Genomic DNA, 56,879 nt, shown 5'->3' on the forward strand with positions numbered 1-56,879 from the left:
GCCTGGTCGCCTACATCGTCGGCGGCACCGAGGGCCTGCGCGAGGCCCTCGCGTCGACACTGCCCGAGTACATGGTGCCGACCCTCTTCATCGAGCTGGACAAGATCCCGCTGACGGCGAACGGCAAGCTGGACCGGCGTGCCCTGCCGGACCCGGAAGCCACGGCCACGGACACGTACATCGCGCCCCGCACGGCGACCGAGGAGAAGATCGCAGCAGTCTGGGGTCAGGTCCTGGGACTGGACAAGGTCGGCGTCGAGGACAACTTCTTCGACCTCGGTGGACACTCCATCAAGGCCATCGCCCTGGTCGGTGCCCTGCGGGCCGAGGGCTTCGAGGCAGCCGTCGGTGATGTGTTCCGCCACCGGACCGTGGCCGGACTCGCGACCGCGCTCGGCGCGAGTGCGGGTACGCCCGAGCATGATCCCTCTGTCGTCGTACCCTTCGCCCTGCTCTCCGAGACGGACAGGGCGAGGCTCCCCGAGGGGCTGTCCGACGCCTTCCCGCTGGCCCAGGTGCAGCTCGGCATGCTGGTGGAGATGCTGGCCGACGACGGCCTGAACAAGTACCACAACACCACCACGTTCCGGATCAGGGACGGACGGCCCTTCGACGCCGGCGCGCTGGAAAAGGCGGCGCGGGCGCTGGTGGAGCGTCACGAGATGCTGCGGGCGTCGTTCGCGCTGGAGGGCTACTCCGAACCGCTCCAGCTCATCCACCCGAGCGCGGACATCCCGGTCACCGTGCACGACTTGCGAGGCCAGGACGAGGAGAGCCAGCAGGCCGCCCGCCGTGAGCACATCGTCGCGGAGCGCGCCGCCACCTTCGACCTCGAACGCCCGCCCCTGCTGAGGATCTCGGCGCTCGTGGAGTCGGACGAGGCCTGGTGGCTGTCGGTCAGCGTCTGCCACCCCATCACCGAGGGGTGGAGCCACCGCTCGCTGCTCAGTGAGATCGTGGAGGGCTACCTGCGGGTGCGCGGCGGCGAGCCGCTGCCCGCGCCCGAGGCGCCCGCCGTGCGGTACGCGGACTTCGTGGCGGCCGAGCGCGCCTCCCTGGAGTCGGACGAGGACCGCACCTACTGGCGCGGTGTCATCGAGGGCCACGCCAAGTTCGAACTGCCCACCGGCTGGAGCGGGGACGTGACGTCCGGCCCGGCGCATACCGTCCGCGTTCCCCTGGCCGACCTCGCGCCGGCGTTGCGCGCCGCCGCGCGCGACACCGGCACGTCGCTGAAGGCCGTGCTGCACGCGGCTCACCTGAAGGTGATGAGCCTGCTCACCCCGGAGGAGGCCTTCCACACCGGCCTCGTCTGCAGCGGTCGCCCCGAAATCCTGGGCGCGGAGCGCGTGTACGGCATGTACCTCAACACCGTGCCGTTCGCCTTCCGGAGCGGCGCCCGCACCTGGCGCGAACTCGTCCGCCAGGTCTACGACCAGGAAGCCACGCTCTGGCCCCACCGCCGCTTCCCGATGCCCGTGATGCAGCGCGAACTGGCCGACGGCTCCCGCCTGTTGGACGTCCGCTTCAGCTATCTCGACCTCAAGGACGCCCAGGCCGAGTCGGACATCGTCGACGCGGACTCCGGCATGGGCGAGGGCGCCACCGAGTTCGGCCTCGCCGTCGCGGCCCGCGCGAGCGGACTGCTCCTCACGGCTGATCCCCTCCGTCTCACCCCGTCCGCCGTCGACCGGCTCGCGTCGATGTACCGGGCCGTCCTGGAAGCCATGGCCGCGGACGTGGACGGGAGCGCCGAGTCCACTTATCTGCCGGACGGTGAACGAGAGTTGGTGCTCGCCTCCTGGAACGACACGGCGACGCCGGTACGTGAGGTGTCGGTGCCGGAGCTGATCGCGGAGCGGGCGGCCGAGTCGCCGGGTGCGGTGGCGGTGGAGGCGAAGGGGCTTCGCCTGACGTTCGGCGAGCTGGAGGACCGGGCGAACCGCCTGGCGCAGCGCTTGCGCGGCGCGGGCGTGGGTCCGGAATCCTCCGTGGCGGTACTGCTCGACCGTTCGGTGGACCTGGTGGTGGCACTGCTGGCGGTGTGGCGGGCCGGTGCCGGCTATGTCCCCCTCGACCCGGTGCTCCCGGTCGACCGGGTGGCCGGCATGCTCGCGGATGCCGACGTGTCGGTGGCGGTGACGTCGGCCGCGTACGCGGACCGGTTCGCTGTCGATGTCGTACGGGTGGATGAGGAGCACCCGGAGGCGGATGTATCGCTGGCGCCGGTGGATCTGGACGCGCTGGCGTACACGATCTTCACGTCGGGTTCGACGGGCCGCCCGAAGGGTGTGCAGGTCACGCACCGCGGTCTGGTGAATCATGTGGACTGGGCGGTGCGGGAGTTGGCGTCGTCCGGCTCGGGCGGTGCTCCGGTGTTCTCGTCGGTTGCTTTCGACCTGGTGGTGCCGAATGTGTGGGCGCCGCTGGCGGCCGGGCAGCGGGTGTGGCTGTTCGACGGTGAGCTGACCGAGCTGGGGCAGGCGCTGGCGGAGGCCGGTCCGTTCTCGTTCCTGAAGCTGACGCCGGGTCATCTTGAGGTGATCGGCGGTCAGTTGAGCGACGAGCAGATCCGGGCGCTCACGACACGGATCGTGGTTGCCGGTGAGGCGCTTCCCGGCGCTCTGGTGGAGCGCTGGCGGCACTTGCTCGGCGACGGACGGATCTTCAACGAGTACGGCCCCACCGAGGCGACCGTCGGCACCTGCGTCTTCCCGATCGAGACGTCGTACGACGGCGTCGTGCCGATCGGCCGCGCGCTGCCCAACGTCCAGATGCGCGTCCTGGACGCGGAACTGCGCCCGGTTCCGGTGGGCGTGGTGGGGGAGTTGTACGTCGGTGGCGCCGGCGTGGCGCGCGGTTACACCGGGGATGCGGTGCGGACGGCGCAGCGGTTCCTGCCCGATCCGTACGGTACGCCGGGCGCCCGGATGTATCGCACCGGTGACCTGGTGCGCTGGCGCGCGGACGGTGCGGTGGAGTTCCTGGGCCGGATCGACGACCAGGTGAAGGTGCGCGGCTATCGCATCGAACTCGGTGAGATCCGGGCCGCGTTGATCGCGCATCCGGAGGTGTCGGACGCGGCTGTGACCGTCACCGACGACCAGCGCCTGGTCGGCTACATCGTCGGCGGCGACTCGGACACCTTGGGGGAGTGGCTGAACGGCGCCCTCCCGGAGTACATGATCCCGTCCGCGTTCATCGAGCTGGACAAGATCCCGTTGACCGCGAACGGCAAGCTGGACCGGCGCGCCCTGCCGGACCCGGAAGCCGTCGCCGCCGAGACGTACATCGCGCCTCGCAGCGACACCGAGGAGAAGATCGCCGCGGTCTGGAGTCAGGTCCTGGGACTGGACAAGGTGGGTATCGAGGACAACTTCTTCGACCTCGGCGGGCACTCCATCAAGGCCATCGCCCTGGTCGGCGCCCTGCGGGCCGAGGGCTTCGAGGCGGCGGTCGCCGACGTGTTCCGCCACCGGACGGTGGCAGGGCTCGCGGCAGCACTCGGCGACGACAGTCCGGCGGACGGGGTGGACCGGTGGGCAGCCACGGCCGTGGCACCCTTCGCGCTCGTCTCCGCCCACGTCAGGGACTCCCTCCCCGAGGGCGTCGTGGACGCGTACCCGCTCTCGCAGGTCCAGCTCGGCATGGTGCTCGAAATGCTGGCGGACGACGGCCTGAACAAGTACCACAACACCTCGACGTTCCGGATCAAGGACGGCCGGCCCTTCGACGAGGACGCGCTGGCCCGGGCCGCGCGCACGGTCGTGGAACGGCACGAAATGCTGCGTACCTCCATCGAGTTGGAGGACTTCGAGGTGCCGCTCCAGCTGGTGCACGCGGTGGCCGACGCCCCCGTGGTCGTACGGGATCTGCGAGGCGGCTCCGCCGAGGAATTCGAGGAGGCGCGGCGGGACCACATCGCGCGGGAGCGCGGCGAGCTGTTCGACCTGAAGCGGGCGCCGCTGCTGAGGATTTCCGCGCTCGTCGAGTCGGACGAGGCCTGGCACCTCGGATTCACGCACTGCCACGCCATCACCGAGGGCTGGAGCCAGCAGTCCCTGCTGATGGAGGTGCTGGGGCTCTACCACGCCTATGCCGCGGGGGAGGAGCCCGAGACCCCGGAGCCCGCGCCCGTGCGGTACGCGGACTTCATCGCGGCCGAGCTCGCCTCGCTGGACTCGGAGAACGACCGCGCGTACTGGCGGCGGATCGTCGACGAGCACGCTCCGTGGAGCCTGCCGTCGGACTGGGGCGCGGAGCCCGGATCGCCCCGCGAGGACTTCAAGCTGTCGGTGGAGTTCCGTGACATCGAACCCCAGTTGCGGGCGCTGGCGGCCGAGACTGGGACCTCCTTCAAGGCGGTACTGCTGGCCGCGCATCTGAAGGTGCTGAGCACCCTCACGCACGAAGAGGCCTTCCACACCGGCGTGTTGTACAGCGCCAGGCCCGAAGTGCCGGGTGTCGAGCGGGTGTACGGCATGTACCTCAACACGCTGCCGTTCGCCCATCGGCGGGGCGCCCGCAGCTGGGGCGAACTCGTCCGCCAGGTCTTCGAGCGCGAGGCCGAGGTGTACGGGCACCGGCGCCATCCGCTGCCCGCCGTGCAGCGGCTCGCGGGCGGCCGCCGGCTGTTCGACGTCATGTTCCGGTACCAGGACTTCCACCAGGTGGACACCGGCACGGTCGACGTACGGGCGGGGGCCGGCGACAGCTCGAACGAGTTCACCCTGTCCCTCGCCAATGTGCCAGGACGGCTCGTCCTGCGCGCGATCAGCACCGGGCTGAACCGGGCCAACGCCGAGCGGCTCGCCGGGATGTACCGGGCCGTGCTGGAAGCCATGGCCGCGGGCCCGGACGGCGACGCACAGGCGACGGTCGTCCCGGAGGCCGAGCGCACGCAGATCCTCCAGGACTGGAACGACACCGAGGTGGAGTGGGAATGAGCAATCCCCGGCCGGACATGAGCAAACCCCGACAAGGACCGCGGCGCGTGCACGAGGTGTTCGCGGACACCGCCGCCGCCCGCCCGAACGCCGTGGCCGTCGAGGCGGGGGACGGGACACTGACGTACGGCGAACTCGACCGGCACGCCAACCGTGTCGCCCACCGGCTGCGCGCGGCGGGTGTCGGACCCGAGTCGGTGGTCGGCGTGCTGCTGCGCCGCCGCCGGGGCCTGCTGCCCGTGCTGCTCGGCATCTGGAAGGCGGGCGGCTCCCACCTCCCGCTGGACCCGGCCCTGCCGCGCGAACGCCTCATCTACATGCTGCGCGCGGCGGGCGCCCGGCTGGTGGTGACGGAGACGGAGCTGGCGGACCGGATCGCCGACGACCCCGACAGCGCGCGCTTCGGCGGCGGCGACCCCGACGGCGTACGCGCGCATGCCGAGCCGTCGAACGACTACGACGGCGTACTCCTCGATGTGGAACGCGAGCGGGACGCGATCGCGCGGCAGCCGGACTCCGTGCCGGACCTCGGTGCGCGGGACGGGCTGCAGCACAGCCTCGCCTACACCCTCTTCACCTCTGGTTCCACCGGCCGCCCCAAGGGGGTGCAGATCGCGCACCGCTCGCTGCTGAACCTGCTGTTCTCGATGCGTGAGCGGTTCAAGGCCGGGCCCGCGCACACCTGGCTGGCGGCCACCTCGCTGTCGTTCGACATCTCCGCGGCCGAGCTGTACCTGCCACTGATCACCGGTGGCCGGATCGTGCTCGCCGGTGACGAGGAGACGGGCGACTCGGGGGCCCTGCTGGGGCTGATCGACGGCCGTGGGGTCACCCATGTCCAGGCCACCCCGGCCGGGTGGAAGCTGCTGCGCGCGGCGGGATTCGAGCACCGGCCGGTCACCGCGATCACCACCGGGGAAGCCTGCCCGCCGCCCCTCGCCCGGGAGTTGCACGGGCACGTGGACCGGCTCGTCGACCTGTACGGTCCGACCGAGACGACCATCTGGGCCACCGGCTGGGAGGTCGAGGCGGGCGTGGACACCGTGCCGATCGGCCGGCCGATCCACAACATGCGGGCGTATGTGCTCGACGCGGCGCTGCAGCCCGTCCCGGTGGGTGTGGTGGGCGAACTGTATCTGGGCGGCGCCGGTGTGGCCCGCGGCTATGTGGGGCGCCCCGCGCTCACCGCCGACCGGTTCCTGCCCGAGCCGTTCGGCGGGGCGCCCGGCTCCCGCATGTACCGGACCGGCGACCTTGCCCGCTACCGCGCGGACGGCGAACTTGAGTACCTGGGCCGCGAGGACCACCAGGTCAAGATCCGCGGCTACCGCATCGAACTCGGCGAGATCGAGGAGCGGTTGCTGCGCCGGGAGGGCGTGCGGGACGCCGTCGTCGTGGTCCGCGAGGACGCCGGCGGGGAGAAGTGGCTCGCCGCGTACGTCGCCGTGGACCACGCGTCGGGCCCGGACCAGGAGGCGTTGCGCGGCGGGCTCGCGGCGGAACTGCCCGCGTACATGGTGCCCGCCGCCTTCGTCCTCCTCGACGAACTGCCGCTCAGCGCGGCCGGAAAGATCGACCGCAAGGCGCTCCCGGCCCCCAGCCGGTCCGCGCTGATCGCCGACCGGGCGTATGTCGCCCCGCGCACCCCCACCGAACAGCTCCTGGCGGACGTCTGCGTGGAGGTGCTGGGCGTCCCGGACGTGGGCGTCCGGGACCGGCTGGCCGATCTCGGCGCCGACTCCATGCGGATCGTCCACGTCCTCGCGGCCGCCCGCCGCGCGGGCCTCGCCATCACCCTGCGCATGCTCCTGGACAACGGCACGATCGAGGACCTCGCGAGGGCCCTCGACGCGACGGAACAAGAGACGACGGGAAGAACAACGATGACGACAGCAGTCGGCGCCCTGTCCTCGACCGAAATCGAGCGGGTGATGGCGGAGCACCGGATCCCGGGCGCCGCCGTCGCCCTCCTGCGGGACGGCGAACCCGTAGGCGTCCACGTCCACGGCGTCCGCTCCGTCGAGACGGGCGCACCGGTGACCCTGCGCACCCGCTTCCAGGCCGGCTCGATCAGCAAGCACATCACCGCCTACGCCGCGCTGCGGCTCGTCGACCGCGGTGTCCTCGACCTCGACGCGGACCTGGACGGCCTGCTCATCGGCCGTACGCTGCCCAGGGCGGCCGGCGGCCGGCCCGTCACGCTGCGCCAGTGCCTGTCCAACACCTCGGGGCTCGCGGGCACTCAGGCCACCTGGTGGCATCCCGACGAGGCCATGCCGAGCCTCCCCGGCATCCTGGACGAGATCCGGGCGGACCACGAGCCGGGCTCCCAGTTCCGCAAGGAGGGCGCCCAGTGGGCGGTCGTGGAACAGCTCCTGGCCGATGTCACGGGGCGGGACTTCGACAAGGCCGTCCAGGAGCTGGTGTTCGAGCCGCTGGGCATGCGCGACAGCGCCTTCGGGGCACCCGGCGCCCCGGACGCCGCCGCCGGACACGACCAGCACGGACGTGAACTGTCCGGCGGCCACCGGGTGCGTCCGGTGCGGGCGGGCAGCGGTCTGTGGTCCACGCCCGCCGACCTGGCCGTCTTCGCCGGGGCGCTGCGCCGCGCCCATCAAGGCCTGTCCGACCTGTTGTCCGCGCGGCTCGCGGGCGTCATGCTCACGGAGGCGTTTCCCGGCAGTTTCTACGGTTTGGGCACCGTGGTCGACGGCACGCCGGGGGAGCCCGAGTTCGGCCACGGCGGCCAGACCGCCGGCTTCCGTGCGCTCACCTCGGTGCGACTGCGGTCCGGTACCGGCTGTGTGGTGATGACGAACTCGGACAACGGCAAGGAGCTCTACCGGGCCGTCGCCGCCGCGCTCGGAAGGATCATCTCCACCTAGCGCAAGGCACCGGCCAGCCAAAGAATGCGACGGATAACGCAGGAATAACGGTCCTTCATAGTTTCTCCACCGAGCCAAGTTCCGCAGATGTCAGACGGGGGGTGCCGAATGGACTTCCAAGTCCTCGGCCCGGTGGAAGCCCGCAAGGGTGGCGTAAGAATCGCACTGTCCGGATCCAAGGTGCACACGGTCCTCGCGAGCCTGCTGCTCGCCCGGGGGCGTGTCGTGTCCGACGAACGACTGAGCTCCATGCTGTGGGGGTGGGAGCCGCCCGCCACGGCAGGAGCGCAGATCTACACCTACATGTCGCGCCTGCGCAAGCTGCTGGGCGACGACGTCGAGATCGACCGGCGCCCGCCGGGGTACGTCCTGCGGGCGCCGCACAGCACGATCGACCTGCTGGAGTTCGAGCAGCTGGACCGGGAGGGGCGCCAGGCGCTCGGCCGCGGTCGCCATCTGGAGGCCAGCACCCAGCTGAGCCGGGCGCTGGGCCTGTGGCGGGGGGCCGCGCTCGGCAACGTGACGGAGTATCTGGCGGGCGCCGAGCTGGCCCGCCTCGAAGAGCTGCGGCTGCACACCCTGGAAAGCCGTGTCGAGGCGGACCTGGAGCTCGGCCGGCACGAGCAGCTGACCGCCGAACTCACCGGCCTGGTCGCCGAGTTCCCGCTGCGCGAGAAGCTGCGCGCCCAGCTCATGACGGCCTTCTACCGCTGCGGCCAGCAGGCCGACGCGCTGCACACCTATCACGAGGGCCGCAAGGTGCTCGACGAGCAGCTGGGCATCGAGCCCGGCGAAGCGCTCGGCGCCACCTACCAGGCCGTCCTGGTCGGCAGCCTCGGCACCAAGAGCGGAGCGCCGGCCCGTACGGTGGTCTCCGCGTCGTACGCCGACGGGGATCCGCGCGACCCGTACGAGCCGCGTCCCGCGACGCTGCCTCCGGACATCGAGGACTTCATCGGGCGCGAGGAGGAACTGGCCGCGCTGTGCGGGCAGTTGGCCGAATCCCGCAAGGGCGGCGGGCCCCGCGCACTGCTGGTGACCGGCATGGCTGGCGTCGGCAAGACGGCTCTCGCGGTACGGGCCGCGCACCGCAGCGCCGTGCACTTCCCCGACGGCCAGCTCTTCGCCGAACTGGCGCACCCCGACGGCCGCCCGAAGAAGCTGGCCGAGGTCCTGACGGTGCTGCTGCGCGCCCTGGGCGCACCGGTCGACGGCATGGGCCGAGGCGGCGCCGACCTCGACGAACTGATCCGCCGCTACCGCACCCGCACGGCGCGCCGGCGACTGCTCGTGGTCCTCGACGGCGCCGTCGACAGCCGGGAGCTGGACCTGCTGTTGCCGGGGTCCGCCGAGGCCGCCGTCCTCATCACCGGACGGGCGAGGCTGACCAGGGTGGCCCAGGCACGCACCACCGTCCTCACCCCCTTCGAGCGGGACACCTCGTACGAGCTGCTGGCGGCCGGCGTCGGCAGGCGACGGCTGCTCGCCGAGCCCGACGCCACGAACGAGGTGCTCGGCTACTGCGGAGGGCTGCCGCTGGCGGTCCGCATCGCGGGCAGCCGACTGGCCGCGCGGCCGCACTGGCCGGTCTCCTGGCTGGCGTCCCGGCTCGCCGATCCGGAGCAGAGGCTGCGCGAACTCTCCTACGGGGGGCTGGAGTTGGGGCGGGTGCTGCTTCCGTCGGTGCGGCAGCTGCCCAGACAGGCCGGGCGTACGCTGGTGCGTCTGGCGGGGATCGGCACGGAGCCGTTCCCCGCCCAGCGGGCTGCCCGGCATCTCGCCGAGCCCGAGTCGGCGGCGGAGGAGAGCCTGGAGCACCTGGTGGACGCGGCGCTGCTCGACATCTGCGGCGTCGACCGCCTGGGCCGTCCGCTGTACCGCTTCCACGAACTGGTGCTGCTCTTCGCCGAGTCCCTCGCGAGTGCGCATCGCGAACGAGAACGTTCCACGGCCGGACGCTGACGGAGGTCCGGCTCCGCACCAGCGGAGCCGGACCGGTCAGTCGACGGCGCGTACCTCAGTGCCAGTCCTCTTCGTCGGGGCTGACCGCCGTCGTGCCGGCCGGTCCGGCTCCGCTGTACGCCGCGGCCAGGGAACCTGCCGCGCCAAGTGCGCACAGGGCGATGATCCAGACCATCACTATCTGCCTGGCCGTCGTGCTCCAGATGTTCTGCATGGTGACCCCCGAGTGTGTTGCCGTAGCGAGTGCGGGTGAGGGGACGGCGCCGGGCGCCGTCCCCTTCGTTCGCAATCGAAACTAGAGACATGCGGCTTCGGACCACTATCGATTCGCCTTCGTCCCACGCTCCGCCGTGAGTCCCCGCCTCTCGCCGCATGTCTCAGCGGCGTCGCCCCGACGTCGCGGCCGCCGCCCGCGCCGTACTCGCGCGATCCGGCGACCCGCCCGCCATCGTGGACGTCTGCGCCGAGGGAAGCGCCGCGGCTCTTTCGGGGCCCAGCGCATCGAGGGCACGGTCGACCCGCTCCAGCCAGGGCTTCACATCGATACGGGCGAAGCAGTCCCGAGCCTCCGTCAGATGGCGCAGTGCGCTGGCGCGTTGGCCGCACTTCCCGCAGGCCTCGCCCAGCGCCAGCTTGATCTTCCCTTCCACCAGCGGATTGCTGACCTCGTCCGCCGCGTCGAGGGCCTGCGTCAGCGTCATCCTGGCCTGCTCCCAGCGGCCCGCCCCGAGCCGTGCCTCCCCGAGCGCCAGCAGCCCGTGCGCGAGCCCCAGCGTGTCGGAGTTGTCCTGCACGATCCGCACCATGCGCAGCAGGGCCTCCTCGGCCCGCGCGAAACGGCCCTGGGCCAGCAGCACCCGGCCCAGCCGGTGCGTGGCCAGCGCCACACTGCGCGAGCCGCCGTCACCGATGGCCTCGGCGACCCGGACGGACTCCCGGCTCAGCTCGGCCGCCCGGTCGACATCACCGCGGTCGAGCTCGATCTGCGCCATGTTGTTGAGCACATGGGCCTCCGAGGAGAGGTCACCCACCTCGCGGAAGACCCCGAGCGCCTCGGTGCTGCGGTTCATCGCTCTGGTCAGCTCGCCGCGCATCTCGTCGATCATCGCCATGCTGCGCAGCACCAGCGCCCGCCCGTGCCGCTCCCCGGCCCGTGTGTGCAGGGCGAGTGCGTCGGCGAAGCAGTCGTAGGCCTCCGGGAAGCGCCGCAGCCGCATCTCCAGCGCGCCCAGGATGTGCAGCATCGCGGCCTGTCCCCGGACGTTCCCTGCGGCCCGTGCCGCGGCGAGGGCGCGCTCCGCGCAGGCACGCCAGTCGTCGGTGTGGTCACGGGTCTCGAAGAGCACCACCGTGGACATGGTCAGATCCCAGGCCAGTTCGTCGAGGCCGAGTTCCGCCGCCTGCTCCACCACAGCGGACAGAGTGCGTCGCTCCGCCTCCAGCCACTGCAGCGGCCGGACGGCCAGATCGGCGGCCACGTCGTCGGGCAGCGGACGGCGCGGGGTCGTGCTGTGGATGACGCTGAAGTCACCTCCGTAGAAGCGCCGGTGGGCCAGCTCCGCCAGGGACAGCGCGCTGCGGAAGACCCGTTCGCGGGCGGCCCCCCGCTCCTGCTCGGACTCCTCGCCCTGGGCGCGCTCATAGGCGTACAGCCGCAGCAGGTTCTGGAAGCGGTAGCGCGGCCGGCCCCTCGCGTCCGTGCCGGCCACGTCCAGGAACTGGGCGTCGACCAGCTGCTCCAGAAGCCGCTCCGCCGCCGCGGGATCCGTGTCGACGAGCGCGGCGCTCAGCCACGGCGCGAAGTCGGGCACCTCCAGCAGACCGAGGAGCCGGTAGAGCCGGGCAGCTTCGTCGCTCAGGCATCGATAGCTCAGCGCGAAGCCCGCCCTGACCTGGGACTCGCCCTCGCTCAGCTCGTCCAGCCGGCGACGCTCGTCGCTGAGCAGCGAGACCAGCCGCGCTACCGTCCAGTGTGGCTTGGCGGCAAGCCGCGCCCCGGCGATCCTGAGCGCCAGCGGCAGCCGGTCGCACAGCTCCGCGACCCGGGTGACGGACGCGGGATCGTCGGCGACACGCCGCTCGCCGACGATGCGGCCGAGCAGCTCCGCCGCCTCGGGCCCGGTCAGCCGGCCCAGTTGCACCCGGCACCGCGGCGGCCAGGCGACCAGCTCGGCGAGCTGCTCCCGGCTGGTGATCAGCACAGAGCAGCCGGGGCTGCTCGGCAGCAGCGGCACGATGTGCGGGTACGAGTGCACATTGTCGAGCACCACGAGCACCCGCCGCTCGGCCAGGATGCTGCGATACAGCGAGGCCCGCTCCTCGAGGCCCACCGGGATCCGGTCGCCGGGCACGCCCAGCGAGCGCAGGAACCGGCCGAGGACCTCGCCGACCGGGGTCGGTTCGTGATGCTCGTCGTAACCGCGCAGATCCGCGAAGAGGTGCCCGTCGGGGAAGTGCTCGGAGACGCTGTGCGCCCAGTGCACGGCCAGACAGGTCTTGCCGAGCCCGCCGACGCCCGTGATGAGCCCGCCGGTCGGCCCGCGCACCTCGGCCGTACGCTCCAACAGGGCGTCCAGCAGCGCCATTTCCCTTACGCGGCCGGTGAAACCCGGTACGTCCGGCGGGAGTTCGAACGGCTTGCCCACCAGATCCCGCGGTTGTTCGTGCTCCGCGGCGGACGGCCCCCGCTCGCCCGCAGCCGGAGACACGTCGTCGTGCAGGATCGCGTCGTGCAATTCGCGAAGCGCCGGGCCCGGTTCGAGACCGAGTTCGTTGATGAACAGACGGCGCCCGAGGCGGAACGTTTCCATGGCCTCGGCCCGGCGGCCGGAACGGTACTGCGCGGTGATCAGATGATGCCGGGTGCGCTCGCGCATGGGGTGCGCGCGCACCGTGGCGTCCAGTTCCGGAATGATTCTCTGGTGATGACCGAGTTCCAGCTCGACGGCGATCGCGTCGTCATAGGTGTTGAGACGTAACTCCTCGAGGCGCCGTGCCTCGTCCTCCACCGCCGCTCCGGTCACCCCCGCCAGTGCGGGCCCGTGCCACAGGCGCAACGCCTCGGCGTAGTGCCGGGCGGCGTCGGACAGCCGCTTCTCCTGGACGGCGTGCTCGGCTCTGGAGACGAGCGCCGAGAATTCGAGGCTGTCCAGGTGATGTCCACTGGCGCGCAGCAGATATCCCGGGTGTGCCGTGACGATGACTTCCTCGGTGATTCCAGCTTTCCTGAATGATTTGCGCAAGGCGGCTATGCAAATCGATACCTGGGTACGTGCCGTGGCGGGCGGTTGGTCTCCCCAGACCGCGTCGACCAGCTTGTCGACCGATACCGTTCTCTCCGGATTCAACAACAAGAGTGCCAGAATGGTTCGATGACGCGGCCCGCCCACCTTCACCTGTCCGTCGTCCGAGAGCACGCTCAGCGGACCTAGAATCTTGAAGCGCAACGGCTTCTCCACTTGCCCTCCCCTGCTCCGAAGTCCCGGCCGGAGCTCGCGGGTGCCCCGTGATGGGCCATGGTTGATCCATTCTATGCATCACTGGATGTGGAATTGTTAATTCCAGCGGAAGGGCTGGATTTGGTTGTTTCTGAATACGCGTCAGTAAGGTTGATGTTGAGTAAAGGATTTTGTTTGCGGATCAATAATCCCGGCGAGTGTCGATTCCTGAACAAGGCTCAGCTTTCCCTGAACAGAGTTCAACCTTTTTGGAGAAGCCCTCAGGGCCGGTAGCGCAGCGGGTGATCCTCGGGGACTTCGACGAGCACGATCTCGGTGCCGTCCGGATCCGCGATCCACATCTCGATGAGCCCCCACGGCTCCTTCACCGGCGGCCGCAGCACCTCGACACCCGCGGCCGTCAGCTCCTCATGTGCCGCCGCCACGTCCGCGACCTGGAGCCACAGCTTGAGCGCGGGGGAGGGCGGGACCTCGGAGCGGCCCGCCACCTCCAGGAAGCCGCCGCCGAGGAAATAGACGGTCCCGCGCTCGGAGCCCGTGCCGAACTCGCGGTAGACGGCGAGACCCAGCCGCTCGCCGTAGAAGGTCCGGGAGCGCTCCGGGTCGGTGGGGCGCAGGAGGGTCCGGCTGCTCAGTACATGCACCATGCACCCGGAGCGTAGAGGAGGGTTAGGCTCGTCGATGCCCGAGCCGCGCCATCGAACGGAGAAACGCTCCATGGATACCGCCGCCGCCACCGGAATGACCTTCCGTGACGCCACCGATGCCGATGTGGACGCCCTGGTCGAGCTGATCGAGTCGGCGTACCGCGGGGACTCCAGCCGGACCGGCTGGACCACGGAGGCGGACATCCTGGAAGGCCAGAGGACCGACCCCGAGGGCGTGCTCGCGGTCATCAAGTCGCCCGACAGCCGGCTGCTGACCGTCGAGCGGGACGGCGCTGTCGTCGCCTGCTGCCAGCTCGAACACCGCGGCGACCACGCCTACTTCGGCATGTTCGCGGTCAGCCCCACGCTCCAGGGAGGCGGCCTCGGCAAGGTCATCATCGCCGAGGCGGAGCGGCACGCCTACGAGATCTGGGGCGTCGCGGAGATGCACATGACGGTGATCTCCGTACGCGACGACCTCATCGCCTGGTACGAGCGGCGCGGCTACCGCCGTACGGGAAAGATGACGCCCTTCCCGTACGGCGACGAGCGCTTCGGCATTCCGCAGCGCGACGACCTGCAGTTCGAGCTGCTGGTCAAGCCGTTGGCGTGACGCTCAGCCCGCTGGCGTGAGGCTCAAGCCGTTGGCGTGACGCTCAGGCCGCCGGCGTGACGCTCAGGCCGTGAAGCGGCCGGTGCGCTTGATCTCGGGGTAGTCGGTGGTCGCGCCGTCCAGCTCCAGGGCGCGCACCAGCCGCAGTTGGTCCTGGGTGTTCACCACCCAGCCGATGATCCGCAGATCGGCCTTGCGGGCGGCCTCGACGACCTCCAGGGTCAGCCGGCGGATGTTGAGGCAGACGGTCTCGGCGCCCGCTTCCGTGGCGCGCTCCACGACATCGATGCCATAGCGGCTCGCGATGAGCGCCGTGCGGACGCCCGGCACGAGGCGGGCGATCTCGGCGATCGCCTCGTCGTGGAACGACGACACCTCGACCCGCCCGACCAGGTCCCGCCGGTGCATGACCTCGGCCAGCGCACGCGCCGCCGACAGGTCCTTGATCTCGGCCTGCAGCGGCGTCGTGACGGCGTCCAGCACCTCCTCGAAGACGGGGACGCGCTCACCGCGTCCGGCGTCCAGCGCGCGCAGCTCTTCGAGCGTCTTCTCGGCGATCGGCCCCGAGCCGTCGGTCGTACGGTCCACGTCGGTGTCGTGCATGACGACGAGAGCGCCGTCCTTGCTCAGATGCAGATCGAGTTCGATCAGGTCGAGGCCCGCGTGCTGGGCGGCGATGAAGGAACGGAGGGTGTTCTCGGGTTCGACACCCATCACTCCGCGGTGACCGATGGTGAGGAAGTTCAAGATTCGACTCGCTTCCGTCGACGGCGGCTCGGCTCGCGCGTGGTTCCGACGGCGGCGCCCACGCGGCAAGGCCGCAGCCTAATGGCCCCGCTGTGCGATGTACCCGTTCGTACGCGGGGCAATGGGGTGTCTGGCAGGGAAGATCCGCGTCGGGTCGCCCGGATGGATCACTCCGGGGTGGGCGAGTCCCGCGACGGTTGACCAGGGCACCGCCCTTGCCACTTGCTGGACTGACGGTTAGTCATGTCTATCTCTTGGCAAGGGAGTTCGCCCGATCGCCCTGGAGAGGTGCCGTGATGTCCACCGAACCCACGCCCGACGTCCTCGCCCTCATCGACGCCGTCCGGGCCCACTTCCCGGACCTCGGGGGCACCGTCACCGACGCGGCCGAGGCCCGCCGCATCCTCGCCGCCGCGCCCGCCTGGCCCTTCGCGCCGCCGGCCGTGGGCTCGGTCGAGGACCGCGCGATACCGGGGCAGGAGGGGGCGCCGGACATTCCTGTACGCATCTATCGACCGGAGCCGGAGCCGGATACGGAGTCGGACCCGGCTGGGCCGCCCGCGCCCCGCCCCACCGTTGTCTTCTTCCACGGCGGTGGATGGGTCCTCGGCGGCCTGGACACGCACGACCCCATCGCGCGCGCCCTGTGCCGGGACGCCGGCGCGGCCGTCGTGTCGGTCGACTACCGGCTCGCGCCCGAGGCGCCGTTCCCCGCGGCCGTCCACGACGCGTACGCCGCGCTGTGCTGGGCCGCGGAGCACAGCGGCGAACTGGGCGGGGACCCGGGCGCGCTGGTGGTCGCGGGTGACAGCGCGGGCGGGAACCTCGCGGCCGTCGCCGCGTTGATCGCCCGCGACCGGGGCGGCCCGCAGCTCGCGCTCCAGGTGCTCGTCTATCCCGCCACCGACCTACGGCCGCGGGGCGGCGCACCCCGGTGGGACGGCGCGAGGTACTTCCTCACCCCGGCCCACGGCCGCTGGTTCCTCGAGCAGTACTTCGGGGCCGGCGGCGAGAGGCCCGCCGGCGAGGACCCAGGCGGCGATCGGGCGCACCCGCACGCCTCACCCCTCGTGGCCGATCTCCACGGCCTGCCGCCCGCCCACATCGTCACCGCGGGCTTCGACCTCCTGTGCGAGGAGGGCCGTGCGTACGCCGCGAAACTGCGGACGTCCGACGGCCGGGTCACGGAGAGCCACTACCCGGGCATGTTCCACGGGTTCTTCGGCTTCCCCGAGCTTCTCGCGGATGCCCGCGCCGCCCAGCGGCGCGTAGCGGAAGTAATCGCCTCCACGGTGTCCGACAGGAAAAAGAGCGGTGAAGGTGGGGGGTGCGCAGGACAATCTCCCGAGTCTCCTCTTGCGTGAAGGAACCTCGTATACATACGGTGTCCATACGAGAGGTTCTCCCGTGGAGGATGGGACATGACGGAAATTCTTGTGCAGGTGGGTACGGAGGAGCGGGTTCCTCCCGTGGCCAGGGTGGTGGAGCACCCGGCATGGCCCGTGCTCAAGGATGCCGTGGAGGAGATCCGGCCCTGGCAGTCCAAGGACGGCTCCATCGACTTCGAGGCGGAGGGCGCCCCCGACGCGTCCGACGCCGATCTGGCCGTACGCCGTGCCATAGACGCCATCGAGCAGCTCGCCCCGCTGCTGCCGCACGACGCGGCCTACCACGAGGCGCTCGTGAAGGACCTTCGGCGCTGGGCCGACGGCGGCTTCCAGGTGCCCGACTTCCTCGACTCGCTGCTGGCCTTCCAGCCCGCCGCGCACCGCGAGGACGGTCTCCAGCACCTGGTCGTCTTCCCGATGTACACGCAGAACGGCAATCCGAACCGCAACCTCGAAGCGGTCGTCCTGCGCATGGTGTGGCCCGACTGGCTGGCCGAACTGGAGCGCACCCGCTACGACAATCCGCTCTTCTGCGGCATCCGTTTCGAGGACTTCACCACGGGCTACGACACGAATTCGGCCGTTCTCTTCCCCGAGACCATCGCTGTGCGCGAGGCGCCCGAGCGCTTCTCCTGGGGCGGCATCTTCTGTGACCGCGAAGCCGCCCGCTTCCGCGCCGTCACGGACGCCGCCGTGGACATCCTGGGCCTGGAGCTGCCCGAGGACATCGCCTCCATGATCCATGACCAGCAGCGCTGCGAGCAGGCCTTCGTGCTCTGGGACATGGTCCACGACCGCACCCACAGCCACGGTGACCTGCCGTTCGACCCGTTCATGATCAAGCAGCGCCAGCCGTTCTGGATGTACGGCCTCGAGGAGCTGCGCTGCGACCTCACCGCCTTCAAGGAGGCCGTGAAGCTGGAGGCCGACGGCTTCCCGCAGGGCCGCGACGTGCAGTACGCGGTGCTCTTCGACCGGATGTTCCGCTTCCCCGTCACCGGCGAGCGCGTCCGCAACTACGACGGCCTCGGCGGCCAGCTTCTCTTCGCCTACCTGCACCAGCACGGCGTCGTCCGCTGGACCGACAACAAGCTGCACATCGACTGGCAGCGCGCCCCGCAGGTCACCAACGAGCTGTGCGCCGAGATCGAGGAGCTCTACCGGGCCGGCATCGACCGCCCCAAGCTCGTCCACTGGTTCAAGGCGTACGAGCTGGTCTCCACCTACCTCGCACCGCACCCTGGCTCCAAGTGGGCCAAGGGCCCCGACGCCCTCGACCTGACCCAGCCGCCACGCAAGCTCGTCGACGACGTGCTTCCGGACGAGTTTCCGCTGAGCATGTTCTATGAGGCGCTGTCCAAGAAACTGAAGAATGTGATCGCCTCCACCAAGGGCATCACGGCGGACGGCACCGAGCGGATCGCCGCGTGAGCGACCGCGTCAACACTGCTCAGCGGGAGGCAGACATGGGGAACGGGAACGGGCCACTGAGCGGTGCGGTGATCGCGGTGGCCGGCGCGGGTGGACCCGCCGGGCGCGCGACGCTCGTCCGGCTCGCCGAGGCGGGGGCGACCGTCGTCGGCTCGGACAACGACCCCGAGCGGCTCGCGGAGGCCGTGGACGCGGCCCGCTACGGGCACGGCGGCGCCACGGTCGTCGGGGACACGGTCGACCTGCTCGACCTGCAGTCGACCCGGGACTGGGCGACCCGCATCGAGAAGGACTTCGGCCGGGTCGACGGCCTCGTCCACCTCGTGGGCGGCTGGCGCGGCAGCGAGACGTTCACCAAGACGAGCCTCGACGACTGGGACTTCCTCGAGCTGCTGCTCATCCGCACCGTGCAGCACACCTCCCTCGCCTTCCACGAGGCGTTGCAGCGCAGCGATCGCGGCCGGTACGTCCTCATCAGCGCCGCGGGCGCGACCAAGCCCTCCGCGGGCAACGCCTCCTATGCCGCCGCCAAGGCCGCAGCCGAGGCGTGGACGCTGGCCCTGGCCGACTTCTTCCACAAGGCCGGGGGCGAGGCGGGCCCGACGTCGGCGGCTGCGATCCTGGTGGTCAAGGCACTGGTGCACGACGCCATGCGCGCCGAGCGCCCCAACGCGAAGTTCGCGGGCTTCACCGACGTCAAGGACCTGGCCGAGGCTATCGTCGGGGTCTGGGAGAAGTCCGCCGCCGAAGTGAACGGAAACCGTCTGTGGCTGACCGAGAAGCCGTGAACCCTCCGAAGACCGACGCCCGGCGTCACCACGACCCGGCCGTCCGCGGTTTCGCCAGTGACAACTACGCGGGGGCCCACCCCGAGGTGCTCGCCGCCGTGGCCCTGGCCAACGGCGGGCACCAGGTCGCGTACGGCGACGACGAGTACACGGCGAATCTCCAGCGGATCATCCGCAGCCACTTCGGTGCCACGGCCGAGGCCTTCCCGGTCTTCAACGGCACCGGAGCGAACGTGGTCGCGCTCCAGGCGGTCACCGACCGCTGGGGCGCGGTGATCTGCGCGGAGAGTGCGCACATCAACGTCGACGAGGGCGGCGCCCCCGAGCGCATGGGCGGCCTCAAGCTGCTCACCGTGCCCACACCCGACGGCAAGCTCACCCCTGAGCTGATCGACCGGCAGGCGTACGGCTGGGACGACGAGCACCGCGCGATGCCGCAGGTCGTCTCGATCACCCAGAGCACCGAACTCGGCACCCTCTACACGCCCGACGAGATCCGCGCGATCTGCGACCACGCCCACGCACACGGCATGAAGGTGCACCTGGACGGGTCCCGGATATCCAATGCGGCCGCCTCTCTGGACGTTCCGATGCGGACGTTCACCAACGCGGTCGGCGTCGACATCCTGTCGCTGGGCGGCACCAAGAACGGCGCGCTGTTCGGCGAGGCCATCGTCGTCCTCAACCAGGACGCCGTCAGCCACATGAAGCATCTGCGGAAGCTGTCCATGCAGCTCGCCTCCAAGATGCGCTTCGTCTCCGTACAGCTGGAGGCGCTGCTCGCCAAGGACCTGTGGCTGCGCAACGCCCGCCACTCGAACGAGATGGCGCAGCGGCTGGCCGAGGGCGTGCGCGCGGTGCACGGCGTGGAGATCCTCTATCCGGTCCAGGCCAACGCGGTCTTCGCCCGCCTGCCGCACGACGTGAGCGAGCGGCTGCAGAAGCGCTACCGCTTCTACTTCTGGGACGAGGCCGCGGGCGACGTCCGCTGGATGTGCTCCTTCGACACGACCGAGGACGATGTCGACGGGTTCGTGGCGGCCCTCAAGGAGGAGATGGCCCACCGCTAGCCCGGGAAGGCGTGCATAGATATACGGTCGATCGAAAAGTAATTGACTCTCGGTCGGCCGTATTCCTATGCTCTGCGGGCATGGAGCTCATCCAGGAAACCCCTGACCTGTCCGCCTATTTGGCCGCCGACGAGGTCATCGACCATCACCATCCGGTCGTCCGCGAGGTGGCCGCACGCCTGGCGAAGGGTGTGGCCGACTCGTATGCCTATGCGCAGGCTGCGTACAAATTCGTGCGCGACGCGATTCCGCACGCGCAGGACGCCGGTGACCTGCGCGTCACCTGGCGCGCCTCCGATGTCCTGGAGCAGCGCACCGGCATCTGTCACGCCAAGGCGCACGCGCTGGCCGCGCTGCTGCGGGCAGAAGACATTCCGACCGCCCTGTGCTACCAGTCGCTGCTGCACGACGACGGGAGCGGGTATGCCGTGCACGGACTGATCGCCGTCCGGTTCGACGGGGCCTGGCCCCGGCAGGACTGCCGGGGCAACAAGCCCGGCGTCGACGCGCAGTTCTCGCTCGACGGCGAGCGGCTGGCCTGGATTCCCGACCCGAAGTCCAGTGAGGTGGACTACCCGGTACTGTACGCTGAACCTCACCCGGCCGTTCTGCTCGCCCTCAAGGAGGCCCCGGACCGGCCGTCGCTGTGGCAGACGCTCCCCACCGCACTCTGAGGCAAGGCAGGCAAGGCAGACGATGACTCTCACGCTCACGGTGTCCGACGAGGTGCGCGCCCTCGCGCCCGGTTTCACCCACCTCGCCATCGAGGCCCACGCACTGGTCAACGGGCCCAGCACCGAGGGGACGTCGGCGCTGCTCGACGACGCGGCACGGCGTCTGGCTGTACGCCTGGACGGTCGGGCTCCGCACGAGGACCCGCACATGGCGGCTTGGCGCGAGGCGTACACGGCGTTCGGGTCCAAGCCGTCGCGCACCCGCAACTCCGCGGAGGCGCTGGCCAAGCGGGCCCTCTCGGACGGCGGACTGCCCCGGATCAATGTCCTCGTCGATGTCTACAACGCGATCAGCGTCGCCCATCTGATCCCGGTCGGCGGTGAGGACACCGACCACATCCAGGGCGGGATGCGCCTCGTGCGCGCCACCGGCGACGAGGACTTCGTGACCGTCGCGGGCGGCGAGGAGGTCGTCGAGCACCCCGACGCGGGCGAGGTGGTGTGGCGCGACGACGCGGGCGTGACCTGCCGCCGCTGGAACTGGCGCCAGGGACCGCGCACCCGGTTCACGGAGGAGTCCACCTCCGCGATCTTCCTCCTGGAGAGCCTGGCACCGATGCCGGTGGCCGACGTCGAGACGGCCGGCGCCGAACTCGCGGAGCTGCTGGAGAAGTTCAGCCCCGGGGCGCGGATCACCGTCCACGCCCCGGAGCAGGCGAGCCGGGGATGATCCGGACCGCTGCCCTGCGACGGCTGTCGCAGGAAGTTCACCTCGCGCCGGGCCCAGGCGCGCAGTAGCGCACCGAAGGCGTCTGGCACGGGCAGCTCGGGAAGCGCGAGCTCGCCCCGCGTGGTGGTGCCCACCCCGATGAACACCCGCGGCACATCGGGCCCGTGGTGCACATGCGTCAACCCGGCTGTGCACGCTCATGGGGAGCCAGGGCTCAGCGCGCGGCCTGGAGGTACTTCAGGACGGCGAGTACACGTCGGTGGTCGTCCGGCGACTGGTGCAGGTTCAGCTTCTGCAGGATCTGCCGGACATGGGCTTCCAGCGTCTTCGGACTCATCGACAGCTTTCCGGCGATGGCTGCGTTCGAACGCCCCTCGGCCATGAGCGCCAGAACCTCGAGTTCCCTCGCGGTGAGGCCCGCGAGGGGGCCGGGGTCGCGCGGCCGCCGCATCAGCGTGGTCACGATCGTGGGATCGATGACGCACTCGCCCTCGACGACGCGGCGCAACGCGTCAACGAGCAGGGCGACGTCCAGAACGCGCTCCTTGAGGAGATACCCGAGGTGTTCGGGCGCGTTGCTGATCAGACGCATGGCGTAGTGCGCCTCGAGGTACTGCGACAAGACGAGTACGCCGATGGAGGGATCCATGGATCGCAGCTGGTGGGCCGCGACGAGGCCCTCGTCGGTGTACGTCGGCGGCATCTTGATGTCCATGATCACCGCGTCGGGCACAGCGGATTCCAGCTTGCGCATCAGTGTGGCGGTGTTGTCAGCGGTCGCCACCACCTCGCAGCCGGCCTCTGCGAGCAGCCGCGCCAGACCGTCGCGGATCAGCATCGAGTCGTCCGCGATCACGATCTTCATCGGACATCCCCCGTTCGCGATCTCCATCTGACTCCGTCCCCTCGGCCGCGATCCTGGCCACGAGCAGTGTCCCGCCCGCGGCACCCCCGCCGACAGTGATGCTGCCACCCAAAGCCTCGACCCGGTCGGCGATCCCTCGCAGCCCCGAGCCCTGGGCGTCGGCACCGCCGCGGCCGTCGTCGGTCACGCGCACCACGATGGTGCCCGCCTCCGCGACGACCTCCACGCTCGCCCGCGTGGCCGCCGCGTGCTTGGCGATGTTCGTCAGTGCCTCGGCGCAGACGAAGTAGGCTGCAGCCTCGACCGGAGGCGGCAGTCGGCCGACCCCGACCGCCACCGAGACCGGCAGCCCGGCCCGGTCGGCGAGCAGTGGCAGCGCGGCGCCGAGTCCGCCCGCGGTAAGGCTCTGCGGCCTGATTCCCTGGGCGAACTGGGCGAGTTCGCGCCGGGCGGTGGCCACCTCGGCCAGCACCTCCGGCAGCGTGGCGCGCAGTTCCTCGCCCGCCTCGGCTTCGAAGGCGGCGAGATGGAGCCCTGCCTGGGCGAGGTGGCGTTGCGCACCTGTGGCCAGCTCCGCCTCCAGCGCCCGCCGCTGGGCGTCCGCCGCCTCCACGATGCGGCGGCGTGACGTGGCGAGCTCCGCGACGCGGGCGCGGATCTCTGCCCTCATGCGTGCGTTGGCGACGGCCAGACGCAGCGCCGCGGTGGCCCCATCGACCAGATGGTGGTCGTCCAGCACCGCGGGGTCGTGGATGAGTACGGCGATGGGCTCCCTGTCGTTCTCGACAGTCGTCGCCACCCGCCCCGCGGCGCGCCGGTCGACGTCGAGCGGCCGGCCGGCCTCGTCGACGTACGCATGCTGCCACGGCACCCAGTAACCCAGTGTCAGGCCGGGATCGCCCAGCGCCCGGGCCAGCTGGGCCTGCAGTCCCGCGGTGTCCGTGCGCAGACCGAGCTGCGTGACGAGGTCGGCGACGGTGGCCTCGGTCCAGCGCCCGTACAGCAGATCCACCGTCAGCCAGGTCACCACCAGGCAGACGGCCGCGTCGTAGACCAGCAGGACAGCGCGGTCCGCGCCCCACTCCAGCAGCACGTTGGCGCTGCCCAGCGCCAGCACGCCGGCGAAGACCAGCGCGGCGGCCAGCGCCGACCGCCCTGCCCTCCGGGCGGGGCCCGACGTCCGGGCGAAGACGTCGAGAGCGGCCGCGACGACGAGAGCTGACAGTCCCGCAGTCAGCCACGGCGTCCGTACGAAGCCCTCGTAGCCCGCCGCCACGTAGGCGGCGAGGACCACGGCAGTGGCCGGCCGCCGGTGCAGCCGCCCGATCGGATAGGACAGGTGCAGATGGACCAGCGGTCCCCGGTGGAGGAACACCAGGCCGGGGAAGGCGCTGCCCAGGAACCAGCACGCCCCGGCCACCGCCATGAGCAAGCCGACACGGCTGCGCCGCCTGCCCGTCCAGGCCATCGCCCCCGAGCCGAGAAGCACCGTGCCGACCGCGGCGTCGGCCACAGACAACACCCGATCCTGCATGGCGTGCTCACCCCGCCAGCGCCAAGAGCGCGGTGCCCGACAGTCTGTCCTTGGGTATGAACCCGCGAGCGGCACTTCGGTTGAGCCGGTCTGCATAAGACGTGGCGTCGCGGCTGGAGGTGAGGACGACCGCGGGCCGCTCCCGCCCACGTTCGGTCAGGCGCGCACAGACCTCGAAGCCATCGAGGTCCGGCAGCACGATGTCCAGCAGCACGATCTCGGGGTCCAGTCGCTCGGCTGCGAAAACGGCTGACGCGCCGTCTGCGGCCTCCCCGACCACGTCGAACCCCTCCGCCTCCAACAGCGCCCTGGCGAAGGTACGGAAGCCTGCGTGATCATCCACGATCAGAAGCGTCGGGGCCACGGCCCGATGGTGACAGCAAGGATGACGGCCGCGCATCAGGGTTGCCCCCGATGCGCAGCCGCACCGCCGCGGGGCCCGTTCAACGGGCCACCGCCGTCTTGACCCAGGGCTGCTTGGAGCCGCCGAAGGTCACGGCATAGCCTCCGCAGTCCGTGCAGTCGAAGTTGTCGAAGGTGAGCTGGTCGCCGTCGAGGCGGAAGGTGGCGTTGAACGTGAACAACCCGGCGAGATGGATCCGGTCGCGGAACGTCTGATAGGGCCACCGCTCGGTCTCGCCGTTGGGGTCGGTCTTGGTGAGGATTCCGTTCTCGAAGGCCAGGGTCCACGTGCCGTTCGGCGGACGCACGGTCCAGGTCTCGTCTCCCGGCCAGTGCCGCCAGTCCCGGTCGGCCATGGTGCGCGTCCACGTCCCTTCGAGCGCACTGACCGTGGTGGACCTGTCGGGGCATGAGGCGGTGTCAGGTCCCACGCCGGTCGTCTCCTTGAGGTACTGGATCTGCTCGAGCCAGTCCGCCGTGCGCGTGTCCTTGCGCAGCCTGGCATAGACCGGCTTCAGGGCCGACTCCATGGCTTCGAGGTCGGCGGCGGACGACGCCGGGAACTTCATTCCCAGCCTGCACAGGGTGGGCGCGGACTCCCGGTCCTCGGCCCGGGAGACATCCACCGCCTGCGTGATCGTCTGCTCGAGCGCACTCGTGAGGACGGCCCGCTGCTGCGCGGAGAGCCTGTTCTGGCTCGCCTTGCCCATGACGACCACGAGGGGGCGCGGCCACAGATCGACATTGCCGGTGACGTACTTGGCATCGCGGTCGTGGTGCCTGCCCACGACGGCGCCGAGTTGCATCTGAACGCCGCCGTAGGAGCTGAGATCGGTGCTCGCGGGTGCCGTGACGGGAGTCGCCCCCAGGGCCCGCAGGCTTTCGTCCATCAGGGCCGAATCCTGACTGACGATCTTCTCGCCTTCGAGAGCGTCCGGGTTCACCAGGGGCTCGCGGGTACCCACCAGCCGTGTCAGGGGCCCCGGCAGCACACCGATGCCGACGACACCGGCCTTTCCCACTCCGCGGAGCATCTTCGCCGGAATGCCGGCCTCGAACACCTTCGTCTCCAGCTCGTAGCTGTCCACCAGCATGGGCGCCAACAGTGCCTGGAAGTCCGTGACGCCGACCCGGTCGAACGAGCGGGCTCCCACCCAGGCCATGTCAGCCTTGCCCTTGCGGATGTCGTCGAGTGTTGCCACCTCCGGCCGGGCCTCTCCTTCGCGCCACTCGTCCCGGAACCTGATCCTGACCGTCCCCTTGGACAACTGGTCGACACGCTTGACCCAGGCCACCAACTGCGGCGGCTCAATGGCTCCGCCGGGGTTGGCGAGGGTGAGCACGGTGGCCTCGGCGCCGGCATGCCCTCCGGCCCGATCGGGTGACGGAGTCGAGCATCCCGCCGAGACCAGCAGTGCTCCCACAACTGCCGCCGCGGCGGCCCACGTTCCTGGTTTCTGCCGTTTCACTGGGGCACCTCCCATCGATGCCCACGACGCTAGGAACGTCCCTCGAGCGGGACATCGGGGCTGTCCCCGCAACAGGCCACGGCCAGAATCAGGGACAGCCCTCTCCCAAAACAAGGCCCGTCCCGGGACCATCGTCCCGACAGATGAACGAGTCGCTTGCCGGGGACATGCCGATGCCGACACGCCTGCTGCTGTTCGGGCTGGGAGCCGCTCTCAGCCTGGTCACCGTGGTGATCGCCCGGGCGGAGCGGGGCTTCTCGACGGCGCTTACGACATCGCACGGCCTGACCGCCCTGCTGGGTGCCGGCTGGGCCCTGCTGATCGGTGCTCTCACTCTCGGCCGGCGAACTTCCGGTCGACGAACGGGACTGCTGCTGTTTCTGGCGGCATACGCCTGGTTCCTGCCGGAGTGGGACAACCCGGGGACGACCTCGTCGGCCGTGTTCTCCCTCGGGCTCGCCCTCAACGCGGCCTGCCCGGCGGTGGTGGGGCACGTGGCGCTGGCCTACCCCAGTGGCCGCCTCGGGTCACGGCCCGCCCGTGCGCTCGCGGCGGCAGGCTACGCGATCACCGTGGGCGTACAAGGAGTGGGCACGGCCGCGTACTTCCGACCCCAAGCGGAAGGCTGCTCGGAGTGCCCACGCAACTGGTGGGCAGTCGTCGACGCCTCGGCTCGCGCACAGAGCATCGCATCGCTGGGTGTACAGGCGGGCACGGCCTGGCTGCTGGCGCTCATCGTCTTCCTCGCCTGCCGCCTGCTCACATCGAGTCCGGCCGCACGGCGGTCCACACGCCTGCCGACGCTGTGTGCCCTCGGCTACTTCACGGCCGTGGCCGTCTCCTACATCCGCAGCCTGGACCGCGGCTTCCTCGGCTTCGACGCGCGTGATGGCCAACTCTGGCAGGCGCAGGCCGGGGCGCTGTGCCTGCTGGCGGCCGCAATGATCGGAGAGCTGGTCCGGGCCCGACTGAGGCAGCGCGAGCTGACCCGCCTGGTGATCGACCTGGGCGGCACGGCCACCCCGAGCACGTTGCGCGACGTGATCGCCGAACGCCTCGGCGACCCGGACCTACAGATCGCCTATCCAGTCGGCGCCGGCAACCGTCATGTCGACGCAGCGACCAACCCGGTCGCCCTGCCCCCGCCGACCGGCAGAGCTGCCACCACGCTCCGCCGCGGCGACTCGCACATCGCCACCCTGATCCACCGCCCCGACCTGCTGGACAGCCCGAGTACGATCGACGACCTCCTGTCCGGCGTCCACATGGCCCTGGAGCACGAGCGTCTCCACGCCGAAAGCCTCGCTCAGCTCGCCGCCCTGCGCGCCTCGGGCGCCCGCATCGTCACCGCCGGCGACGAGGAGCGGCGCCGCCTGGAGCGCGATCTGCACGACGGCGCCCAACAGCGCCTTGTAGGCCTGGCCTTGGGGCTGCGGCTGCTCCGGATGCGCGCGAGAACCCCGGCACCCCACCTGGACCAGGCCGAGGCGGAGCTCGAGCAGGCCATCTCCGAGCTCAGACGGCTGGCGCGCGGACTTTACCCGGTCCTGCTCAAGGAGGCCGGCCTTGCCGTCGCCCTCGAAGCACTGGGCCAAACCCGAGACCTTCGCATCGAAGATGTCCCACGCGTGCGCTACCCCGATGTCCTGGAATCCACGGTGTACCTGGTGGTGGCTCGGCTGAGCGAGAACAGGCCGACGAGGGTCTCCGTCGACAGATGCCATGGACAACTGATCACATACGTCGCGGTGACAGGCGAGATGCCGGACCTCGCTGACCTGGCCGATCGGATCACCACGCTCGAAGGCGCGCTCACCTCCCGCACCGAGCAGGGCGAGACTCGAGTGACCGTCCAGCTTCCACTGCGCGGTACGGGCCCCGTCGCCGTCGCCGATCCATAGTCGGCCCGGCTCGTCATCGACAGCCTCGGGCTGGTCTTGTTCCTCTTCGACCCTGGCACCGGTGGAGGGCCGCAAGGCGGTGGAAGAGGTGCAGTCAGCAGAGGTCGGGAAGCCCGAGGTGGACGAGAACTGGGTCGCGGTCTCGGGTGGGCCGAAAGGCAGCGTCGCGGTGCGCATCGTGCGCCGCAAGGGGGCCGTCGGCCCACTGCTCGCGGTCTTGTGCATCCATGGCGCCGGGTGGGCCCAGGAGGCCGGACCGCCGACTGATGGCACCGGCGGTCGCGGTCGGCGCGACGACGGAGCGTTTCTCGGCGTCGGCGAGGGCGAAGTCACGCAGGACGACGAGGAACGGGACCGATGCCTTCGGGTCGGCCGCGCGCCGGTGCATGAGCACCTGGCACGTGGTGGACTTGCCGCACCCCCGATCACCGAGCAACACGGTTCGGTCGACGGCCCGTTCGAACTCCGCGATGCCGAGCGTCGGGCCGTCCTGCGCCACGCGGTTCTCGTCGAGCCGCTCGATGCCCGGGCTCACATGCAGGGCTTCTGTCGGCACGCGTCGCCGGCGCTCGAAGTCGGGTGGTTCCAGCGGCCCATGGGCGAAGGCGGCCTGGCGCCGACAGGCGGCGACGAACGCCTGGTCCGCCGCGAGGCAGGCGGAATCGCGCAGGGATAGCGCGCGCGTGTGCCTTTCCATCGCGCCGAGGACCGCCGTCACACGCGCCGAGAACGCCTCCTGACGGATCCGGCCCAGCGACTCCGGATCGGAGCCCGCCAACTGGCCCACCAACGTGGCGATTTTCAAGTCGCAGTAGTCGAAGAGCTCCGCGGCGAGGGCGCCCATCACCGGGTCGGCGTCCGGAAGGCGCTCCGCCATGGCAGACGGGCCCAGCACACCGCGGGCGCAGGACACATACGCCTCGCGCAGCCCATCGATCACTGATGCCGACGCGTCCGTGAGCCCGCAGCCACGGGGGCGGTTGCGGCGGGACTCGCGCCCCGTTCCCCGGACTTCCGCTCAATACGGGGAAGCTAGCCGTCGGCTGACGGAGCGTCCAGACGGCGTGGCGCGCGGCCGGGGGCGCGGAATCATGGGTCCGCGCCCCAGGGGCGATTCAGCGGACCCAGGCCGCCCAGGAACCACGAACTCGGCGCTCTGGCCGCCGAGGAGCCACGACTGCGGCGTCCCTGGCTGCCGAGGAGTGACGACTCGACGCGCTCCGCCACGCCGCAGCGCCCCCGGCCCCCCAGGAGTGACGATTCAGCGCCCCCCGGCCGAGCCGGACGGGCCGATTCAGCTGGCCTCGGCGGCCTTCACCTCTTCGGGAGTGGGCGCCGTGCCGCCGAGGTGCGCCGGCATCCACCAGGTGTCGTCCGGGCCCTTGGGGCGTACGGGATAGGCGCGCTGAGCGGCCTCCAGGAGCTCCTGGACACGCCCGCGCAGGCGCCGCGTGATAGCGCCCGCGTACTGGTCCTGGGGGGCCTCCACCGGCTCGCCGACCCGGATGGTGATCGGGGTGTGGCTGCGCTTGAAGTTGCGCGGGTGGCCCTTGGTCCACAGCCGCTGGGTGCCCCACAGGGCCATCGGGATGAGCGGGACGCCGGCCTCCTGGGCCATGCGCGCGGCACCCGACTTGAAGCTCTTCAGGGTGAAGGACTGCGAGATGGTCGCCTCGGGGAAGACGCCGACGATTTCCCCGGAACGCAGCGACTGCAGCGCGTGCTGGTACGCCGTCTCGCCCTGCTTGCGGTCCACCGGGATGTGCTTCATGCCTCGCATCAGCGGGCCGGAGATCCTGTGCCGGAAGACCGACTCCTTCGCCATGAAGCGCACGAGACGCTTCTGCGGCAGGGCGGCGAGACCATCGAAGATGAAGTCCAGATAGCTGATGTGATTGCTCACCAGCACGGCGCCGCCCGAGCGCGGAATGTTCTCCGATCCCTTGCAGTCGATCTTGAGGTCCCACACCTTGAACAGCGTTTGGGCGAGACCGACGACGGGACGGTAGACAAGCTCTGCCATGGACGGGGTGGACCCTTCTCTCTGCTCGGGAAGGGGTCTCCCGGCGGGAAAGTTACGCAGCCGTAGGTTTACGGCATTGCGCAGATCGTGCCCCAAGAACGGACGGGGGGCCAGTCCTGGTGCCGCAGAAGGGCGAGATCCTCGTCACGTCCATCACTTGATCCACCTCGGACTTTTAACCCGCCTTTACTTCGCGCGTACCGCCACGCGGCGTGCGACCAGGTACATCTCGCATCCCAAGCAGTACCCGAATGCGGCATTGAGGAACGCGGCAGCGAGCGCACAGCCCGTCGCCGCGAGCCCCAGCCACTGCGGCCCGGCCGTGTAACCGATCAGTCCCACCGCGGCGAAGACGAGTCCGACCGCCTGCGCGAACTGCGGCGGTTCGGGCGCCTCGAACTCCGTCGGCGGCCCAAGTCGGGGGCGCACGGCCTTCCGGAACAGCCAGCCGTACGGAGCGCGCGCCACGCCGCCCGCCGCGCCCAGCGCGAACGCCAGTACCTGCCAGGCCAGCAGCCAGGCGCTCCCGGTGATCAGTACGGCCGCCAGGACGACGGTCGTCACGGCCGCACCGAACCGCGGCCCCCTCACATCGATGTCCATGAATCAAGCATTCCGCACGGGACGGGATGCGTGGAGTCGGGAATCTTTGCGGTCTCGTGAATGCTTGTGCAGAGGATGACCGGACTTGTGGTGTGCGTGGTGGTGCTCGCGGCGGCGAGCGCGTACGGAGTGCTGCATCAGCGACGCAGTGGGAGGGTGAGAGTGCGCGGACGCGACGGCGGAAAGCGGCTCGGCGCGGCGGAGTTGGGGGAGGGGCTCGGCGAACGGGCCACGCTCGTCCAGTTCTCCAGCGCCTTCTGTGCCCCGTGCCGGGCGACGCGCAGGGTCCTCGGCGAGGTCGCCGACATGGTCCCGGGCGTGATTCACATCGAGATCGACGCCGAGGACCGCCTGGAACTCGTGCGTGAACTCGACATCCTCAAGACCCCGACCGTGCTGGTGCTCGACGCCGAGGGTCGGGTCGTACGGCGTGCCACCGGGCAGCCGCGCAAGGCCGATGTGATCGCCGCGCTGGGGGAGGCCGTCTGAGGCCGTGGCGATCTTGGTGACGCATCTCCCAGATGCCGGAACGCACTTGACTGCGCGCACCACCTATCGTCAGCCTGACCGCATGCCGCCGGAACTCCTTCTCTTCGAGCGTGTCCACGTGGACCTGGCCCGCACCGCGAGTGCGCGCTGTCCGGGCTGTTGAGCAGCCCCGGATCCCCACGTCAGCCCTCGCAGAAGGACAACTCCATGACGGCCACGCCCGACCTCGGCATCCCTCGACTCGCCTCGCCCGACCTGCTGCGCTCCGCCTTCCGACGGCACGCGGCCGGTGTCGCGGTGATCACGGCCCCCGGCGCGGGGGGCCCCGTCGGCTTCACCGCCACCTCGCTCACCTCGGTCTCCGCCGAGCCCCCGATCGTCTCCTTCGGCATCGGCGTCGGCGCCTCCAGCTGGCCCGCGATAGCCGAGTCCGACCATGTCGGCGTCCATGTGCTCGGCGAACATCAGCAGGAACTGGCCGCCACCTTCGCCAGAAGCGGCGCCGACCGCTTCGGCGCGCCCACCCGATGGCGTAAGGGGCCCGAGGGAGTTCCCGTCCTCGACGACGTCCTCGCGTGGCTCGTCTGCCGGGTCGTCGCGCGTGTGCCCGCGGGGGACCACCGCATCGTCCTGGCCGAGGTCGTCCTCGGCGACCCCTCGGGCGCGGGCCGCCCGCTCCTGTACCACCAGGGGCGTTTCAACGGCCTGCGCGACTGAAGCTACTGGGCGGTCCTACTCGCCGGTCCTACTCGTCGGTTACGCAGCGTTGCCAAGGTCACAGTTCAAAGCGCTTGCTTAGTGGGCATTCAGTGGGTGTACTGACGAGTAATATTTCGTTCGGAGCGCGGGTCGCCCCGACCGGGATCGGCCGCTTCAGGCGCCTATGCTGCCTGAAAGAAGGCAGCCCAGAAATGACGATGCAGTAGGAGAGCCGGCGTGAGCTTGAGGATCGTTGTCACTGTGAAGTACGTGCCCGACGCCACTGGCGACCGGCACTTCGCCGATGACCTGACCGTCGACCGTGACGACGTGGACGGTCTGCTCTCGGAGCTCGACGAATACGCGGTGGAGCAGGCGCTGCAGATCGCCGAGGACGCCGACGACGCCGAGATCACCGTGCTGACCGTCGGCCCGGAGGACGCCAAGGACGCGCTGCGCAAGGCGCTTTCGATGGGTGCCGACAAGGCCATCCACGTCGAGGACGACGACCTGCACGGCACGGACGTCATCGGTACGTCGCTGGTGCTCGCCAAGGCGATCGAGAAGGCCGGCTACGACCTGGTGATCTCCGGTATGGCGTCCACCGACGGCACCGCCGGTGTGGTCCCCGCGCTGCTGGCCGAGCGCCTGGGCGTCCCGCAGGTCACGCTGCTCTCCGAGGTCTCCGTCGAGGACGGCGTCGTCAAGGGCCGCCGTGACGGCGACACCGCCTCCGAGCAGCTGGAGGCCTCCCTCCCGGCCGTCGTGTCGGTCACCGACCAGTCGGGTGAGGCGCGTTACCCGTCCTTCAAGGGCATCATGGCCGCCAAGAAGAAGCCGGTGGAGTCCTGGGACCTGGAGGACCTGGAGATCGAGGCGGACGAGGTCGGTCTCGAGGGTGCCTACACCACCGTCGACTCCGCGGCCGAGCGCCCGGCGCGCACCGCCGGCACGATCGTCAAGGACGAGGGCGAGGGCGGCAAGCAGCTCGCTGAGTTCCTCGCGGGCCAGAAGTTCATCTAAGGCTCACCCCGCTTACCCTCCCTCAGACTTCGAAAGCACGCAGGAGAGCATTCCCATGGCTGAAGTTCTCGTCTACGTCGACCACGTGGATGGCGCCGTCCGCAAGCCCACCCTGGAGCTGCTGACGCTGGCCCGCCGCATCGGTGAGCCCGTCGCCGTCGCCCTCGGCTCCGGTGCCGAGAACACCGCCGCCGCGCTCGCCGAGCACGGCGCGGTGAAGGTCCTCACGCACGACGCCGCCGAGTACGCCGACTACCTGGTCGTACCGAAGGTCGACGCGCTGCAGGCCGCGTACGAGGCCGTCTCCCCGGCCGCCGTGCTGGTCCCGTCCTCCGCCGAGGGCAAGGAGATCGCGGCCCGTCTCGCGGTCCGTATCGGCTCCGGCATCATCACCGACGCCGTCGACCTGGAGGCCGGTGACGAGGGTCCGGTGGCCACGCAGTCCGCGTTCGCCGCCTCCTTCACCACCAAGTCCCGTGTCTCCAAGGGCACCCCGGTCATCACGGTCAAGCCGAACTCGGCTCCCGTGGAGGCCGCCCCGGCCGCAGGCGCCGTCGAGGCCCTCGCGGTCTCCTTCTCCGAGAAGGCCACCGGCACCAAGGTCACCGCGCGCACCCCGCGCGAGTCGACCGGTCGCCCCGAGCTGACCGAGGCCGCGATCGTGGTCTCCGGCGGCCGTGGCGTCAACGGCGCCGAGAACTTCTCGATCATCGAGGCGCTCGCCGACTCCCTCGGTGCCGCCGTGGGCGCTTCGCGCGCCGCGGTCGACGCCGGCTGGTACCCGCACTCCAACCAGGTCGGCCAGACCGGTAAGAGCGTGTCGCCGCAGCTGTACATCGCCTCCGGCATCTCCGGCGCGATCCAGCACCGCGCCGGTATGCAGACGTCGAAGACGATCGTGGCGATCAACAAGGACGCCGAGGCCCCGATCTTCGACCTGGTCGACTACGGCGTGGTCGGCGACCTCTTCGACGTCGTCCCGCAGCTGACCGAGGAGATCAAGTCCCGCAAGGGCTGAGCCTCCCCGAGGTGCGAGGCCCCTGCGACCGTCGCGGTCGCGGGGGCCTCTGCTCATGCCAGGGCCAGTGAGGCCTGCACGGGCAGATGGTCGCTCGGGAACTGACCGTTCAGGGAGAACGTGTTGATCGCCGCCCGGTGTGTGGTCACGCCCGGCGTGGCGAGGATCCAGTCGATCCGGTCGCCGTCAGGCACCAGCGGCTTGTAGCCGTGGAAGGTGGCGTAGAGCGGGCCGCGCTCGGCCGCCGTGTCCCAGGTGTCGACGAGGCCGGCGCCCAGCATCTCGTCGTAGACCGGATTCTTGTGGGCCGCGACATTGAAGTCGCCGGTCACGATCAGCGGCAGGGAACGGTCGAGCCCCCCGATCCGTTGAGTGATCAATCCGGCTGCACGCGCGCGTGCGTTCTGACTCCCGCTGTCCAGGTGGGTGTTGAGGAAGTAGAACTCCCGCTTCCCGTCCCGCAGATCGCGGAAGCGGACCCAGGTGACCATGCGGATGCAGACGCCGCCCCAGGTGTTCGAACCGATCACCTCGGGGGTGTCGGAGAGCCAGAAGTGGTCGTACTCGGCCGGTTCGAGGCGACGGGTGTCGTAGTAGACGGTCATGAACTCGTCGCGGCTGCCGCCCGCGCGGCCCGTGCCGATCCAGTCGTAGTGCGGTCCGAGGTCGGCGGCGATGTCGCGCACCTGCGGGTAGAGGCCCTCCTGGGTGCCCATGACGTGGGGAGTCTCCCGGCGTAAGAGTTCGCGCATCACCGGGCGGCGCGCGGCCCAGCTGTTGGGCTCGGCGGTGCCGGCGAAGCGGAGGTTGAAGCTCATGACGTCCAGGCGGCGGCCGCCGCGCCGGGTGGCGGAGGCCTGCGCCGTGCTGAGCAGGGGCATGGCGATCGCGGCGGCCGCCGCGGTCCTGAGCCCCATGCGCCGGGTCACTCTGGTGGAGTTCGACACGCGTGCTCCTTCGGTCGCGAGTCAGGATGAAGCGTGTGCACCGCAGTGTGGAAGAAGGAACAGAGACAAGAGTGAACGGGCCAGGGCATCGGGGTGTCCCGCGATCCAAGAGGGTGTTGACCGGCAGGAAGATCCCCAGATAACTTCATTCTACGGATTGTTGATTCCGTACTGCGGAAAAGTGGAGGGTGTGGGATGGGTCAGGGTCAGCAGGAGAACGTGGCGACGAGCCTCGCGGGCGCCATCAGCGAGGAGATCAGCGCCTCCCTCGCCCCGGTCGACGCCGAGCTGGAGCGCCGCTACCCCGGAGACCCCGGCACCCGGCAGCCCGTCCACACCGTGTACGTCCCCGGTGACGTGTTCGCCGCCGACACCATCCGCTCCTGGGGCGACCGGGCCCTCGCCGCCCTCGACGAGCACGCCCCGGACGCCGCCTCCTTCGCCGCGGTCCTCGGTCTGTCCGACGAGCTCGCCGAGCCCGTCTACGACCGCGTACGGGCCAAGCTGGAGCGCGAACCCATCGAAGACCTGCGCGTCGACTTCGAGGACGGCTACAGGCCGCGCCCGGACGCCGAGGAGGACGCGGCGGCGGCCCGTGCGGCCCGTCTGATCGCGCAGGCGTACGAGAACGGCACGGCGGCCCCGTACATGGGCATCCGCATGAAGTGCATGGAGGCGCCGGTACGCGACCGGGGCATCCGTACGCTCGACATCTTCCTCACCGGCCTGATGGAGGCCGGCAGCCTGCCCGACGGGCTCGTCCTGACGCTGCCGAAGGTGACATACGCGGAGCAGGTCACCGCGATGGTCCGGCTCCTGGAGGAGTTCGAGAAGGCGCGCGGTCTCGAGCCCGGCCGGATCGGCTTCGAGATCCAGATCGAGACCAGCCAGTCCATCCTCGCCACCGACGGCACCGCCACCGTCGCCCGCATGATCCAGGCCGCCGAGGGCCGCGCCACCGGCCTGCACTACGGCACCTTCGACTACAGCGCCTGCCTCGGCGTCTCCGCCGCCTACCAGGCCAGCGACCACCCCGCCGCCGACCACGCCAAGGCGATCATGCAGGTCGCGGCCGCGGGCACAGGTGTACGCGTCTCCGACGGCTCCACGAACGTCCTCCCGATCGGCCCGACCGAGAAGGTCCACGACGCCTGGCGCCTGCACTACGGCCTCACCCGCCGCGCCCTGGCCCGCGCCTATTACCAGGGCTGGGACATGCACCCGGGCCACATCCCGACCCGCTACGCCGCCGTCTTCGCCTTCTACCGCGAGGGCTTCGAACAGGCCGCCGCCCGCCTCGCCCGCTACGCCAACCACGCCGCCGGCGACGTCATGGACGAGCCCGCCACCGCCAAGGCCCTCAGCGGCTACCTCCTGCGCGGCCTGGACTGCGGCGCCCTGGACATCGCGGAGGTCGCGAGGGTGACGGGCCTGACGCGAGCCGACTTGGAGGGCTTTGCGGCACCGAGGCGGGGAGACCTGACCATCTCCGGGAAGTAGAGAGCGCCCCTTGAGGGACGCGGGACTGCGGCATCATGCGACTCCGCCGCGTGGGCGCGACCAGCCACATGCGGCCGGTACGTTGAAGACGGAGCGACCCACCTATACGTATCTCTCCAGGCCGGAAGCCATGGTGAGCCGCTCCTCGGCGAACAGTCGGGTACCCCGGGCGCACAGCTCCGCATCGAAGCGCGCCCGCGCGCAGAACTCCTCCGGCGTCTTTCCGAACAGCTCCCGCAGCCGCGGAGACGCCGCGAGGAGCGAGGCGAGCAGCACACGCTCGCCCGGATGCGCCCGGGGCACCCCGGCTCCGTCGCGAAGCACCCCACGCCGGTTGACGTAGACGTACGCACCGGGCAGCAGCTCTCCGGACTCCAGCTCGATCCGGATGTCGGACGAGGGAAGCCAGGCACGGTCGTACGCCCCGGCCGCCGCGGAAACTCCCTCGCTGGCGTCGACCACGGCGAGCTGGGCCGAGTCGAGCCAGGTGAGGAACAACTCGCCGACGGTGCCCGGCGCGTGGAACGGCGACGCGGACACGTACCCCAGCAGACTCACGTGGGCCGAGACGCCGACGCCGATGGCGGCAACCCGCGCCTTCACCATCGGGATCGTGCCGGAGACCTCGTACTCCGCCATCTTGTGCCGGAGTTGGCCGGGGCAGGCGTTGGAGCCGACCGCGACGACCGGGACGCGGTCCTCGTACACCAGGCGTGTCAGGGGTAACAGTCGGTCCCCGTCCAGGAGTCCGGACTGCTCGGGCCAGGCGCCCGGATAGCTCAACGGATGGTCGCGCGGCGCCTCGGCGAGGCCGAGGGCTTCGAGCGTACGGGGATCCGGGGCGCCCATGGCTCAGTGCGCGGGCGGGAGTTCGCCCGAGCCGCGGGTGATCAGGCGGGTCGGGAGTTCGATGCGTTCCGGGGTGACGAGGGTGCCGTCGAGCTGGCGGAAGAGGCGTTCGGCGGCGGTGCGGCCGAGGGCGGCGGCGTCCTGGGCGACGACGGTGACGCCGGGCTGGAGGAGGTCGGCGAGCTCGATGTCGTCGAAGCCGACGAGGGCGACGGGGCGGCCGCGCTCGGCGATGACGCGGACGACCGTGACGGTGACACGGTTGTTGCCGGCGAAGATCGCGGTGACGGGGGAGGGGCCGGAGAGCATGTCCTCGGCCGCCTTCCGCACCCGCTGCGGGTCGGTGACGCCCAGGGACATCCACGCGTCCTCAACCGGTATGCCCGCGTCCTCCATGGCGGCGCGGTAGCCGCGCAGCCGCTCGGCGGCGGTGTGGATGCGGGGCATGTCGCCGATGAAGCCGATCCGGCGGTGACCGTGCGCGATGAGGTGGGCGACGCCGTCACGGGCGCCGCCGAAGCTGTCCGACAGCACGACGTCGGCGTCGATCTTTCCGGCCGGGCGGTCCACGAAGACCGTGGCGACGCCCGCCTTTATCTCGGGCTCCAGATAGCGGTGGTCGTCACCGGCCGGAATGACCACGAGCCCGTCCACACGGCGCGCGCACAGCGCGAGGACCAGTTCCTGCTCGCGGTCCGGGTCCTCGGCGCTCGAGCCGTTGATCAGCAGGGCGCCATGGGCGCGGGCCACCTCCTCGACCGCGCGGCTCAGCGGCCCGTAGAACGGGTCCGCGAGGTCCTCCAGGACGAGGCCGATGCTCGCGGTGCGGCCCTTGCGCAGCACCCGCGCGCTGTCGTTGCGGCGGAAGCCCAGCGCCTCGATGGCCTCCTGGACGCGGCGCTCGGTGTCCGGGGTGACACCCGGTTCACCGTTGACTACGCGCGAGACCGTCTTGAGGCCGACTCCCGCACGCGCCGCCACGTCCTTCATGGTCGGACGGTTTCCGTAGCGAGTTCCGGAGAGGCGGTCTGCTCGGCGGGCGGTCTCGGCCACGATGTGCTGTCCTGTCCTGTCGTCCACGGGGATGCGTCGGTCCATGGGGTTGTAAGAGGATGTGGCGTCGAGCATAGAGCCTGGACAACGTTGTCAGATGCGGGAGAGACTGTCCAGCGCAATCTCCGGCCTGCGCCCCCACCGCGAGACCGGCCTGCCCTTTTCTCAAGGTTCACCGGGAGACCTGACTCTGATGCACACCGACCTCGTGGCCGCGCTCGACATCGGCGGCACCAAGATCGCCGGAGCGCTGGTGGACGGCCACGGCCGGATCCTCCTGCGCGCGCAGCGCGCGACGCCCGCGCAGGAGGAAGGCGACACCGTGATGCGGGCCGTCGAGGACGTGATCGGCGAGCTGACGGTCTCCCCGCTGTGGAGCGGAGCGCGGGCCGTCGGCATTGGCAGTGCGGGCCCGGTGGACGCCTCCGCGGGCACGGTGAGCCCGGTGAATGTTCCGGGCTGGCGCGACTACCCGCTGGTCGAGCGGGTCCGCAAGGCCACGGCGGGGCTGCCCGTCGAGCTGATCGGCGACGGCGTGGCCATCACGGCGGCCGAGCACTGGCAGGGCGCCGCCCGCGGACACGACAACGCGTTGTGCATGGTCGTGTCGACGGGCGTCGGCGGCGGGCTCGTCCTGAACGGACAACTGCACCCCGGCCCCACCGGCAACGCCGGCCACATCGGGCACATCAGCGTCGACCTCGACGGCGATCCCTGCCCGTGCGGCTCCCGGGGCTGCGTCGAGGGCATCGCGAGCGGCCCGAACATCGCGCGCCGCGCGCTGGAGGGCGGCTGGCGGCCCGGCCCCGACGGTGACACCTCGGCCGCCGCGGTGGCCGAGGCCGCCCGCGCGGGCGACCCGGTCGCGGTGGCCTCCTTCGAACGGGCCGCGCAGGCGCTCGCCGCCGGCATCGCGGCCACCGCGACCCTCGTCGAGATCGACATCGCCGTCGTCGGCGGGGGAGTGGGCAAGGCGGGCGACGTCCTGTTCACGCCGCTCCGCAAGGCGCTGGCGGACTACGCGACGCTGTCCTTCGTACGGCGCCTGACCGTGGCGCCCGCCCTGATGGGCACGGACGCCGGTCTCGTCGGCGCGGCGGCGGCCGCGCTCAGCAGGAACCCGAGCGCGACCGCGGCCTGAGTCCGACGCGATCTCCGGGCGGCCGGGGCCCGGCCGCTTCCAGCCCCTCCATCGCGGGCATATTTCAGCCCCTCCGGCGGTTGAGGAGCGGGGTCTGGGGCGGAGCCCCAGGGGCGGGACGGGAAGGGGCGGAGGGGGCGAAAACAATCCCCCGACCGCCCTCTCCTCACTCAGGGCTCAGGGCTCAGGGCTCAGGGCGAAGCCGACGGATACGGCGAGCGTGGGGGCCCGGCCGACGGGACGTCGCCCCGCCTCCGTGGCTTCAGCAGCTGAGCTGGGCGTTCGCCCAGTCCGCGTGGTCCGAGTCGATGCCGTCGCCGCCGTCGGTGACGACGAGGCGGACCACCTGGGCGCCGGTGACGTCGGCCGTGATCGGCTGGGCCGGCATCGCGTTGGTGAGGACGCCGGTCGAGGCGACCTTCGTCCCGTCGGCCCAGACCTCGAAGACGACGGTGCCCTTGGCCCCCTTCTCGTCGTCGACGCCGACCTCCGCGGTGACCGTCTCGCACGCCTTGCCGGTGTAGTACTCGACGGCGCTCTCGGCGTGCACGCCGAGCCCCTTGGCGTACACGACTCCGCCGAGAGTGATCGGATGACCGTCGCCCGCCGCGCTCTCACCATTGCTGGTGTTGCGCTCAACCGGCCCCCATCCATTGGTCGTTGACAGCCACGGCAGGTCACCGAGAGAGGAGACCCCCGACGGCGGCGCCACCACTACGGAGGCCTTCAGCGGCAGCACGCTCTCGGCACGTACACCGGTCGGCGAGCGGTAACTCGCCTTCAGCGTCAGGTCGTACGAGCCCGTGGCCGTGCCGCCTGGCGCCGTGACCTGCCACGACGTACGCAGCGAACGGCCCGTAGTCACCTGGCCCGCGGTGGTCGGCGACGTCGCCCTGACCGTCCAGCCTTCGGGCCCGCTCAGCGTCACGGACACGCGCTGCGCGGGCGTACGGCCGAGGTCCGTGACCGTCGACGTCAGCGCGGCCGTCTTGCCCGCCTCGACCAACGGGCTGCCGTCCAGGCCGAGTTCGACGGCGGGCGGGTTCATGGCCCACCTGTCGTCGACCGAGACACGTACCAGCACGGTGCCGTGCGCGGGGACGGTGGCCGAGATCGTGCCCGCGGTGTTGTAGCTCTTGTGCTGCCACAGATCGCGCAGCGTGTACGCGTCGGCCGCGGGCAGGCCGACGGCCCCCGCGGTTGTGGCGATCCGCTGTGCGCTGCCGGACTCGTTGAACAGCGCGACCGCCCGGCTGCCGTCCTTCATCTCCTTGGCGACGACCCAGCGGCCGCCCTCGGAGGAGACCACCGTGCCCTGCCTGCCCAGCGGATCCTGATCGATCGCGATGACCTCCTTGTTGTCGAGGATGTCGAAGGTCGCGGCGGACGCCTTGCGCAGATCGGAGCCGATGAGCAGCGGTGCGGCCATGACCGACCACATGGAGAAGTGCGAGCGGTACTCGGTGTCGGTCATGCCGCCGTTGCCGACCTCCAGCATGTCCGGGTCGTTCCAGTGCCCCGGACCGGCGTACTGGGCGAGCGGCAGGTTCTGCTTGAGGATCGACAGCATCGAGCCCCAACTGTCGCTGATGTCACCGGTCGTACGCCACAGATGTCCGACGTCCGACGCCCATTCCCAGGGTTTGTTCTCGCCCCACTCGCAAATGCTGTAGACGATGGGGCGGCCGGTCGCTTTCAGAGCGTCACGCATGGTCGTGTACCGCACCTTGGCGTCGACGCCTTGGTTGTTGCAGTTGTCGTACTTGAGGTAGTCGACACCCCAGTCCGCGAACTGCTGGGCGTCGCTGTACTCGTGGCCGAGCGCGCCGGGGAATCCCGCGCTGTTGCACGTCTTGGTGCCCGCGCTGGTGTAGATGCCGAGCTTGAGCCCCTTGGCGTGCACGTAGTCGGCAACCGCCTTGATTCCATTCGGGAATCGCACCGGGTCGGGCACCAACTTGCCGTTCGCGTCCCGTGCCGGGAGGGCCCAGCAGTCGTCCAGATTGACGTACTGGTACCCGGCGTCCTTGAGGCCCTTGTCGACGAAGATGTCCGCGATCCCCTTGACCATGGCCTCGTTGAACTCGGCGCGGCAGTGCGTGGAGTTCCAGTTGTTGAAGCCCATCGGCGGGGTGAGGGCGAGACCGTCCGCCAACGTGGGCGAGACGGGGTCCTGTTTGGGCGCGGCGAACGCGGGTGAGATGAGCCCGGTCGTACACAACAGTCCTGCGGCGAGCGCTCCGACCACTCTTCGGCGGGTTGTGCGGGTGTGAAGGTGACGCATCGTTACGTTCCTCCGAACTCGCGAGAGATGGGATGTCTGCATGTTCGCGACAACGGTGCGCGTTTACGGTAGGACGTGTCGGACTCTGTTGGAAGAGAAGTGGTAACGGTTGTTCGATATCTCGTCAGAACCCTTGACGCCACTGCCACTTGGGAGTGAGATCCAAGCCTCGCGTTCGGTTGTGTTGGGTGGCACCCCGAGGAGGGGGACATGGCACAGTCATCGTTGAAGGGGCTCATCGTGCCCGGAGGCACGACAGGACATCGGATGTCCCGGCGAAATCTCTTGCGTGGTACGGCCGTCGGAGCCGGCGCGCTCACACTCCCCGCCCTGCTGTCCGCGTGCGGCGACGGACCTGGCGGAAACAAGAACGAAGTGACCGTGGGGTCCAACGCGTCGGACGCGGTCCCCAAGAAGGCGTACGCGGCGGCCTTCGCGGCGTACGAGAAGAAGTCCGGCAAGAAGGTCAAGGTCAACACCAAGGACCACAACGACTTCCAGGAGAACATCAACCGCTATCTCCAGGGCACGCCCGACGACGTCTTCATGTGGTTCGCCGGATACCGCATGCAGTACTTCGCGGAGAAAGGGCTCCTGCACGAGATCAGTGACGTGTGGAGCGGCTTCAGCGGATTCTCGGACGCACTCAAGGAACAGTCCACGCACGCGGGCAAACAGTACTTCGTGCCCTATTACTACTACCCGTGGGCCGTCTTCCACCGGAAGAGCCTCTTCCAGAAGCAGGGATATCAACAGCCCAAGACCTGGGACGAGTTCATCGCGCTCGCCAAGAAGATGTCCAAGGACGGTATTCCGGTCGCCTTCTGCGACAAGGACGGCTGGCCCGCCATGGGCACCTTCGACTACATCAACATGCGCCTGAACGGATACGACTTCCACAAGTCCCTGATGGCGGGCAAGGAGTCGTGGACCGACACCAAGGTCAAGAACGTCTTCGACACCTGGCGCGAACTCATGCCGTACTACCAGAAGGGCGCCCTCGGCCGTACCTGGGAGGAGGCCGGGCAGAGCCTCCAGCAGCGCAAGACCGGCATGGCGGTCTTCGGAATGCCGCACCCCGGCACCCAGTTCCCTGCGAGCGAACGCGACGACATCGACTTCTTCGCCTTCCCCGAGATCGACCCGCAGTACGCGCAGGACGCCGTGGAGGCGCCCATCGACGGCTTCCTCGTCGCCAGGAAGTCGAAGAACCTGGACGGCGCAAAGGCGTTGCTGAAATGGCTGGGCACGCCCAAGGCCGAGGACACCTACCTCGCCCTCGACCCCAACAATGTGGCGGTCAACGACGGCGCCGACACCTCCAAGTACAGCGCCCTGCAGAAGAAGTCGGCCCAGCTCGTCTCCGGCGCCAAACAGATCTCACAGTTCATGGACCGCGACACCCGACCCGACTTCGCCTCGACCGTGATGATCAAGGCGATCCAGGACTTCATCGGCAATCCGAAGGACGTCGACGGTCTCTGCAACAGCATCGAACGGCAGAAGAAGACCATCTTCTCGTCGCCCGTCGGCTGAACCTGGGGGAAGACGTTCCGTGGCGCTCAACATCCCACGGCGCGCCGGAGGGCGGCGGCTGCGGCGGTTCACCCGCCGCGACGTCGTCGTCCTCGGCGTGCTCCTCGGCATACCGATCCTGCTCGACATCGTCATCATCTGGGGCCCGACGCTCGCCTCCATCGGGCTCTCCTTCACGTCCTGGGACGGCGTCGGCGACGTCCACTGGGTCGGCGGCGACAACTACAAGAACATGGTCGAGAACTACCCGGTCTTCTGGCCGGCCGTCCGCCACAACGTCCTGTGGCTGCTCTTCCTCGGCCTGATCGCGACCCCCTTCGGCCTGTTCCTGGCCGTCCTCATCGACCGGGGTGTCCGCTTCAGCCGCTTCTACCAGTCGACGATCTACCTGCCCGTCGTCCTGTCCCTCGCCATCGTCGGCTTCATCGCCCAACTGGTCCTGGGCACCGACCAGGGCGTGGTCAACACCATCCTGAACAACCACGACGACCCGATCGACTGGCTCGGCGACTCGCACCTCAACCTCTGGATGATGATGATCGCGGCGAGCTGGCGGCACACCGGCTACGTCATGATCCTCTACCTCGCCGGACTCAAGTCCGTCGACCCGCAGTTGAAGGAAGCGGCCGCGATCGACGGCGCGAACGAGCGCCAGACCTTCTTCCGCGTCGTCTTCCCGACCCTGCGCCCCGTCAACGTCATCGTCGGCGTGATCACCGTCATCGAGGCGCTGCGCGCGTTCGACATCGTCTACGCGGTGAACAAGGGACGCAACGGCCTGGAACTTCTCTCGGTCCTCATCACGGACAACATCATCGGCGAGGCCAGCCGCATCGGATTCGGCTCGGCGATCGCGGTCGTCCTGCTCACCGTCTCCCTGGGGTTCATCGTGACGTTCCTGGTCCAAGAGCTGCGAGGTGCCCGCGACCGATGACAGCCGACATCCGCGCCGGCGCGCCCACCCGCCCGGCTCCCCCGGCGGCGCAGAAGCCGACACCCCGCCGCAGGCCGCGCCCCGGCCGCTTCGGAGTGCACATCTTCCTGATGGGCGTCTCCCTGGCCTTCCTCGCCCCCCTGCTCCTCGCCGTCTACGCATCGCTGCGCCCGTACGAGGAAACGGCGCAGCACGGCTACTTCTCCTTCCCCAAGCACCTGTCCTTCGACTACTACCGCCGGGCCTACACCGAGTCCGGCATGGGCAAGTACTTCACCAACACCCTGCTGATCGCCGTACCCGGCGTCATCATCACGCTCTTCCTGGCCTCGTTCGTCGCCTTCGCGGTCTCCCGCCTGAAGCTGCGCGGCGGCCTGGTGCTCCTGATGTTCTTCACGGCGGGCAACCTGCTGCCCCAGCAGGTGATCGTGACCCCGCTGTACGTCCTCTTCAACAAGGTCCCGCTGCCGTGGTGGATGTCCGACTCGCTCACGATGTACGACTCCTACTGGGCCGTCATCCTCGTCAACATCGGCTTCCAGCTGGGCTTCTGCGTCTTCGTACTCGCCAATTTCATGCGCACGCTTCCGCAGGAGATCCTGGAGGCCGCCATCGTCGACGGCGCGGGCGTCTGGACCCAGTTCTGGCGCATCACCCTGCCCCTGTGCCGCCCTGCCCTCGCCGCCCTCGGCACCCTCGAATTCACCTGGATCTACAACGACTTCCTCTGGGCCCTGATCTTCATCTCCAACCCCGACAAGCTCCCCATCACGTCCTCCCTGAACAACCTCCGCGGCCAGTTTTTTACGGATTACAACCTGCTCGCCGCAGGCTCAGTCCTCGTCGCCCTCCCGACGATCCTCGTCTTCCTGCTGCTGCAACGGCACTTCATCGCAGGGCTGACGCTGGGGTCGACCAAGGGCTGACCTCGTCCTCACTCACATCCGACGCCATCCCCGTCACGGTCGAGATGGCGCCCGTAGCCGGGGTCTCCCGCGTGCACGGGCGCGGCCCCCGCCGCGCGGGCGGCGTCGCAGTTCTCGTAGTACACGGCGCCCCCGCCACTGTTGTCGTCGGTGCCGCCGTCGTCCGTGGCGGCCTGTGCGGTGACCGTCGCTCGTACGGTCTTCGTCGTGCGTACCGTCACGGTGGCGGAGGGCGTCGCCGTGACCGTCTGCGTCGCGGTCGCCGTGGCCGTCGCCATGGCCGTGGTGGTGACCGTGGCCGTCGGACGGGGCTTCGCCGCGGTGGCCTCCTTGTCGTCCCCGTCGCTCGTGCCGATGCCGACGCCTATGAAGAGGGTCACGAGGAGGGCGGGCAGGACGTAGCGCTTGCGGGCCCATCTCGGAGCGGTGCGGGCGGTCGGGGTGGGCGGCGTGTGTGGTGTGGGTGGTGTGTGTGGTGTTGTGTGCGGGTTGGTCATCTCGTCCCCCCTGGGATGTTTCGAGTGGGATGAAGGTAGTGCCGTGGATGTGTCCGATGAGGGTGAGATGAAGTTGCGTGACCTACCCGTGACTCGTCGTCGGCTCCGTAGTTGAACCGGGCATGAAGAAGCGCAGCATGCTCGCCATCGCCTCCCTCGCCACCGGGTTCGTCGTCGCGGCGATCACCCCCTCCCACGCCCTCGACGGCGACGCCCTGGGGGATCTCAACGTCAGCGACACACTCAGCACCCTCGATCACACGGTCAGCAGCGACAGCCTGGCCGTGGACGAGAACGCGCCGGGCGGCCAGAACGGCTGAGCCGAAGGCCTCGGTACGACGGCGCCGGCGCCCCTGGGACAGGGCACCGGCGCCGCCGTGTCGGCTCCCTCATCAGGACCTGGTTTCCGTGGCAGGGTGGAGCGGGCAAGCCACAGGGGGCCAACAGAAGAGGGGGAACCGTGATCGTCTGGATCAACGGTGCGTTCGGTGCGGGGAAGACCACCACCGCACGGGAACTGATCGAGCTGATCCCGAACAGCACGCTCTTCGACCCCGAGGTCATCGGCGGCGCACTCACGCACCTGCTGCCGCCCAAACGCCTCGCCGAGGTCGGCGACTTCCAGGACCTGCCGATCTGGCGACGCCTCGTGGTCGACACCGCGGCCGCCATGCTCGCCGAACTCGGCGGCGTCCTCGTGGTCCCGATGACCCTGCTCCGCCAGGAGTACCGCGACGAGATCTTCGGCGGCCTCGCCGCACGCCGGATTCCCGTACGGCATGTGCTCCTCGCCCCGGCGGAAACGATCCTGCGCGAGCGAATAGCCGGGCGCGCGGTGCCCCCGGACCTGCCCGACGGTGAAATGCGCGTGCGCCAGTGGTCCTACGACCACATCGAGCCCTACCGCGCCGCGCTCGCCTCCTGGCTCACCGCCGACGCCCACCCCGTGGACACCAGCGCGCTCACCCCCTACGACACCGCCCTGCGCATCGCCGAAGCCGTACGCACCGGGGACGCGCCCGTGTGCGACATCGTGCAGACCCCCGAGCCCACCGCGGAGACCGTCGCCGCGGGGGTCCTCCTCTTCGACGAGCAGGACCGGGTGCTGCTCGTCGACCCGACGTACAAGGCCGGCTGGGAATTCCCCGGAGGCGTCGTGGAACCCGGCGAGGCCCCGGCGCGCGCGGGCATCCGCGAGGTCGCCGAGGAGACCGGCATCACGCTCGACGACGTGCCCCCGCTCCTCGTCGTCGACTGGGAGTCGCCCGCCCCGCCCGGCTTCGGCGGTCTGCGCCTCCTCTTCGACGGCGGCCACCTCGACACGGCAGCCGCCCGGCGACTGCTGCTGCCCGGGCCCGAGTTGCGGGACTGGCGCTTCGTCACCGAGCAGGAGGCGGCCGATCTGCTGCCGCCCGTGCGCTACGAACGGCTGCGCTGGGCCCTCAGGGCCCGTGAGCGCGGGGCGGCGCTCTATCTGGAGGCCGGGGTCCCGGTCGGCTGACGTCGTGACTTTGCTCGGCGTGTGGAGCTCCGAGAAGGAACCCACCAACAGGACCGGATCCACCCCCGGTTGAAGGAGGGACACGCGCGCGCACGCGAACGATCTGACGGAGAGCGAGCGCGTCGCCTGCGTTGACCAGGTGCCGGAACTGGTCGACCGAGGCGGCGGGAACCTCGTGGCCTGCCACTACGCGGAGAGCGTCGGACCGCTCTGACCGAGCCGGCTCAGCTCTTCCCAGGGGTACGGGTTCTGCCGGCTGTCCTGCAGCAGCCTGCGGTTGAAGTCGCCCATGACGGTGGCGAGGGGGGCGTGGCGGGTGAGGATCGAGGCGACCTCCGTCGGGACGCCGTCGGGATGCTCGCCCTCGGCCCAGGCGCGCACGAATGCCTCCCGCTCCTCCCTCCCGTACCCGTACAGGGCGGTGACCAGCCAGTTCACCAAGTACGTCCGCGTGTAGGAACGGTCATAGGACTCGTGCCGGTCGAAGAACTCGCGTTCGGCGCGGGAGAGTGGGAAACGCGAGGAGAGCGCGAGGCCGAAGTCCGCGAAGTACAGCCGTCGGCCATCGGTGAGGATGTTCTCGAAGTGCGCGTCGAAGTGCAGGAGTCCGCGTGCGTTCATGAAGGAGACACCGGCCTCCAGGCCCCGCTCCACCAGGGAGCAGACCCCCTTGCCCTCGAACCGGGTGCCGAGCCAGTCGTGGAGGTTGTACGGGATGTACTCCAGGAACAGTGCGACGCTCGCCGAAGCGGTGCGGAGGGCCTCGATCCGATGGCGCACCTGCTGGGAACCGCCCCAGTAGGCGACCGCCCGCTCGACGTCGGCCAGTTCCTCGGGCAGGGGTTGCACGGTGTCGGGCAGCACCCGCCAGTGGTACATCAGGGGGAAGCCCCCGAACTGCCCGGCCAGTACCCAGTTCGTCGTCATCGTGTGCACGGCGAGCTCACGCCAGGCCCCGAAGCCCGGACCGCCGATGCCGTACTGGCAGAAAGGCGGAAGCCCGAAGACGTTGGCCGTGGACCGGGCGTGCTCCGGCCGTCGCTCCGGATCGGTGAGCGGCACCCGCTTCACGAAGACCGGGGTTCCGGCGACATCCAGCAGTGCGGATCTCCCGCCGATGCCGGTGCCCAGGGGCGTCGCCGCCTCCACCAGTCCGGCCAGTTCGCTGTCGCCGCACAGGGCCAGGGAGGTGGAGACCTCGCTGTGGGCGCTGAGGCGCGTCGCGTGCGCCGTCTCGGGGCTCGTCACCGTGACAAGCTTGCCATTCCCAGGAGTTGGCCGCCCGCGGCTGCTTCCGGAACGCCGTGGTGGGCCCCCGGCCCGATGGCGGGGGCCCACCACGAGAGGTCACCTGGGGCGTCCCCTATGTACCCCTGTGGGCAGAGTGCTCAGCTCGCCGCGTAGTTGCGCAGGAACAGCGCCTCCGCGACCGAGAGGCGCTCCAGCTCGTCCGGCGAGACACCCTCGTTCACCGCGTGGATCTGCGCCTCCGGCTCGCTCAGACCGATGAGGAGGATCTCCGTCTGGGGGTACAGCGAGGCGAGCGTGTTGCAGAGCGGGATGGAGCCGCCCATGCCCGCGTACTGCATCTCCTGGCCCGGGTAGGCGACCGACATGGCCTCGGCCATCGACGCGTACGCGGGGCTGGAGGTGTCGGCGCGGAACGCCTGGCCCTGGCCGATCTGCTCGGTGCTCACCCGTGCGCCCCACGGCGTGTGCGTTTCCACGTGGGCCTGCAGCAGCTTGGTCGCCTCGGCCGCGTCCATGCCCGGCGGCACCCGCAGGCTGACCAGCGCGCGGGCGGCCGCCTGCACGGACGGGGTCGCGCCGACGACCGGCGGGCAGTCGATGCCGAGGACGGTGACGGCCGGACGGGCCCAGACGCGGTCGGCGACCGTGCCGGAGCCGATGAGCTGCACGCCGTCGAGCACCTTGGCGTCCTCGCGGAACGCCCCTTCCTCGTACTGCAGCCCGTCCCACGCCTGGTCGGCCGTCAGCCCGTCGACCGTCGTCGAACCGTCCTCGGCCCGCAGCGAGTCCAGTACGCGGATCAGCGCGGCCAGCGCGTCGGGAGCGGCGCCGCCGAACTGCCCCGAGTGCAGGTTGCCTTCCAGGGTGTCCACCTGGATGCGTATGAGGGTCATGCCGCGCAGGGTCGCGGTGACCGTCGGCAGACCGGCCCGGAAGTTGCCGGCGTCGCCGATGACGATGGTGTCGGCGGTCAGCAGCTCCGGGTGCTCCTCGGCGTACCGCTCCAGGCCGCCCGTGCCCTGCTCCTCCGAACCCTCGACGATCACCTTGACGTGCACCGGAACGCCGCCGTTCGCCTTCAGCGCGCGCAGGGCGAGCAGATGCATGATGACGCCGCCCTTGCAGTCGGCGCTGCCGCGTCCGTACCAGCGGCCGTCGCGCTCGGTCAGCTCGAACGGCGGCGTCACCCAGGCCGCTTCGTCCAACGGCGGCTGCACGTCGTAGTGCGCGTACAGCAGGACGGTCTTCGCGCCCTCCGGCCCGGGCAGGTAGCCGTACACCGACTGCGTGCCGTCGGGGGTGTCGAGCAGTGCCACGTCCTGGAAGCCCTCGGCGCGCAGCGCGTCGGCGACCCAGTTCGCGGCGCCCTCACTCTCGCTCTTGGGATATTGGTCGAAGTCCGCCACCGACTTGAAGGCCACCAGCTCGGTGAGCTCCGCCTTCGCCCGGGGCATGAGCGAGGCGACGGTCTCGGCGACCGGATTCGACGACATGGGCACGCTCCTTGTAGGTGCGACGTTGTACTTCTGTGTACAGATGATCGTGCGGTGCGTAGGCGCGTACTGGTGTGCAGGGCGCCCGCGCTGCCGATCCTCCCACAGCGGCCTGCGGCGATGCCCGCCGTAGGATGCGGGAGGCAGGAGCGGCAGACGGCTGGACTGGGAGCAGTAGACCATCGTGAGCAGCGAGAACTCTTCGGCGGACGACGGGCAGCGGGTGTGGGACGTCGTCGTGGTCGGCGCCGGGCCCGCCGGGGCCTCGGCCGCCTACGCGGCAGCGGTCGCGGGACGCAGCGTCCTGCTCCTGGAGAAGGCGGAGCTGCCCCGCTACAAGACGTGCGGCGGCGGCATCATCGGCCCCTCGCGCGACGCGCTGCCGCCCGGCTTCGAGCTGCCGCTCCAGGACCGGGTGCACGCGGTCACGTTCTCGCTCGACGGCCGCTTCGTGCGGACCCGCCGCTCCAAGCAGACGCTGTTCGGGCTGATCAACCGGCCCGAGTTCGACCAGCAGCTCGTCGAGCACGCCCAGAAGGCGGGCGCCGAGCTGCGGACGGGCGTGACGGTCTCGCGGGTCGAACAGCACGGCTCCGCCGTACCGGACCGGCGCACCGTCGCCGTCGTGCTGCAGGGCGGCGAGACCGTGCTGGCGCGGGCGGTTGTCGGCGCCGACGGCAGCGCCAGCCGGATAGGGGCGCACGTCGGCGTGAAGCTCGAACAGGTCGATCTCGGCCTGGAGGTGGAGATCCCGGTGCCGGAGACGGTCGCCGAGGACTGGCAGGGACGGGTCCTGATCGACTGGGGGCCCATGCCCGGCAGTTACGGGTGGGTGTTCCCGAAGGGCGACACGCTCACGGTCGGGGTGATCTCCGCGCGCGGTGAAGGCGCCGCCACCAAGCGGTACTTGGAGGACTTCATCGCCCGCCTCGGGCTCGCCGGCTTCGAACCGGCCGTCTCCTCCGGCCACTTGACGCGCTGCCGTGCCGATGACTCGCCGCTCTCGCGCGGCCGGGTGCTGGTGTGCGGTGACGCGGCGGGACTGCTCGAGCCCTGGACCCGCGAGGGCATCTCCTTCGCACTGCGCTCCGGACGGCTCGCGGGGGAGTGGGCGGTACGGATCGCGGAGGCGCACGACGCGGTGGACACCCGGCGCCAGGCCTTGAACTACGCTTTCGCGATCAAGGCGGGGCTCGGCGTCGAGATGAGCGTCGGCAAGCGCCTGCTGACGGTCTTCGAGCGGCGGCCGGGCATGTTCCACGCGGCGATCACCAGCTTCCGGCCCGCCTGGAAGGCCTTCACGGGGATAACGCGCGGTTCGACCTCGCTCGGCGAGCTCGTCCGCACCCACCCGATGGCCGGGCGCGCCCTGACCGCGCTCGACAGGTGACCCTTCGGCTCGACGCGTGACCCTGGGGCTCGACGCGCGATCCTGGGGCTCGACAGGCTCGACAGGCTCGACAGGCTCGACAGGCTCGACACGTGACCCCTCGGGCCGCCGGGCGACCCCTCAGGGGCCAGAGGTCAGCTCTTGACCAGCGGTCAGCTCTTGACCGTGATGCGGAAGACCGGGTGGTCGGGGGCGATGCGGCGCAGCTCCTCGTTGGATGAGTCGGGGCCGACGCCGTTGAAGAAGACGCCGACTTCGGCCTTCCAGCGCTTCAGGTAGGCGCGCAGCAGCGGGACCTTGTCGTCGTCGGCGATCTCGGTCGCGGTGAACGCGTCCACGTTCTTGCCGAGGCGCAGCTCGCCGCCTCCCGCGGCCCGCATGTTGTGCGTCCACTGGACGTGACCGCGGGGGGCGACCAGGTACTGCTCTCCGTCCACCGTGAGCAGATTGACCGGGGTCGTGCGCCACTCGCCGCTCTTGCGACCGCGGACGGCCAGGACCCGGGAGCCCCAGATGCTGATACCGCGGCGGGTCATCCAGGCCACGGCGCGATTGAAGACGTTCACGGTGAACCAACCGGGCTTCTGGACGTGTGCGGACATGGTGACCCCCATCGATTGGGAGAGCGCTGCTTCCTTTTGTGAGCACTGCTCTCGCTTGAGAGAAGTCTGCGCCAGATCGACGATCCAAAGCAAGAGCACTGCTCTCTTTTTTGAGCGACGCTCTCCCTTTGGTGCGCCAATCTGGCTCGGAAGCACTGCTCCGGTTGCGGAGCACCGCTCTCTTTTGTGTGCACTGCTCTGAAAACGTGGCACACTGCCCCGCATGAGTACCGCACGAGGGGCACGGGCCCGAGCCAGGGTCGAGGTCACCGCGGCCATCAAGGACGAGGCGCGCAGACAGCTCGCGGCGGAGGGTGCCGCCAAGCTCTCGCTGCGGGCCGTGGCCCGCGAGCTCGGCATGGTCTCCTCCGCGCTGTACCGCTACTTCCCCAGCCGTGACGACCTGTTGACCGCGCTCATCATCGACGCGTACGACTCCCTTGGCGAGACCGCGGAGTCGGCGCACGCCGCGGTCGTCGGCGCCGGCGCCGGTCCCCGGGAGCGCTGGATCGCCGTGTGCGTGGCGGCCCGGCGGTGGGCGTTGGAGCATCCGCACGAGTACGCGCTCATCTACGGTTCGCCCGTGCCCGGGTACACCGCGCCGGAGGCGACCATCCCGGCCGCTTCCCGCGTGGGTCTGCTCCTGATCGGCATCGTCCGCGACGCGTATCAGGGCAAGGGGGTGGCCCGCCCCCCGCTGCCCGCCGACCTGAAGGCCGAGGCGCGGCGGATGGCCGCCGATATCGCGCCGGACCTTCCGCCTGAGGTGGTCACGGCGGGCGTGGCCGCGTGGGCGCAGCTCTACGGGCTGATCGGTTTCGAACTGTTCGGGCAGTTCAACCGGGTCGTGGAGGATCGCGAGCGCTTCTTCCGGCATGCGGTGGATCAACTCGCCCAGGGTGTGGGCCTGGTGTTTCCTCAGCCGACCGGCGCCACTGGCGCGGCCGGCTCCACGGGCACCGTTAGCGCCACCAGCGCCACCACCTCCACGGGCGCCACCAGCAAGAACCGCGGCTCCGGCGCGCCCCGCGGTTCCGGCGCGACGGCCGGAGCCTGACGCGGGAAGTACGAGGACCGGTTCAGTCCTCGCTGCCCTCGTCCCCCGGGCCGCTGAGCGCGCCGTAGCCCTGTACGAAGCGGGTCAGCAGGCGGGCGAGGGCCTCGCGGTCCTCGGCGGTCCAGTCGGCGGTGACCTCGGCGATCACACGGTGGCGGAAGTCGCGGATCCGTGCGAGTGCCGCGTGGCCTTCCGTGGTGAGCGCGAGCAGGGAGCGGCGCCCGTCGCGCTGGTCGGCCTCGCGGCGGAGCAGGCCCGCCTTCAGGGCCTGTGCGGCGAGGCGGCTCGACCTCGGCTGGTCGACACCGAGGGCGGCCGCGGCCTCGGTCACGGTCAGCGGTGCGTCCCGCTCGGCGGCGGAGTCGATGGCGTCGAGCAGTTCGAAGACCGCGTCGGGGAGTTCGGCGTGACGCCCGGTGCGCTCGCCGCGCCGTTCCGACAGCCGGGCCAGGGTGCGCTGTCTATGTGCGCGACGCAGGGCGACGACCGCCGTCTCGATGGCCGCCGTGTCCTCGCTCGGGTTGCCCTGCACACCGCCTCCGATGCATGCTAAGAAGCAATTACATGTCGCATTACATGGATACAGGGATCAGCTTACGCGACCTGCTTCGGGACACGCGACCTGCTTCGGGAGGCTCCATGACCGCGCCCAAGCCCATCGGCTACTGGCTCAAGCACCTGCACGGACTGCTGGAGAAACAGTTCGAGGTCACCCTCGCCGACGTCGGTGTGGGCCGTCGTCACTGGCAGGTCCTCAACACACTCAGCCTCGGGAAGACCGACCGCGACGAACTCACCGCCGCCCTCGCTCCGTTCTGGGCCGAGGGCGAGCTGGGCCTCGACCACATCCTGGAAGATCTGGCGGCCCGGGGCTGGACCAGCGCGGCCGCGCGGCCCACCGGCCTGTCGCTCGCCCTCTCCGACGAGGGCCGCGCCGCCCATGCCGAGATCGAGGCACGTGTGCGGGAGACGCGGGCCACGGTGCTGACGGGGCTGACCCCCGAGCAGTACAGCGAGACCGTGCGCGTCCTTTCGGCGATGGCGCACAACGTCGAGGCGGACCTCGCCGCCCGCTAGGCGCGCGGCCATGCGCATGGCCGGCCATGCGCAAAGCCGGCCATGCGCAAAGCAGCGGCTGCGGTACTCCGCGGGGAGTACGTGTGATCACCTCGCCCGGCGGACGCCACGGCCGCCCGGTCCCGTCTAGCGTGGCCGTCATGGAAGAGCAGCGCACTCCCAGGTCGCCGGCGTGGGGCGGTCCCCCCGCGTGGTGGCGGCACGGGCCGCCCGGGTGGAACCGCTGGGACGACAAGGAGCGCCGCGCCCATTGGCCGTGGCGCTCCACGGTGCTGGTGACCGCCTTCGTGCTCCTCGGCTCCAATTTCGCGGCCCACTCCCAGGAGGGCGACCGCGCTCCGCTGGACCTCTTCGCACGGGCGCTGCTGCTGGTGGGCTGCGGCCTGCTGCTCTGGCGGCAGCGGCGGCCGGTGCTCGTCGCCTTCGGTACGGCCGCCGCCGCGATGATCTATCTGGGCGCCGGATATCCGTACGGGCCGGTCTTCCTCACCGTCGCCGTGGGCTGCTTCAGCGCGGTGGTCGCCGGGCATCGCAGGGCCGCGTGGACGGCGGTCGCCATGCTCTGGGTCGGGCATGTGCTCGTGGGGCACTGGCTCTATCGATGGCTGCCGCCCTCAGGGGACGGGCCCGCCCCCTGGGGTCAGGAACTCGTCATCGCCACCTGGATCGTGGCGATCGTGGCGCTGTCGGAACTGGTCCGCGTACGCCGTGAGCAGTGGGCCCGCGAGCGTGCCGAGCGTGCGCGGTCCGCTCAGCGGCGCGCCGACGAGGAGCGGCTGCGGATCGCCCGCGAGCTGCACGACGTGCTGGCGCACAGCATCTCGGTGATCAACGTCCAGGCGGGTGTTGGACTCGCGCTCCTCGACTCCGACCCCGAGCAGGCGCGCACGGCGCTCACCACCATCAAGGCGGCCAGCAAGGAGGCGCTCGGTGAGGTCCGCCAGGTGCTCGACACCCTGCGTGCGCCGGGCGAGGCGCCGCGCGCCCCGGCGCCGGGACTCGACCGGCTCCCCGAACTCGTCGAGCAGGCGGCGGGCGCGGGCCTGACGGTCGAAGTCGAGGGCGAGGTCCCGAAGCTGCCGCCGGGCGCCGACCTGGCCGCCTTCCGTATCGTCCAGGAGGCGCTCACCAACGTCGTACGGCACTCCGGATCGCGGCACGCGCGCGTGCGGCTCGAATCCGCGGCGGGCGCGCTGCGGTTGCGGATCGACGACGACGGCCCCGCGACCGGGGTGGAGGCCGGCGGCAGTGGCAATGGGCTCGCCGGAATGCGGGAGCGGGCCGCGGCCCTGGGTGGCACGATCGAGGCGGGCCCGCGCGACGACGGAGGGTTCCGTGTACTGGCCGTACTGCCGCTGAAGGCCAAGGAGGACCGGTGATCCGCGTACTGCTCGCCGACGACCAGTCATTGGTCAGGGCAGGCTTCAAGGCGCTGCTGGACGCGCAGCCGGACATCGAGGTGGCCGGTGAGGCGGCCGACGGCGAGGAGGCGCTGCGCAAGGTGCGCGAACTGCGCCCCGACGTCGTCCTGATGGACATCCGGATGCCCCTGCTCGACGGCCTCGCCGCGACCCGCCGCATCACCGACGACGCGGACCTGAAGGACGTCAAGGTGGTCATGCTCACCACCTTCGAACTGGACGAGTACGTCTTCGAGGCGATCCGCTCCGGCGCCTCCGGGTTCCTGGTCAAGGACACCGAGCCGGACGAACTCCTGCGCGCGGTACGGGCGGTGGTCGAGGGCGACGCCCTGCTCTCCCCGGGGGTGACGCGCCGACTGATCTCCGAGTTCGCGGCCCGCTCCAAGGAGCCCGCGGCCGCCGAATCCCTCGCCGAACTCACCGAGCGGGAACGGGAGGTGATGGCCCTGGTCGGCATCGGCCTCTCGAACGACGAGATCGCCCGCCGCCTGGTCGTCAGCCCGCTCACGGCGAAGACCCACGTCAGCCGCACGATGGTCAAGCTGGGCGCCCGCGACCGGGCCCAACTGGTCGTCCTCGCCTACGAGTCGGGGTTGGTACGGCCGGGCTGGCTGGGCTGAGCCGCCTCCTCACGCTGGAAGCGGATCAGCACGCCGGCCACGCGTAGGAGGAACAGGGGAGCGGCCAGAGCGGCCCCGGAGGCGACCAGCATCCGCTGCGCCGCATCCGACAGATCGAAGGCCAGCGCCGGTCCGGCCACGACGCCGAACGCGACGGCCGCCAGGAACGCGGCGCTGAGCAAGGCGTATCCGATCTCGACGGTGACCGCGTCCCGCTCGGCTTGAGTGCGCCGGCCGCGGACGTGCTCCGCCTCCACACCGTAGTTCTCCATCTGGCCCCCGTAGTTCTCCATCCGTCGAGTCAACAGGCCTACGCCAGGCGGCGCAAGGATCCCCGGAGGGCGTCTCAGGCGCGCTCGGTGGTGAACGGTCCGTCGGTGCCGAAGGCCAGGGTGGCGAAGCGTTCGCCGATGCGGCGGTGTGTGGCGGCGTCCGGGTGGAGCTGGTCGGGCAGCGGCAGCTCGGCGAAGTCCGCCTCGCCGTAGAGGTCGCGGCCGTCGAGGTAGTGCAGGTTGGGGTCGTCGGCTGCCCGCCGCTTCACGAGGCGGGCCAGTTCGTCCCGGATGACGTTGAGGGTCAGCTTCCCGGCGGCCCGTTCCGCGGGGTCGCCCGCGGCCCGGAACTGGAGCTTTCCTGCGCTGAGGTTGCTGAAGTCCGGGGCGCTGGGGCCGGGAGTGTCCTCGTGGATGGGGCACAGGATGGGCGAGACGACCAGCAGTGGAGTGGTGGGATGCCCCTCGCGGAGGGTGTCGAGGAAGCCGTGCACCGCCGGAGTGAAGGCGCGCAGACGCATCAGGTCGGTGTTGACGAGGTTGATGCCGATCTTGACGCTGATCAGGTCCGCGGGGGTGTCCCGCAGGGCGCGGGCGGTGAACGGGTCGAGCAGGGCGCTGCCGCCCAGACCGAGGTTGATCAGGTCCGCGCCGCCGAGCGAGGCGGCCAGCGCCGGCCAGCTCGTGCTGGGGCTTGCGGCGTCGGAGCCCTGGCTGATCGAACTGCCGTGGTGCAGCCACACCGTGCGGCCCCCTTCCGGCACGGGCTCGACCGGGGCGTCGGTGCGCAGGGCCACCAGCTGGGTGATCTCGTTGTGGGGCAGCCAGATCTCCACGTCCTTCACATGGTCGGGCAGACCGGCGAACCGGACGGTGCCGACCGGACCCGGCCGGTTTTCCGCGGACCCGGTGGCCATGTCCACCATCAGGACGTTGCCGCCGGTCACGCCGGCCTGCCCGGCCAGGCGGCCGTCGACGAGCAGGTCGTACACACCGTCCGGACGGGGCGGGGCGCCCTGGTAGGCCATCTTGGTGCGGAGTGTGTCCAGCTCGACGGCGGTGGCCCGGGTGCGGAACACCAGTCGTACGCCGGAGGGCTGGGCCTCCGCCATGGCCAGTTGCCCGTCGGAGCACTGGGCACGGGCCCGGGCGGGCAGCCGGTG

At 70.4% G+C, this 56,879-nt stretch carries 49 protein-coding genes (2 of these 49 cut by a window edge); 27 read left to right on the forward strand and 22 right to left on the reverse strand.

All coding sequences use genetic code 11. From position 1 onward, the window contains the following. From ACFY0T_RS38510 to ACFY0T_RS38520, 3 genes are all read left to right on the forward strand, one after another. Positions 1-4,946, forward strand: the final stretch of a protein-coding gene (locus tag ACFY0T_RS38510; RefSeq protein WP_388881830.1) for an amino acid adenylation domain-containing protein. The gene continues 5,989 nt to the left of window position 1, outside the view; only the last 4,946 of its 10,935 coding nucleotides appear in the window; the start codon falls outside the window, past its left edge; it ends in the stop codon at positions 4,944-4,946. Further along, a complete protein-coding gene (locus ACFY0T_RS38515; protein ID WP_388881833.1) occupies positions 4,943-7,831 on the forward strand; it encodes an amino acid adenylation domain-containing protein in 2,889 nt (962 codons plus the stop codon). The genes ACFY0T_RS38510 and ACFY0T_RS38515 overlap by 4 nt, the downstream gene beginning before the upstream one ends. A gap of 108 nt (positions 7,832-7,939) precedes the next feature. After that, on the forward strand, positions 7,940-9,793 hold the full coding sequence (locus ACFY0T_RS38520; protein ID WP_388881836.1) for a BTAD domain-containing putative transcriptional regulator: 1,854 nt from the start codon (positions 7,940-7,942) through the stop codon (positions 9,791-9,793). Between the two features lie 55 nt (positions 9,794-9,848). Here ACFY0T_RS38520 and ACFY0T_RS38525 read toward each other — a convergent pair whose 3' ends face one another. The 3 genes from ACFY0T_RS38525 to ACFY0T_RS38535 form a co-directional block, all read right to left on the reverse strand. Beyond that, a complete protein-coding gene (locus ACFY0T_RS38525) occupies positions 9,849-10,007 on the reverse strand; it encodes a hypothetical protein (RefSeq protein WP_388881839.1) in 159 nt (52 codons plus the stop codon). Between the two features lie 163 nt (positions 10,008-10,170). Next, positions 10,171-13,251 carry a BTAD domain-containing putative transcriptional regulator gene (locus tag ACFY0T_RS38530; RefSeq protein WP_388881842.1) on the reverse strand — a complete coding sequence of 1,027 codons (3,081 nt, stop codon included), beginning with the start codon at positions 13,249-13,251 and terminating at the stop codon, positions 10,171-10,173. A 260-nt stretch (positions 13,252-13,511) separates the two neighbouring features. Then, the gene (locus tag ACFY0T_RS38535; RefSeq protein ID WP_388881845.1) at positions 13,512-13,898 is read right to left on the reverse strand and encodes a VOC family protein; all 387 of its coding nucleotides are present in this window, start codon (positions 13,896-13,898) and stop codon (positions 13,512-13,514) included. 70 nt (positions 13,899-13,968) lie between these two features. Between ACFY0T_RS38535 and ACFY0T_RS38540 the strand changes: the two genes are divergently transcribed. Continuing rightward, positions 13,969-14,511, forward strand: a complete 543-nt coding sequence (locus tag ACFY0T_RS38540; protein ID WP_388881848.1) for a GNAT family N-acetyltransferase — start codon at positions 13,969-13,971, stop codon at positions 14,509-14,511. Positions 14,512-14,574: 63 nt separating this feature from the next. On the opposite strand, the gene ACFY0T_RS38545 is transcribed toward ACFY0T_RS38540, so the two are convergent. Continuing rightward, entirely contained in the window at positions 14,575-15,258 is a 684-nt protein-coding gene (locus ACFY0T_RS38545) for a glycerophosphodiester phosphodiesterase (RefSeq protein WP_388881851.1), read from the reverse strand. Between the two features lie 296 nt (positions 15,259-15,554). Between ACFY0T_RS38545 and ACFY0T_RS38550 the strand changes: the two genes are divergently transcribed. The 6 genes from ACFY0T_RS38550 (at position 15,555) to ACFY0T_RS38575 (ending at position 21,339) form a co-directional block, all read left to right on the forward strand. Further along, complete coding sequence (locus tag ACFY0T_RS38550; RefSeq protein WP_388881853.1) at positions 15,555-16,622, forward strand: alpha/beta hydrolase; 1,068 nt, start codon at positions 15,555-15,557, stop codon at positions 16,620-16,622. A 57-nt stretch (positions 16,623-16,679) separates the two neighbouring features. Next, positions 16,680-18,077: a DUF6421 family protein gene (locus ACFY0T_RS38555; RefSeq protein WP_388881856.1), complete on the forward strand. Its 1,398-nt coding sequence runs from the start codon at positions 16,680-16,682 to the stop codon at positions 18,075-18,077. A 35-nt stretch (positions 18,078-18,112) separates the two neighbouring features. Beyond that, on the forward strand, positions 18,113-18,865 hold the full coding sequence (locus ACFY0T_RS38560; RefSeq protein ID WP_388881859.1) for an SDR family NAD(P)-dependent oxidoreductase: 753 nt from the start codon (positions 18,113-18,115) through the stop codon (positions 18,863-18,865). After that, positions 18,862-19,935 (forward strand): threonine aldolase family protein, encoded by a 1,074-nt coding sequence (locus ACFY0T_RS38565; protein WP_388881862.1) that lies wholly within the window; start codon positions 18,862-18,864, stop codon positions 19,933-19,935. Before ACFY0T_RS38560 ends, ACFY0T_RS38565 begins: the two co-directional genes overlap by 4 nt. 80 nt (positions 19,936-20,015) lie before the next feature. Beyond that, positions 20,016-20,609 carry a transglutaminase domain-containing protein gene (locus tag ACFY0T_RS38570; protein WP_388881865.1) on the forward strand — a complete coding sequence of 198 codons (594 nt, stop codon included), beginning with the start codon at positions 20,016-20,018 and terminating at the stop codon, positions 20,607-20,609. A 22-nt stretch (positions 20,610-20,631) separates the two neighbouring features. Then, complete coding sequence (locus tag ACFY0T_RS38575; RefSeq protein ID WP_388881868.1) at positions 20,632-21,339, forward strand: B3/4 domain-containing protein; 708 nt, start codon at positions 20,632-20,634, stop codon at positions 21,337-21,339. A 214-nt stretch (positions 21,340-21,553) separates the two neighbouring features. Here the strand turns inward: ACFY0T_RS38575 and ACFY0T_RS38580 are convergent, their stop codons facing one another. The 4 genes from ACFY0T_RS38580 to ACFY0T_RS38595 form a co-directional block, all read right to left on the reverse strand. Then, positions 21,554-22,204: a response regulator transcription factor gene (locus ACFY0T_RS38580; protein WP_388881871.1), complete on the reverse strand. Its 651-nt coding sequence runs from the start codon at positions 22,202-22,204 to the stop codon at positions 21,554-21,556. Next, a complete protein-coding gene (locus ACFY0T_RS38585) occupies positions 22,110-23,723 on the reverse strand; it encodes a sensor histidine kinase (RefSeq protein WP_388881874.1) in 1,614 nt (537 codons plus the stop codon). The genes ACFY0T_RS38580 and ACFY0T_RS38585 overlap by 95 nt, the downstream gene beginning before the upstream one ends. A 22-nt stretch (positions 23,724-23,745) precedes the next feature. Continuing rightward, entirely contained in the window at positions 23,746-24,081 is a 336-nt protein-coding gene (locus ACFY0T_RS38590) for a response regulator transcription factor (RefSeq protein ID WP_388881877.1), read from the reverse strand. A 100-nt stretch (positions 24,082-24,181) separates the two neighbouring features. Continuing rightward, entirely contained in the window at positions 24,182-25,609 is a 1,428-nt protein-coding gene (locus tag ACFY0T_RS38595) for a TRAP transporter substrate-binding protein (RefSeq protein ID WP_388881880.1), read from the reverse strand. A gap of 143 nt (positions 25,610-25,752) precedes the next feature. On the opposite strand from ACFY0T_RS38595, the gene ACFY0T_RS38600 reads away from it, so the two are divergent. Beyond that, a complete protein-coding gene (locus ACFY0T_RS38600) occupies positions 25,753-27,510 on the forward strand; it encodes a histidine kinase (protein WP_388881883.1) in 1,758 nt (585 codons plus the stop codon). Positions 27,511-27,604: 94 nt separating this feature from the next. Here the strand turns inward: ACFY0T_RS38600 and ACFY0T_RS38605 are convergent, their stop codons facing one another. From ACFY0T_RS38605 to ACFY0T_RS38615, 3 genes are all read right to left on the reverse strand, one after another. Then, complete coding sequence (locus ACFY0T_RS38605; RefSeq protein ID WP_388881886.1) at positions 27,605-28,450, reverse strand: hypothetical protein; 846 nt, start codon at positions 28,448-28,450, stop codon at positions 27,605-27,607. Positions 28,451-28,804: 354 nt separating this feature from the next. Then, positions 28,805-29,533: a lysophospholipid acyltransferase family protein gene (locus ACFY0T_RS38610; protein WP_388881889.1), complete on the reverse strand. Its 729-nt coding sequence runs from the start codon at positions 29,531-29,533 to the stop codon at positions 28,805-28,807. 186 nt (positions 29,534-29,719) lie between these two features. Beyond that, complete coding sequence (locus ACFY0T_RS38615) at positions 29,720-30,136, reverse strand: DUF4395 domain-containing protein (RefSeq protein WP_388881892.1); 417 nt, start codon at positions 30,134-30,136, stop codon at positions 29,720-29,722. A gap of 75 nt (positions 30,137-30,211) precedes the next feature. Here ACFY0T_RS38615 and ACFY0T_RS38620 point away from each other — a divergent pair, with 75 nt between their 5' ends. The 4 genes from ACFY0T_RS38620 (at position 30,212) to ACFY0T_RS38635 (ending at position 33,365) form a co-directional block, all read left to right on the forward strand. After that, positions 30,212-30,625 (forward strand): TlpA family protein disulfide reductase, encoded by a 414-nt coding sequence (locus ACFY0T_RS38620; protein ID WP_388881895.1) that lies wholly within the window; start codon positions 30,212-30,214, stop codon positions 30,623-30,625. Between the two features lie 207 nt (positions 30,626-30,832). Then, positions 30,833-31,342 (forward strand): flavin reductase family protein, encoded by a 510-nt coding sequence (locus ACFY0T_RS38625; RefSeq protein WP_388881898.1) that lies wholly within the window; start codon positions 30,833-30,835, stop codon positions 31,340-31,342. A gap of 219 nt (positions 31,343-31,561) precedes the next feature. Next, complete coding sequence (locus ACFY0T_RS38630; RefSeq protein ID WP_388881901.1) at positions 31,562-32,347, forward strand: electron transfer flavoprotein subunit beta/FixA family protein; 786 nt, start codon at positions 31,562-31,564, stop codon at positions 32,345-32,347. Between the two features lie 55 nt (positions 32,348-32,402). Then, complete coding sequence (locus tag ACFY0T_RS38635) at positions 32,403-33,365, forward strand: electron transfer flavoprotein subunit alpha/FixB family protein (RefSeq protein WP_388881904.1); 963 nt, start codon at positions 32,403-32,405, stop codon at positions 33,363-33,365. 53 nt (positions 33,366-33,418) lie between these two features. On the opposite strand, the gene ACFY0T_RS38640 is transcribed toward ACFY0T_RS38635, so the two are convergent. Beyond that, the gene (locus tag ACFY0T_RS38640; protein ID WP_388881907.1) at positions 33,419-34,312 is read right to left on the reverse strand and encodes an endonuclease/exonuclease/phosphatase family protein; all 894 of its coding nucleotides are present in this window, start codon (positions 34,310-34,312) and stop codon (positions 33,419-33,421) included. A gap of 195 nt (positions 34,313-34,507) precedes the next feature. Here ACFY0T_RS38640 and ACFY0T_RS38645 point away from each other — a divergent pair, with 195 nt between their 5' ends. Further along, complete coding sequence (locus ACFY0T_RS38645; protein ID WP_388881910.1) at positions 34,508-35,812, forward strand: DUF6986 family protein; 1,305 nt, start codon at positions 34,508-34,510, stop codon at positions 35,810-35,812. A 102-nt stretch (positions 35,813-35,914) separates the two neighbouring features. Here the strand turns inward: ACFY0T_RS38645 and ACFY0T_RS38650 are convergent, their stop codons facing one another. Both ACFY0T_RS38650 and ACFY0T_RS38655 read right to left on the reverse strand, forming a co-directional pair. Continuing rightward, entirely contained in the window at positions 35,915-36,661 is a 747-nt protein-coding gene (locus ACFY0T_RS38650) for a hypothetical protein (protein ID WP_388881912.1), read from the reverse strand. A gap of 3 nt (positions 36,662-36,664) precedes the next feature. Next, entirely contained in the window at positions 36,665-37,759 is a 1,095-nt protein-coding gene (locus tag ACFY0T_RS38655; RefSeq protein ID WP_388881915.1) for a LacI family DNA-binding transcriptional regulator, read from the reverse strand. Between the two features lie 148 nt (positions 37,760-37,907). On the opposite strand from ACFY0T_RS38655, the gene ACFY0T_RS38660 reads away from it, so the two are divergent. Next, positions 37,908-38,855, forward strand: a complete 948-nt coding sequence (locus ACFY0T_RS38660) for an ROK family protein (protein ID WP_388881918.1) — start codon at positions 37,908-37,910, stop codon at positions 38,853-38,855. Positions 38,856-39,117: 262 nt separating this feature from the next. Here ACFY0T_RS38660 and ACFY0T_RS38665 read toward each other — a convergent pair whose 3' ends face one another. After that, positions 39,118-41,139: an NPCBM/NEW2 domain-containing protein gene (locus ACFY0T_RS38665; protein ID WP_388881921.1), complete on the reverse strand. Its 2,022-nt coding sequence runs from the start codon at positions 41,137-41,139 to the stop codon at positions 39,118-39,120. A 267-nt stretch (positions 41,140-41,406) separates the two neighbouring features. Between ACFY0T_RS38665 and ACFY0T_RS38670 the strand changes: the two genes are divergently transcribed. The 3 genes from ACFY0T_RS38670 to ACFY0T_RS38680 are packed head-to-tail and all read left to right on the forward strand — an operon-like array spanning position 41,407 to position 44,535. Beyond that, on the forward strand, positions 41,407-42,675 hold the full coding sequence (locus ACFY0T_RS38670) for an ABC transporter substrate-binding protein (RefSeq protein ID WP_388882204.1): 1,269 nt from the start codon (positions 41,407-41,409) through the stop codon (positions 42,673-42,675). Positions 42,676-42,694: 19 nt separating this feature from the next. Then, complete coding sequence (locus tag ACFY0T_RS38675; RefSeq protein ID WP_388881924.1) at positions 42,695-43,609, forward strand: carbohydrate ABC transporter permease; 915 nt, start codon at positions 42,695-42,697, stop codon at positions 43,607-43,609. Continuing rightward, positions 43,606-44,535 (forward strand): carbohydrate ABC transporter permease, encoded by a 930-nt coding sequence (locus tag ACFY0T_RS38680; RefSeq protein ID WP_388881927.1) that lies wholly within the window; start codon positions 43,606-43,608, stop codon positions 44,533-44,535. The genes ACFY0T_RS38675 and ACFY0T_RS38680 overlap by 4 nt, the downstream gene beginning before the upstream one ends. Positions 44,536-44,543: 8 nt before the next feature. On the opposite strand, the gene ACFY0T_RS38685 is transcribed toward ACFY0T_RS38680, so the two are convergent. Beyond that, positions 44,544-45,032 (reverse strand): excalibur calcium-binding domain-containing protein, encoded by a 489-nt coding sequence (locus ACFY0T_RS38685; protein ID WP_388881930.1) that lies wholly within the window; start codon positions 45,030-45,032, stop codon positions 44,544-44,546. A 122-nt stretch (positions 45,033-45,154) separates the two neighbouring features. On the opposite strand from ACFY0T_RS38685, the gene ACFY0T_RS38690 reads away from it, so the two are divergent. Further along, positions 45,155-45,352, forward strand: a complete 198-nt coding sequence (locus ACFY0T_RS38690; RefSeq protein ID WP_388881933.1) for a hypothetical protein — start codon at positions 45,155-45,157, stop codon at positions 45,350-45,352. Between the two features lie 140 nt (positions 45,353-45,492). Then, positions 45,493-46,533 (forward strand): NUDIX domain-containing protein, encoded by a 1,041-nt coding sequence (locus ACFY0T_RS38695; protein WP_388881936.1) that lies wholly within the window; start codon positions 45,493-45,495, stop codon positions 46,531-46,533. Positions 46,534-46,719: 186 nt separating this feature from the next. On the opposite strand, the gene ACFY0T_RS38700 is transcribed toward ACFY0T_RS38695, so the two are convergent. Then, complete coding sequence (locus ACFY0T_RS38700; RefSeq protein WP_388881939.1) at positions 46,720-47,781, reverse strand: protein kinase family protein; 1,062 nt, start codon at positions 47,779-47,781, stop codon at positions 46,720-46,722. 140 nt (positions 47,782-47,921) lie between these two features. Then, positions 47,922-49,277, reverse strand: a complete 1,356-nt coding sequence (locus tag ACFY0T_RS38705) for a dipeptidase (RefSeq protein ID WP_388881942.1) — start codon at positions 49,275-49,277, stop codon at positions 47,922-47,924. Positions 49,278-49,461: 184 nt separating this feature from the next. Here ACFY0T_RS38705 and ACFY0T_RS38710 point away from each other — a divergent pair, with 184 nt between their 5' ends. After that, positions 49,462-50,667 carry a geranylgeranyl reductase family protein gene (locus ACFY0T_RS38710; protein WP_388881945.1) on the forward strand — a complete coding sequence of 402 codons (1,206 nt, stop codon included), beginning with the start codon at positions 49,462-49,464 and terminating at the stop codon, positions 50,665-50,667. Positions 50,668-50,819: 152 nt separating this feature from the next. On the opposite strand, the gene ACFY0T_RS38715 is transcribed toward ACFY0T_RS38710, so the two are convergent. After that, the gene (locus ACFY0T_RS38715; RefSeq protein WP_388881947.1) at positions 50,820-51,269 is read right to left on the reverse strand and encodes a nitroreductase family deazaflavin-dependent oxidoreductase; all 450 of its coding nucleotides are present in this window, start codon (positions 51,267-51,269) and stop codon (positions 50,820-50,822) included. Positions 51,270-51,492: 223 nt separating this feature from the next. Between ACFY0T_RS38715 and ACFY0T_RS38720 the strand changes: the two genes are divergently transcribed. After that, entirely contained in the window at positions 51,493-52,326 is an 834-nt protein-coding gene (locus tag ACFY0T_RS38720; RefSeq protein ID WP_388881950.1) for a TetR/AcrR family transcriptional regulator, read from the forward strand. Between the two features lie 22 nt (positions 52,327-52,348). On the opposite strand, the gene ACFY0T_RS38725 is transcribed toward ACFY0T_RS38720, so the two are convergent. Beyond that, the gene (locus ACFY0T_RS38725; protein ID WP_388881953.1) at positions 52,349-52,858 is read right to left on the reverse strand and encodes a MarR family winged helix-turn-helix transcriptional regulator; all 510 of its coding nucleotides are present in this window, start codon (positions 52,856-52,858) and stop codon (positions 52,349-52,351) included. A gap of 107 nt (positions 52,859-52,965) precedes the next feature. Here ACFY0T_RS38725 and ACFY0T_RS38730 point away from each other — a divergent pair, with 107 nt between their 5' ends. The 3 genes from ACFY0T_RS38730 (at position 52,966) to ACFY0T_RS38740 (ending at position 55,444) form a co-directional block, all read left to right on the forward strand. Continuing rightward, a complete protein-coding gene (locus ACFY0T_RS38730) occupies positions 52,966-53,403 on the forward strand; it encodes a MarR family winged helix-turn-helix transcriptional regulator (protein WP_388881956.1) in 438 nt (145 codons plus the stop codon). A 140-nt stretch (positions 53,404-53,543) separates the two neighbouring features. Beyond that, entirely contained in the window at positions 53,544-54,782 is a 1,239-nt protein-coding gene (locus ACFY0T_RS38735; protein ID WP_388881959.1) for a histidine kinase, read from the forward strand. After that, positions 54,779-55,444 (forward strand): response regulator, encoded by a 666-nt coding sequence (locus ACFY0T_RS38740; RefSeq protein WP_388881962.1) that lies wholly within the window; start codon positions 54,779-54,781, stop codon positions 55,442-55,444. Before ACFY0T_RS38735 ends, ACFY0T_RS38740 begins: the two co-directional genes overlap by 4 nt. Here the strand turns inward: ACFY0T_RS38740 and ACFY0T_RS38745 are convergent. After that, positions 55,405-55,737: a DUF6332 family protein gene (locus ACFY0T_RS38745; protein ID WP_388881965.1), complete on the reverse strand. Its 333-nt coding sequence runs from the start codon at positions 55,735-55,737 to the stop codon at positions 55,405-55,407. The genes ACFY0T_RS38740 and ACFY0T_RS38745 overlap by 40 nt on opposite strands. Before the next feature lie 53 nt (positions 55,738-55,790). After that, positions 55,791-56,879 carry the 3' portion of a GDSL-type esterase/lipase family protein gene (locus tag ACFY0T_RS38750; RefSeq protein WP_388882207.1) on the reverse strand. 90 nt of this gene lie beyond the right edge of the window, so the window shows 1,089 of its 1,179 coding nt (coding positions 91-1,179); the start codon falls outside the window, past its right edge — the gene reads right to left on this strand; it ends in the stop codon at positions 55,791-55,793.

Origin of the sequence: Streptomyces sp. NPDC001530, assembly GCF_042894545.1 — a bacterium.
Classification (GTDB): Bacteria; Actinomycetota; Actinomycetes; order Streptomycetales; family Streptomycetaceae; genus Streptomyces.

What these genes read in the sequence shown, in the direction of transcription:
- ACFY0T_RS38610 (WP_388881889.1), bottom strand. Translation starts at nt 29,533, where the DNA reads ATGGCAGAGCTTGTCTACCGTCCCGTCGTCGGTCTCGCCCAAACGCTG.
- ACFY0T_RS38525 (WP_388881839.1), bottom strand. Translation starts at nt 10,007, where the DNA reads ATGCAGAACATCTGGAGCACGACGGCCAGGCAGATAGTGATGGTCTGG.
- ACFY0T_RS38730 (WP_388881956.1), top strand. Translation starts at nt 52,966, where the DNA reads ATGACCGCGCCCAAGCCCATCGGCTACTGGCTCAAGCACCTGCACGGA.
- ACFY0T_RS38690 (WP_388881933.1), top strand. Translation starts at nt 45,155, where the DNA reads ATGAAGAAGCGCAGCATGCTCGCCATCGCCTCCCTCGCCACCGGGTTC.
- ACFY0T_RS38735 (WP_388881959.1), top strand. Translation starts at nt 53,544, where the DNA reads ATGGAAGAGCAGCGCACTCCCAGGTCGCCGGCGTGGGGCGGTCCCCCC.
- ACFY0T_RS38650 (WP_388881912.1), bottom strand. Translation starts at nt 36,661, where the DNA reads ATGGGCGCCCCGGATCCCCGTACGCTCGAAGCCCTCGGCCTCGCCGAG.
- ACFY0T_RS38580 (WP_388881871.1), bottom strand. Translation starts at nt 22,204, where the DNA reads ATGAAGATCGTGATCGCGGACGACTCGATGCTGATCCGCGACGGTCTG.
- ACFY0T_RS38645 (WP_388881910.1), top strand. Translation starts at nt 34,508, where the DNA reads ATGGGTCAGGGTCAGCAGGAGAACGTGGCGACGAGCCTCGCGGGCGCC.
- ACFY0T_RS38560 (WP_388881859.1), top strand. Translation starts at nt 18,113, where the DNA reads ATGGGGAACGGGAACGGGCCACTGAGCGGTGCGGTGATCGCGGTGGCC.
- ACFY0T_RS38550 (WP_388881853.1), top strand. Translation starts at nt 15,555, where the DNA reads ATGTCCACCGAACCCACGCCCGACGTCCTCGCCCTCATCGACGCCGTC.
- ACFY0T_RS38655 (WP_388881915.1), bottom strand. Translation starts at nt 37,759, where the DNA reads ATGGACCGACGCATCCCCGTGGACGACAGGACAGGACAGCACATCGTG.
- ACFY0T_RS38600 (WP_388881883.1), top strand. Translation starts at nt 25,753, where the DNA reads ATGAACGAGTCGCTTGCCGGGGACATGCCGATGCCGACACGCCTGCTG.
- ACFY0T_RS38570 (WP_388881865.1), top strand. Translation starts at nt 20,016, where the DNA reads ATGGAGCTCATCCAGGAAACCCCTGACCTGTCCGCCTATTTGGCCGCC.
- ACFY0T_RS38635 (WP_388881904.1), top strand. Translation starts at nt 32,403, where the DNA reads ATGGCTGAAGTTCTCGTCTACGTCGACCACGTGGATGGCGCCGTCCGC.
- ACFY0T_RS38745 (WP_388881965.1), bottom strand. Translation starts at nt 55,737, where the DNA reads ATGGAGAACTACGGGGGCCAGATGGAGAACTACGGTGTGGAGGCGGAG.
- ACFY0T_RS38535 (WP_388881845.1), bottom strand. Translation starts at nt 13,898, where the DNA reads ATGGTGCATGTACTGAGCAGCCGGACCCTCCTGCGCCCCACCGACCCG.
- ACFY0T_RS38670 (WP_388882204.1), top strand. Translation starts at nt 41,407, where the DNA reads ATGTCCCGGCGAAATCTCTTGCGTGGTACGGCCGTCGGAGCCGGCGCG.
- ACFY0T_RS38540 (WP_388881848.1), top strand. Translation starts at nt 13,969, where the DNA reads ATGGATACCGCCGCCGCCACCGGAATGACCTTCCGTGACGCCACCGAT.
- ACFY0T_RS38620 (WP_388881895.1), top strand. Translation starts at nt 30,212, where the DNA reads ATGACCGGACTTGTGGTGTGCGTGGTGGTGCTCGCGGCGGCGAGCGCG.
- ACFY0T_RS38705 (WP_388881942.1), bottom strand. Translation starts at nt 49,277, where the DNA reads ATGTCGTCGAATCCGGTCGCCGAGACCGTCGCCTCGCTCATGCCCCGG.
- ACFY0T_RS38615 (WP_388881892.1), bottom strand. Translation starts at nt 30,136, where the DNA reads ATGGACATCGATGTGAGGGGGCCGCGGTTCGGTGCGGCCGTGACGACC.
- ACFY0T_RS38515 (WP_388881833.1), top strand. Translation starts at nt 4,943, where the DNA reads ATGAGCAATCCCCGGCCGGACATGAGCAAACCCCGACAAGGACCGCGG.
- ACFY0T_RS38665 (WP_388881921.1), bottom strand. Translation starts at nt 41,139, where the DNA reads ATGCGTCACCTTCACACCCGCACAACCCGCCGAAGAGTGGTCGGAGCG.
- ACFY0T_RS38625 (WP_388881898.1), top strand. Translation starts at nt 30,833, where the DNA reads ATGACGGCCACGCCCGACCTCGGCATCCCTCGACTCGCCTCGCCCGAC.
- ACFY0T_RS38575 (WP_388881868.1), top strand. Translation starts at nt 20,632, where the DNA reads ATGACTCTCACGCTCACGGTGTCCGACGAGGTGCGCGCCCTCGCGCCC.
- ACFY0T_RS38555 (WP_388881856.1), top strand. Translation starts at nt 16,680, where the DNA reads ATGACGGAAATTCTTGTGCAGGTGGGTACGGAGGAGCGGGTTCCTCCC.
- ACFY0T_RS38680 (WP_388881927.1), top strand. Translation starts at nt 43,606, where the DNA reads ATGACAGCCGACATCCGCGCCGGCGCGCCCACCCGCCCGGCTCCCCCG.
- ACFY0T_RS38685 (WP_388881930.1), bottom strand. Translation starts at nt 45,032, where the DNA reads ATGACCAACCCGCACACAACACCACACACACCACCCACACCACACACG.
- ACFY0T_RS38715 (WP_388881947.1), bottom strand. Translation starts at nt 51,269, where the DNA reads ATGTCCGCACACGTCCAGAAGCCCGGTTGGTTCACCGTGAACGTCTTC.
- ACFY0T_RS38520 (WP_388881836.1), top strand. Translation starts at nt 7,940, where the DNA reads ATGGACTTCCAAGTCCTCGGCCCGGTGGAAGCCCGCAAGGGTGGCGTA.
- ACFY0T_RS38720 (WP_388881950.1), top strand. Translation starts at nt 51,493, where the DNA reads ATGAGTACCGCACGAGGGGCACGGGCCCGAGCCAGGGTCGAGGTCACC.
- ACFY0T_RS38660 (WP_388881918.1), top strand. Translation starts at nt 37,908, where the DNA reads ATGCACACCGACCTCGTGGCCGCGCTCGACATCGGCGGCACCAAGATC.